At 75.2% G+C, this 57,671-nt stretch carries 41 protein-coding genes (2 of these 41 only partly in view); 20 read left to right on the top strand and 21 right to left on the bottom strand.

Features of this window, described 5'->3' with window-relative positions; genetic code table 11:
• A protein-coding gene (locus tag IE287_RS22980) for an ABC transporter substrate-binding protein (RefSeq protein WP_189851038.1) crosses the window boundary here: on the bottom strand, window positions 1-889 show its 5' portion. 422 nt of this gene lie to the left of the window's left edge; the window shows 889 of its 1,311 coding nt (coding positions 1-889); the start codon lies at window positions 887-889; its stop codon lies off the left edge, out of view.
• 171 nt (window positions 890-1,060) lie between these two features.
• Here IE287_RS22980 and IE287_RS22975 point away from each other — a divergent pair, with 171 nt between their 5' ends.
• On the top strand, window positions 1,061-2,398 hold the full coding sequence (locus IE287_RS22975; protein ID WP_189851037.1) for an ROK family transcriptional regulator: 1,338 nt from the start codon (window positions 1,061-1,063) through the stop codon (window positions 2,396-2,398).
• A 139-nt stretch (window positions 2,399-2,537) separates the two neighbouring features.
• On the opposite strand, the gene IE287_RS22970 is transcribed toward IE287_RS22975, so the two are convergent.
• Window positions 2,538-3,305: an NPP1 family protein gene (locus IE287_RS22970; protein WP_229883659.1), complete on the bottom strand. Its 768-nt coding sequence runs from the start codon at window positions 3,303-3,305 to the stop codon at window positions 2,538-2,540.
• Window positions 3,306-3,494: 189 nt separating this feature from the next.
• Here IE287_RS22970 and IE287_RS22965 point away from each other — a divergent pair, with 189 nt between their 5' ends.
• The 11 genes from IE287_RS22965 (at window position 3,495) to IE287_RS22915 (ending at window position 21,796) form a co-directional block, all read left to right on the top strand.
• Entirely contained in the window at window positions 3,495-4,499 is a 1,005-nt protein-coding gene (locus IE287_RS22965) for an endonuclease/exonuclease/phosphatase family protein (protein ID WP_373307879.1), read from the top strand.
• Window positions 4,500-5,106: 607 nt separating this feature from the next.
• Window positions 5,107-6,945: a BTAD domain-containing putative transcriptional regulator gene (locus tag IE287_RS22960; protein WP_189851035.1), complete on the top strand. Its 1,839-nt coding sequence runs from the start codon at window positions 5,107-5,109 to the stop codon at window positions 6,943-6,945.
• A gap of 159 nt (window positions 6,946-7,104) precedes the next feature.
• On the top strand, window positions 7,105-9,345 hold the full coding sequence (locus IE287_RS22955) for a TOMM precursor leader peptide-binding protein (RefSeq protein WP_189851034.1): 2,241 nt from the start codon (window positions 7,105-7,107) through the stop codon (window positions 9,343-9,345).
• Window positions 9,335-11,239 carry a TOMM precursor leader peptide-binding protein gene (locus tag IE287_RS22950; RefSeq protein ID WP_189851033.1) on the top strand — a complete coding sequence of 635 codons (1,905 nt, stop codon included), beginning with the start codon at window positions 9,335-9,337 and terminating at the stop codon, window positions 11,237-11,239. Before IE287_RS22955 ends, IE287_RS22950 begins: the two co-directional genes overlap by 11 nt.
• Window positions 11,240-11,296: 57 nt before the next feature.
• Window positions 11,297-12,904 (top strand): nitroreductase family protein, encoded by a 1,608-nt coding sequence (locus IE287_RS22945; protein ID WP_189851032.1) that lies wholly within the window; start codon window positions 11,297-11,299, stop codon window positions 12,902-12,904.
• Window positions 12,905-12,914: 10 nt separating this feature from the next.
• Window positions 12,915-15,734 carry a lantibiotic dehydratase gene (locus IE287_RS22940; RefSeq protein WP_189851031.1) on the top strand — a complete coding sequence of 940 codons (2,820 nt, stop codon included), beginning with the start codon at window positions 12,915-12,917 and terminating at the stop codon, window positions 15,732-15,734.
• Window positions 15,722-16,855 carry a lantibiotic dehydratase C-terminal domain-containing protein gene (locus IE287_RS22935; RefSeq protein ID WP_189851030.1) on the top strand — a complete coding sequence of 378 codons (1,134 nt, stop codon included), beginning with the start codon at window positions 15,722-15,724 and terminating at the stop codon, window positions 16,853-16,855. Before IE287_RS22940 ends, IE287_RS22935 begins: the two co-directional genes overlap by 13 nt.
• Before the next feature lie 131 nt (window positions 16,856-16,986).
• On the top strand, window positions 16,987-18,069 hold the full coding sequence (locus IE287_RS22930) for a M50 family metallopeptidase (protein WP_189851123.1): 1,083 nt from the start codon (window positions 16,987-16,989) through the stop codon (window positions 18,067-18,069).
• Between the two features lie 57 nt (window positions 18,070-18,126).
• Window positions 18,127-19,086 (top strand): ABC transporter ATP-binding protein, encoded by a 960-nt coding sequence (locus IE287_RS22925; protein WP_189851029.1) that lies wholly within the window; start codon window positions 18,127-18,129, stop codon window positions 19,084-19,086.
• Window positions 19,087-19,088: 2 nt separating this feature from the next.
• Window positions 19,089-19,844 carry an ABC transporter permease gene (locus tag IE287_RS22920; protein WP_189851028.1) on the top strand — a complete coding sequence of 252 codons (756 nt, stop codon included), beginning with the start codon at window positions 19,089-19,091 and terminating at the stop codon, window positions 19,842-19,844.
• A gap of 32 nt (window positions 19,845-19,876) precedes the next feature.
• Window positions 19,877-21,796, top strand: coding sequence for a TOMM precursor leader peptide-binding protein (locus IE287_RS22915; RefSeq protein ID WP_189851122.1), 1,920 nt, complete (start codon window positions 19,877-19,879; stop codon window positions 21,794-21,796).
• Window positions 21,797-21,887: 91 nt separating this feature from the next.
• Here the strand turns inward: IE287_RS22915 and IE287_RS22910 are convergent, their stop codons facing one another.
• A complete protein-coding gene (locus IE287_RS22910) occupies window positions 21,888-22,058 on the bottom strand; it encodes a thiazolylpeptide-type bacteriocin (RefSeq protein ID WP_030757923.1) in 171 nt (56 codons plus the stop codon).
• Between the two features lie 157 nt (window positions 22,059-22,215).
• On the opposite strand from IE287_RS22910, the gene IE287_RS22905 reads away from it, so the two are divergent.
• Complete coding sequence (locus IE287_RS22905; protein WP_229883658.1) at window positions 22,216-23,487, top strand: amidohydrolase; 1,272 nt, start codon at window positions 22,216-22,218, stop codon at window positions 23,485-23,487.
• Window positions 23,488-23,527: 40 nt separating this feature from the next.
• Here the strand turns inward: IE287_RS22905 and IE287_RS22900 are convergent, their stop codons facing one another.
• On the bottom strand, window positions 23,528-24,514 hold the full coding sequence (locus IE287_RS22900) for an aldo/keto reductase (protein ID WP_229883657.1): 987 nt from the start codon (window positions 24,512-24,514) through the stop codon (window positions 23,528-23,530).
• A 137-nt stretch (window positions 24,515-24,651) separates the two neighbouring features.
• Between IE287_RS22900 and IE287_RS22895 the strand changes: the two genes are divergently transcribed.
• The 4 genes from IE287_RS22895 to argG all read left to right on the top strand — a co-directional run bounded on the left by IE287_RS22895 (window position 24,652) and on the right by argG (window position 32,443).
• The gene (locus tag IE287_RS22895) at window positions 24,652-25,530 is read left to right on the top strand and encodes a LysR family transcriptional regulator (protein WP_189851026.1); all 879 of its coding nucleotides are present in this window, start codon (window positions 24,652-24,654) and stop codon (window positions 25,528-25,530) included.
• Between the two features lie 386 nt (window positions 25,531-25,916).
• Entirely contained in the window at window positions 25,917-27,749 is a 1,833-nt protein-coding gene (locus tag IE287_RS22890) for a ricin-type beta-trefoil lectin domain protein (protein WP_189851120.1), read from the top strand.
• A gap of 32 nt (window positions 27,750-27,781) precedes the next feature.
• On the top strand, window positions 27,782-30,886 hold the full coding sequence (locus IE287_RS22885) for a glycoside hydrolase family 3 protein (protein ID WP_189851025.1): 3,105 nt from the start codon (window positions 27,782-27,784) through the stop codon (window positions 30,884-30,886).
• Window positions 30,887-30,994: 108 nt separating this feature from the next.
• Window positions 30,995-32,443, top strand: a complete 1,449-nt coding sequence (argG, locus tag IE287_RS22880; RefSeq protein WP_189851024.1) for an argininosuccinate synthase — start codon at window positions 30,995-30,997, stop codon at window positions 32,441-32,443.
• 86 nt (window positions 32,444-32,529) lie between these two features.
• Here the strand turns inward: argG and IE287_RS22875 are convergent, their stop codons facing one another.
• From IE287_RS22875 to IE287_RS22865, 3 genes are all read right to left on the bottom strand, one after another.
• Complete coding sequence (locus IE287_RS22875) at window positions 32,530-32,982, bottom strand: hypothetical protein (protein ID WP_189851023.1); 453 nt, start codon at window positions 32,980-32,982, stop codon at window positions 32,530-32,532.
• Between the two features lie 125 nt (window positions 32,983-33,107).
• A complete protein-coding gene (locus IE287_RS22870; RefSeq protein WP_189851022.1) occupies window positions 33,108-39,245 on the bottom strand; it encodes an RHS repeat-associated core domain-containing protein in 6,138 nt (2,045 codons plus the stop codon).
• Window positions 39,246-40,047: 802 nt separating this feature from the next.
• Entirely contained in the window at window positions 40,048-40,623 is a 576-nt protein-coding gene (locus tag IE287_RS22865; protein WP_189851021.1) for a YdeI/OmpD-associated family protein, read from the bottom strand.
• Between the two features lie 500 nt (window positions 40,624-41,123).
• Between IE287_RS22865 and IE287_RS22860 the strand changes: the two genes are divergently transcribed.
• Both IE287_RS22860 and IE287_RS22855 read left to right on the top strand, forming a co-directional pair.
• On the top strand, window positions 41,124-42,686 hold the full coding sequence (locus IE287_RS22860) for a FadD3 family acyl-CoA ligase (protein ID WP_189851020.1): 1,563 nt from the start codon (window positions 41,124-41,126) through the stop codon (window positions 42,684-42,686).
• On the top strand, window positions 42,683-44,302 hold the full coding sequence (locus IE287_RS22855; protein ID WP_189851019.1) for a flavin-containing monooxygenase: 1,620 nt from the start codon (window positions 42,683-42,685) through the stop codon (window positions 44,300-44,302). Before IE287_RS22860 ends, IE287_RS22855 begins: the two co-directional genes overlap by 4 nt.
• Before the next feature lie 69 nt (window positions 44,303-44,371).
• On the opposite strand, the gene IE287_RS22850 is transcribed toward IE287_RS22855, so the two are convergent.
• From IE287_RS22850 to hsaA (IE287_RS22805), 10 genes are all read right to left on the bottom strand, one after another.
• Window positions 44,372-45,286 carry an alpha/beta hydrolase gene (locus tag IE287_RS22850; RefSeq protein WP_229883656.1) on the bottom strand — a complete coding sequence of 305 codons (915 nt, stop codon included), beginning with the start codon at window positions 45,284-45,286 and terminating at the stop codon, window positions 44,372-44,374.
• A complete protein-coding gene (locus tag IE287_RS22845; protein ID WP_189851018.1) occupies window positions 45,283-46,047 on the bottom strand; it encodes a glucose 1-dehydrogenase in 765 nt (254 codons plus the stop codon). The genes IE287_RS22850 and IE287_RS22845 overlap by 4 nt, the downstream gene beginning before the upstream one ends.
• On the bottom strand, window positions 46,047-46,835 hold the full coding sequence (locus IE287_RS22840) for a glucose 1-dehydrogenase (protein WP_229883655.1): 789 nt from the start codon (window positions 46,833-46,835) through the stop codon (window positions 46,047-46,049). The genes IE287_RS22845 and IE287_RS22840 overlap by 1 nt, the downstream gene beginning before the upstream one ends.
• The gene (locus IE287_RS22835) at window positions 46,832-48,502 is read right to left on the bottom strand and encodes an FAD-dependent oxidoreductase (protein ID WP_189851017.1); all 1,671 of its coding nucleotides are present in this window, start codon (window positions 48,500-48,502) and stop codon (window positions 46,832-46,834) included. The genes IE287_RS22840 and IE287_RS22835 overlap by 4 nt, the downstream gene beginning before the upstream one ends.
• Window positions 48,503-48,543: 41 nt before the next feature.
• A complete protein-coding gene (locus IE287_RS22830) occupies window positions 48,544-49,413 on the bottom strand; it encodes a MaoC/PaaZ C-terminal domain-containing protein (RefSeq protein ID WP_189851016.1) in 870 nt (289 codons plus the stop codon).
• Complete coding sequence (locus IE287_RS22825) at window positions 49,413-49,895, bottom strand: flavin reductase family protein (protein WP_189851015.1); 483 nt, start codon at window positions 49,893-49,895, stop codon at window positions 49,413-49,415. The genes IE287_RS22830 and IE287_RS22825 overlap by 1 nt, the downstream gene beginning before the upstream one ends.
• Window positions 49,883-50,776, bottom strand: a complete 894-nt coding sequence (locus IE287_RS22820; protein WP_189851014.1) for a VOC family protein — start codon at window positions 50,774-50,776, stop codon at window positions 49,883-49,885. Before IE287_RS22820 ends, IE287_RS22825 begins: the two co-directional genes overlap by 13 nt.
• Before the next feature lie 29 nt (window positions 50,777-50,805).
• The gene (gene hsaD / locus IE287_RS22815) at window positions 50,806-51,675 is read right to left on the bottom strand and encodes a 4,5:9,10-diseco-3-hydroxy-5,9,17-trioxoandrosta-1(10),2-diene-4-oate hydrolase (RefSeq protein WP_189851013.1); all 870 of its coding nucleotides are present in this window, start codon (window positions 51,673-51,675) and stop codon (window positions 50,806-50,808) included.
• A gap of 13 nt (window positions 51,676-51,688) precedes the next feature.
• A complete protein-coding gene (gene hsaA / locus IE287_RS22810; RefSeq protein ID WP_189851012.1) occupies window positions 51,689-52,855 on the bottom strand; it encodes a 3-hydroxy-9,10-secoandrosta-1,3,5(10)-triene-9,17-dione monooxygenase oxygenase subunit in 1,167 nt (388 codons plus the stop codon).
• A gap of 109 nt (window positions 52,856-52,964) precedes the next feature.
• A complete protein-coding gene (gene hsaA, locus IE287_RS22805) occupies window positions 52,965-54,134 on the bottom strand; it encodes a 3-hydroxy-9,10-secoandrosta-1,3,5(10)-triene-9,17-dione monooxygenase oxygenase subunit (protein WP_189851011.1) in 1,170 nt (389 codons plus the stop codon).
• A gap of 191 nt (window positions 54,135-54,325) precedes the next feature.
• Here hsaA (IE287_RS22805) and IE287_RS22800 point away from each other — a divergent pair, with 191 nt between their 5' ends.
• A complete protein-coding gene (locus IE287_RS22800) occupies window positions 54,326-55,240 on the top strand; it encodes an IclR family transcriptional regulator (RefSeq protein WP_189851010.1) in 915 nt (304 codons plus the stop codon).
• Here the strand turns inward: IE287_RS22800 and IE287_RS22795 are convergent.
• The 4 genes in view from IE287_RS22795 to IE287_RS22780 are tightly spaced (at most 34 nt apart) and all read right to left on the bottom strand, a layout consistent with a single transcriptional unit that may run on beyond the window.
• Entirely contained in the window at window positions 55,224-55,670 is a 447-nt protein-coding gene (locus IE287_RS22795; protein ID WP_189851009.1) for an SRPBCC family protein, read from the bottom strand. The genes IE287_RS22800 and IE287_RS22795 overlap by 17 nt on opposite strands.
• A gap of 23 nt (window positions 55,671-55,693) precedes the next feature.
• Window positions 55,694-56,470 (bottom strand): SDR family oxidoreductase, encoded by a 777-nt coding sequence (locus IE287_RS22790; protein WP_189851008.1) that lies wholly within the window; start codon window positions 56,468-56,470, stop codon window positions 55,694-55,696.
• Window positions 56,471-56,504: 34 nt separating this feature from the next.
• Window positions 56,505-57,572: a ferredoxin--NADP reductase gene (locus IE287_RS22785; protein WP_189851007.1), complete on the bottom strand. Its 1,068-nt coding sequence runs from the start codon at window positions 57,570-57,572 to the stop codon at window positions 56,505-56,507.
• Window positions 57,559-57,671 carry the 3' end of a hypothetical protein gene (locus tag IE287_RS22780; protein WP_189851006.1) on the bottom strand. The gene runs 127 nt beyond the window's last position, so the window shows 113 of its 240 coding nt (coding positions 128-240); its start codon lies off the right edge, out of view — the gene reads right to left on this strand; the stop codon is at window positions 57,559-57,561. Before IE287_RS22780 ends, IE287_RS22785 begins: the two co-directional genes overlap by 14 nt.

Raw genomic sequence — 57,671 nt, 5'->3', positions numbered from 1 at the left:
CGACGCCCCACTCGTCCTCGGACATGCCCTGGGAGGCGAAGGTCTGGGACGGGGTCTGCCAGAGGACCATGCCCGTCTTGTCCTTGGCGAAGTCGCTGAGGGACTGGTTCTGGGCGTACTCGGCGTTGCCCGGGGCGACGATCTTGTGCGTGGCCATGAGGTCCACGTACTGCTTGACGGCGGCCACCGCGCCGTCGGAGGTGAAGTCCGGCTTGCCGTCGGCGGTGAAGAAGTCGGCGCCGTGCTGCTTGCCGAGGACGAAGACCTGGTGGATGTTGTTGGAGAGGTTGGAGCCCTCGACGCCGATGCCGGACTTGCCGTCCTTGGTGAGCTTCTTGCCGGCGTCGATCACCTCGTCCCAGGTGGTCGGCGGCTTGGCTATGCCGGCGTCCTTGAACATCTGCTTGTTGTAGTAGAGGGCGTAGGCCATCGAGTAGAGCGGGACGGCGGCCGGGTCCTTGCCGGGGGCGCCGGTGGAGCCGAGGGCGGAGTCGACGAAGCGGTCCTTGCCGCCGATGGCCTCGAAGTTCTTGGCGTCCCAGGGGAGGAGGGCGCCGGTGGCCTGGAGCGAGGCGCTCCAGGTGTTGCCGATGTTGAGGACGTCCGGGCCCTGTCCCGAGGTGGTGGCGGTGAGGATCCGGTTGAGGAGGTCGGACCACGGCACCACCTCCAGCTTGACCTTGATGCCGGTGCGGCGCTCGAACTCGTCCAGTTCGGGCTGGAGGACCTTCTTGTCGACCTCGAGGCTGGAGCCCTGGTTCGAGGCCCAGTAGGTGAGGGTCTTCGTCGCCTGGCCGCCGCCGTCCTCTCCCCCGCCGCCACAGGCGGTCGCGGTGAGAACGAGGGAGAGGGTGACGGCACCCGTGACGGCGGCTCTGATTCTGCGCATGGCTCCTGGTCCCTTTCAGGGAAGGCGGGAGGACCGACAAGGGGAGCGCCCGGACCGCTCTCCGCCTCATCGGCTTAATTTAGGATGTGAGTTAAACCCCATGAGAAGGTCGCGTCAAGGCTTGTCGTGCGGGTATGTTGCAGCCGACGACTACGAGGGACGGGGACGAGAGTGCACGCGAAGAGTGGCCGCACGGTGCGCGACCTGCGGCGCGAGAACCGGACGGCGGTGCTGCGGAGGCTGTATTTCGACGGCCCGATGAGCCGGCTCGCACTGGGTCCGGCGACCGGACTCTCCTCGGGCTCGATCAGCAACGTGGTGGCCGAGCTGGTCGCCGAGGGTCTCGTCGAGGAGGCCGGCAGCGTCGACTCCGCCGGCGGCCGGCCGCGCACCCTGCTGCGGATCGCGCCGGGCAGCGGCTGCATGATCGGCGTCGACATCGGCGAGACCCGGGTGCGGATCGAGCTGTTCGACCTCGCGCTCACCGAGCTGGCCCGCACCGAGCGCCCGCTGGCGCCGTCGGGGCCCAGGACCGCGCGGTACGAGGTGGCGGTCGTCGTGGACCACCTCAGGGACGGCATCGCCGAGGTGCTGGGCACCGCCGGGGTGTCCGCCGAGCGGCTGCTCGGCGTCGGGATCGGCGTCCCCGGCATCGTCGAGCGCACGGCGCGCGGCGCGGTGGTCCACGGGCAGACGATCGGCTGGGACGCGGTGCCGCTGGAGCGGCTGCTCCGCGAGACGGTGGACCTGCCGGCCGAGGTCCCGTACCGCATCGAGAACGGCGCCAAGACCCTCGGCCAGGCCGAGATGTGGTTCGGCGCGGGCCGCGGCGCCCGCAGCGCCGTGGTCGTCCTCTTCGGCTCCGGAGTCGGCGCGTGCGTGGTCACGGACCCCCTGGGGTCCGGCCGGGCGCTGGAGTGGGGCCACCTGACGGTGCGGGTCAGGGGCCGCCGCTGCCGCTGCGGCGCCCAGGGCTGCCTGGAGGCGTACGCGGGAGCGGAGGCGCTCCTGGAACGGTGGCGGGAGGCGGGCGGCGAGCCCCCGGCCGGCGCCGACGAGGAGACGGCCCTGACCGCGATGCTCGGCGCCGCCTACCCGGCGGCCGCCGGACGGCCGGAGGCCACCGGCGGCGGGACGGACGGGGCCGCGGCGGGCGCGGTCGCGCTGTCCGTGCTGGACGAGACCGCCGAGTACCTGGGGGCCGGGCTCGCCGACCTCATCAACCTCTTCCAGCCCGAGCGGATCCTCGTCGGCGGCTGGGCCGGCCTCCAGCTCGGCAGCCGCTTCCTCGGCGCCGTGACGGCGTACGCCCGCGCCTACGCGCTCCGCCACCCCGGCGACCGCACCGAGATCGCGCTCGGCACGCTCGGCCCCGAGGCGGTCACCGTCGGGGCCGGGCTGCTGCCGCTGGTCGACTTCTTCGCCCAGGGCGGCCGCCGCCCCGAGCGCGCGCCGAGCGTCCCGGCACCCGCCTGGCAGACGGCCCTGCGGGACCGGGTCTCCCCCTGAGCCCCGGCGCGGCCACCCGGCCGGATGTCCGGGCCGGGCGGACACACCGGTCGGCCGGTCGCCCGGGCCGGTCAGGCGTCCGGGCCGGGCGGACACACACGCCGGGCGGGCACGCGGTCCGGCCAGGCGCACGGTCCGGCTAGGCGTACGGGTCGAAGGGGATGCCGGCCGGCTTCGCCTTCGCCAGGTGGGAGGCGAAGCTGCCGTCCTTGAGCCCGAAGTGGGCGCTGCCGAAGTCGGCCTGGCTCAGCTTCTCGCGGATGCCGGGCGGGTAGCCGTTCCAGCCGACGAGGGCGGGGTACTGCCAGGTGCCCCGGTGGTTCTCGGGCGGCTCGTCGTTGGTGTTGGCGGCCCGGAAGCAGTGGGTGCCGATGCCGTCCTTGTGGTACACGACCTTGGCGTGGGTGCCGTCCCAGCGGACGCGGTCCCGGGCGTGGACGGTGAAGGAGCCGTGGTTCGAGGTGGAGACGTACTGGGCCTGGCCGTCCTTGATCCAGACGACGACGTGCTCCCAGTCGTGCCGGTGGCCCCCCAGTCCGCTGCCCCAGACGGCCTGGTCCTTCTCGAAGTACAGCCCGTAGAGGACCGCGCACCAGCCGTTGTTGCACAGCGAGCGGGCGTAGCCGTTGGTGGAGGCCAGGTCCCAGGAGTCCCGGCACTGGCCGCTGACCGTGCCGGAGGGGTTCAGCCCGGGGTTGAGGGTGCCGTCCGGGCCGATCGCGGCCGTCGGGTAGCAGCCGTCGGTGTCGTAGTCGTACGCGGGCTGGAAGGTCCGCTCCAGGGCGTCCGCGTTCGCGGGGAGCGCGGGCGGCGGGGCGGCGAGGGCGCCGCCGGGGAACGCGAGGAGGAGTGCGAGGGCGCTGCCGACGACGGCGGCACCCTTCGTGAGGCGACGCGTGGTCTTCAACTCCGGCTCCCTGAGGGGGTCGAGGGGTGGGGGGTGACGGGGTCGCCCGTGTGCCTGACGGTACGGAGGACCGCGCGCTGACATGCCCACTCCAAGCCGCGCCCAAACGGACGGCAACCGCCGGAGCGCCGGAACCGTCCTGATCAGGGACGCCGGGGGAAGAGCGGGGCACGAACGGGGGAAGGGCGGATGTCCATGACGAGACGGGGCGGAGAACCGGGCACGAGCCGGCCGCGGGCGTTCCTGCGGGCGGCGGGCGGCGGAGGCCGGCGCGGCCGGCTGCTCGCCGGACTCGGCGCGGTCACCGCCGGGCTGCTCGCGCTGCACCGCTTCGTGCCGAACACCCCGGGCCGGCTGGGCAGTCTGCTGGAGACCTTCCTCCTCTGGCTCGGCCCGGCCGCCGCGCTGCTCCTGCTCTGCGCCGCGCTGCGGCGCGCCCGGACGGCACTCGTCGTCCTGCTCGTCCCGGTGGCGGTCTGGGCCGTCTCCTTCGGCCCCCTCCTCCTGCCCGCACCCCCGCCCGGCCCCCGCGAACTGACCGTGGCGCAGCACAACGTGGCCGACGACAACGCCGACCCGGCGGGCACCGCCCGGGCGCTCGCCGGCAGCGGAGCCGACCTGATCGCCCTCCAGGAACTGGTCGACCCGGCCCTGGCGGTCTACCGCCGGGAGCTCGCGTCCCGCTACCCGCACCACTCCGTCCGGGGCACGGTCGGCCTCTGGTCGCGCCACCCGCTGACCGGCGCGCGGGCGCTCGACATCAAGCCCGCGGACGTCACGGAGCCCTGGCGGCGGGCGCTGCGGGCCGAGGTGCGCACGCCGTACGGGGAGGTGGCGGCGTACGTCGTCCACCTGCCGTCCGTCCGGCTCGGGCCCGGCGGCCTCGCCTCCGCGCGGCGCGACGAGAGCGCCGCCCGCCTGGGGCGGATCCTGGCGGCGGAGCGGTCCGGCCGGGTGATCCTGGCCGGCGACCTCAACGGCACCCTCGACGACCGCGGGCTCGCCCCCCTGACCTCGCGCCTCGCCGCCCCCGGCCGGGGCCTCGCCCTGAGCTACCCGGCCGCGCTCCCGGCGGCCCGCATCGACCAGGTCCTCGCCCGCGGCGGCCGCCTCCCGTCGATCCGCGCCCTCCCCGGCACCGGAAGCGACCACCTCCCCGTGCTGGCCCGGGTCGCGCTCGACGAAACCCCCTGAGCGCCCGGCGCGAGGGCGGAAGCGGTGGGACGGAAAGCGGCCATTGTTCCCCGCCCGGCCGCGCCGCCCGGAGGGTCCGCGGCACCGGGAACCGGACACCGCCGTCCGTCCACCGCGACGCACGGCATTGGCCATGGCCTGACCCTTCGTCATCCGACGGGTGCGCACCGCCCCCTCCCCGGCACAGCTCCGCACCGCCCGTCAACCGCGCGGCGGCGCTTGGCCGGAAGCGTGTGCCCCCTGGTCCGCCCCCGGCGCGCCGCCTGTACCTTCCGTGCTGGCCCCGCCGCCGACCGGAGCCGTACCCCCCGCCTTCCGGCCGCACCTCTGGCCGTGACCGCTCAGCGCGCCGCCCCGCCCCTCCGCTCCCCCGGTGGTACCCCCATGCCCGCTGCCCCCGCTCGGCCCCCGACCCCACTCCTCCGCGATCCCGGCGCGGCCCCGGCCTAGGCCGTCTCCTCCGGAGCACGCCGGGCCGGTCCCACGGCACGACCGGTGTCCCGCGCCCGCGGGACGCCGGCGTCCGCCGCCGGCCGCCCGCAGCACGACGCACCACCGGCCGCCCGACCAGCGACCGGGTACGGCACTCGGGGAAGACGGAGAACACGTGCGATTCCAACTGCTGGGGCCCTTGAGCATCACCGACGGGCGGGACACCGCGGTGCTCCCGCCCTCCAAGCCGACCGCGCTGCTCGCCGCGCTGCTCGTCCGCCCCGGCGCGATCGTCTCCACCGACCGCCTGCTGGGCGCGGTCTGGGGCGAGACCCCGCCCACGACCGCCAAGGCCGCGCTCCAGAGCTGCGTCCTCCGGCTGCGCCGGCTCTTCGCCAAGTACGGCATCGAGGAACAGGCCGTGGTGGCGGTGGCCGGCGGCTACCGCGTCGACGCCGACGCCGAGACGCTGGACCTGCTCCACTTCCGCCGGCTCGTCGAGCGGGCCGGCGAGGAGGACCCCGAGACCGAACTCGTCGCCCTGCGCGGCGCGCTCGCGCTCTGGCAGGGCCCGCTCCTCGCCAACGTGCCCTCCGAACTCCTGCACCGGGACGAGGTGCCGCGCCTCGCCGAGGAGCGGTTGCGCGTCCTGGAGCGGGTGGTCGACATCGCGCTGGACCACGGCCGATGTCGTGAGGTCCTCGTCGATCTTTGGGATGTTACGCGCGTATACCCGGCGCACGAACGGTTCGCCGAACAGCTGATGACCGCCCTCTACCGACTCGGCCGGCAGACCGAGGCCCTCACCGAGTACCGGCGGATCAAGGAACACCTCCGCGACCGCCTCGGCGTCGACCCCCGCGCCGATCTGCAGAAGCTCGAACTCGCCATCCTGCGCGGCGAGGACCTCGGTCCGGTCGACCTCGGCCGAAGCCCCGCCGCCCCCTCCCCGCCGGTCGCCGCCTCCGCACCGGTGACGCGTCCCGTCCCCCCGGACGCCGTGCCCCGGCCCCCGGCGGCCCCCCTGCCGACCGTCCCCGGCTTCACCGGCCGCGCGGCCGAACTCGCCGCCCTCGCGCGGCTGCTCACCGGCGGCGCGCCGGACGGCGGACGCGCACCGGTCGCCGTCCTCTCCGGCGCCCCCGGCATCGGCAAGACCGCGCTCGCCCTCCACGCGGCCCGGCTGGTGGCCGGTCACCACCCGGGCGGCAGCGTGCTGGTCCAGCTCACCCACCCCGACGGCACCCCGCGCACCGCCGAGGACGCCGCGGCCGAGGTGCGCCGCGCGCTGCCCGACGGGGACGCCGCGGGGCCCGCGCTGCTCGTCCTCGACGACGTCGTCCACCCCGACCAGGTGCGCCCGCTGCTCACCGCACACGCCGGCACCACCGCGCTCGTCACCAGCAGGACCGGGCTCGCCGCCCTGCTCGCCACCCACGGCGGCACCGCCCACCGCCTCGGCACGCTCGCCCCGGAGGAGGCCCGGGAGCTGCTCACCGCCGCCCTCGGCACCGAGCGGGTCGCCGCCGAACCCGCCGCCGCCCGGCAGCTCGCCGACGTCTGCGGCCACCACCCGCTCGCCCTGCGGATCGCCGCCGCCCGGCTCCTCACCCGGCCCCGGCTGCGGCTCGCCGACTACGCCGACTGGCTGCGGCACGACGCGGCCGGCCGGCTCGCCCTCGCCGACGACCCCCGCACCTCCGTGCCGGAACGCCTCGACGAGGCCCTGGGCCGGCTCGCCCCCGCACTCGCCGAGGCCCACCTGCGGCTCGCCGCCTCCCCCCACGACCCGCTCACCGCCGACCGGGCCGCCGCCGTCCTCGGCGTCCCCGCCGAAGCGGCCGAACTCGTCCTGGAACGCCTCCTGGACGCCGGATTCCTGGAGGAGGGGCTGCCCGGATCCTTCCGCCCGCTCCCCCTGCTGCGGGCCCACGCCCGCCGCGCGGCCGCTCCTCCCGGACGGTCGCCGCAGGCTCCGCTGCGTCCGCCGCCCCGGCCCGCCGCCCTGCGCTGACCGCCGCGCGGCCCCGACCCGACGGCCTCCGCGCCTCCCGCACCACCACGGCCCCGCCCCGCCCCGCCACCGCACGGCAGGTCCCCGTACCACCCCGCCCCGACCGGCAGGCCCCCGCCCCGGGCCCGGCCGCCCCGCAACGAGAGGTGTGAAGCACGCATGACCTCCCCGTCGTACACGGAAGTCGCCGCGACCCGCCCCCGAGTCCGCCGCGACGTCCTGTACACCCGGACGCCCGACGGCGTCATCTTCCACAACGCCGACGGCGGCTTCCGGCTGACCGGCTCCTCCGGCTACCGCTTCGCCACCCTGCTCGTACCCCACCTCGACGGCACCCGGTCGGTCGAGGAGATCTGCGCGGGCTTCGGCGACCGGCAGAAGGCGATGGTGGGCGGACTCGTCCAGGCCCTCTACGCGCGTGGTTTCGCCCGTCCCGTGCCCGCGCCCGCCACCCCCGCGGACGGCCCCGCCACCGCCCCGGCCGCCGCCGCCCGCTTCGCCGAGCAGATCGCCTACGTCGACCACTACGCCGACGACGCCGACGCCCGCTTCGCGCGCTTCCGCGCCACCCGGGTGGCGGTCCTCGGCGACGGCCCGGTGGCCCGCTGGTGCGTCCTCTCCCTGCTCCGCAACGGCTGCGCCGCCATCGGCGTCGAGACCGCGCTCGCCGAGGGCACGGGGGCCACCGCTCCGGAGGAGTTCGCCGCCGTCCGCGCGGAGGCCGCCGGCCTCGCCGAGGAGGGCTGCCCGGTCGAGCTGACCCCGCTCCCGGCCGGGGCCGCCGGCCCGGCCCTCTTCGACGGGTACGACCTCGTGGTCGCCGCCGCCGGACCCGGCGCGCCCCGCACCGTCCTGGAACTGCTCCGGGCGGGCGTCCCCGAGGGGAGGACCCTGCTCCCCGCCTGGACCTTCGGCGACCGGGTGGTGATCGGACCGGTGACGGACGCCGGCTCCACCGCCTGCTGGGCGTGCGCGGCGCTGCGGCTCGGCGAGGCCGGGGACGCGGCCCCCGCCGCCGGGCTGTGGAGCGGACTCGCCCTCGGCACCCCCGGCGCCGCGCCGCCTTCCGGGCCGCTCGCGGCGATGGTGGGGAACCTGCTGGGCTACGAGGTCTTCCGCCTGACCACCGGCGTGCTGCCCGCCGAGACCCGCGACAAGCTGCTCGTCCAGCACACGGCGACGCTCGACGTGGCCGCCGAACCGCTGCTGCCGCACCCCCGCTGTCCGTTCTGCGCCCGGCCCGCGGCCGCCCCGGAGCCGGTCGACCTGGCGTCGGTGCCGGCCCGGCCCGCCTTCCTGCCCACGGTGGCCACCGCCCCCGACGACGACGCCGCGCAGGGCCCGCTGGCCGAACTGGAGCGCCGCTCCGTCCTGATCGGGCCGCACGCCGGGGTGTTCCGCGGCTACGCGGACGAGCCGCTGACCCAGACGCCGCTGAAGGTGGGTGCCGTCCGGCTCGGCCTGGGCCCGGCCGGCACCCGCACGATCACCGCCTTCGACGTGCACCACACGGCCGGGGCCCGGCTGCGCGCCCTGGACGCGGCGGCACTCGTGCACGCCGAGCACGTGGTGCCGGACCCGGCCGGCGGCGCCGGCGCGGACCTCCCCGCGGTGGGGCCGGAGGACCTCGCCCTGGCCTCGGGGACGGGTGGGGCGGGCGGTCCCACCGCCTGGACGGCCGCCGTCTCGCTGCTGACGAAGGAGCGGGTCCGCGTCCCCTCCGGGGCCGTCCGCCCCTGCGGCCCGGCCAACGCCGACCGCCGCTTCGAGCCCACCCGGGCCGGGGCGGGCGCGGGCCCGGGCCTCCCCGAGGCGGCCGCCGCCGGACTCCTGTCGGCGCTCGCCCACGACGCACTGCGCCGGGCCGTCGCCGGAACCGGCGAGGTGGCCGTCCTCGCGCCGGACGCGCTCGGCGACGACCCGGAACTCACCTTCCTGCTGCGCTCGGCCGCCCTGCTCGGCCTCGACGTCGACCTCCTCGACCTGGGCGAGCGGACCCGCTCCGGCGTCTCGGTGGTGATGGCCCGCACGGCCGGGACGGACGGCGCACCGGGCCGGTGGGCGGCCGGCGCGGCCCTGGACCTGCCGGGCGCGGTCGCCGACGCGGTGCGGGACCTGCTCGGCGAGGCCCAGCTCGACGCCGACACCGCGGAGTCGGCGCCCGCCGCCGATCCGGGCGATCCGCTGCTGCGGGACCTCGACCCGGCCCTGGTGGCGGTGACCTCCGCAGCCCCGGCCGCCCCGGACGGGACCGGGACCGGGTGGACGCGGGTGCTGGAGCGGCTCGCGGAGGCCGGACGGGACGCGTACGTGGTCCCCACGCACGCCGCCGACCTGCCCGCGGGCGGCCTCGTGACCGTGCGCGTGCTGCTGACCCGGGCGGCCGCCGATGCCGGCTGACACCCTGACGAGGCCGGTCCCGGCCGGGCCGGCCGGCGCCGAAGGGGCCGACGCCTTCCGGCGGGCGGTGGTCGCGGCGCTCGACGCCTTCCCGCCCGGACCCGCGCTCGACGTGGCCCCGCTGGGCACCGCGGACGCCCACGCCGCCGGCGCCGCCGCGCCCGACGGCCGGCTCCCGGTGCGGGTGTACGGACGGCACGTCCTCGTCGGCCCCTGGCCGTCGGCGGACGGGACGCCCGGCTGCGCGACCTGCCTGGAGCGGCGGTGGCAGGGCGTGCGCTCGGTGCAGCTGCGCGAGGGCCTGGAGCTGGGCGGGGACACCCGGACGGCCGGCGCCTGGCCGTACGGCATCCCGTTCGCGGCGACGGCGGTGGCCGCCCTGGTGGCCCGGGCGGCCGAGCGGGGCCCGGAGCCCGGCCCGTACCCCCTGGTCCGGCTGCTCGACCTGGACTCCCTCGGCGTGCGCACCCACCCGCTGGTCCCGGACCCCGAGTGCCCCTCGTGCGCCCGGCCCCGGCCCGACACGGCCGAGGGCGCGGCGGTGGTGCCGCGTCCGGCGCCGAAGCACCGGCCGGGGACCTTCCGGGTGCGCCCGGTCGAGGCGTACGAGCTGCCCGAGGACGCCTTCGCCAACCCCCACTGGGGGGCGGTCGGCCCGTCGGTCGTCTTCGACGTGGCCTCCACCACGACCTCGGCCACCGTCGGCTGCTTCTCGACCCGTTCGGGCGACTACCTGCGGGAGACGTTCTGGGGCGGGCACGCCGACACGTACGCGCGCAGCCGGCGCATCGGGGTCCTGGAGGGCCTGGAGCGGTACGCGGGGATGCGGGCGCGCGGGCGGGGCGCCGGGTTCGTCGCCTCCCTGGACGAGCTGGGCCCGGACGCCGTCGACCCGCGGGAGACCGGTCTCTACGACGACGCCTTCCACCGCGCCAACCCGCGGGTGGTGCCCTTCTCCCCGGACCGCGCGGTGCCGTGGGTGTGGGGCTGGTCGCTGCGGGACGCCCGGCCCCGGCCGGTGCCGGAGGTGCTGGCGTACTACCACGCCCCGGGGCTGGAGCACCGCTTCGTGCAGGAGAGCTCCAACGGCTGCGCCTCCGGCGGGAGCCCGGAGGAGGCGGCCTACTTCGGGCTGATGGAGGTCGTCGAGCGGGACGCCTTCCTGCTCGCCTGGTACGGGCAGGTGGCGCTGCGGGAGATCGACCCGTCGACGAGCTCCCGGCGCTCGACCCGCCACCTGGTCGACCGGCTGGCGATGTACGGCTACCGGGCCCGGTTCTTCGACACCCGGATCGGGTTCCCCGTCCCGGTGGTCACCGCCTGCGCCGAGCGCGTCGACGGCGGCACCGGCCGGATGTGCTTCGGGGCGGGCGCCGGGCTCGACCCCGAGTCGGCGCTCGACTCGGCGCTCTGCGAGATCGCCACCGACGCGGTGAACCTGGTCGGCAGGACCCGGCGCGACGAGGCCAGGCTGCGGGCCATGGCCGCCGACTTCGACCTGGTCGCCTCCCTCCACGACCATCCGATCCTGTACGGGATCCCCGAGATGGGCCGGCACGCGGACTTCCTGCTGCGGCAGGAGTCGCCCCGCCCGCCGCTCGCCGTCTCCGACCTGGCCTGGCCCGACGCCTCGGGCGCGGTCGCCTCGCCCGACCTGCGGGACGACCTGCTGCGGACGGTGGACGCGGTCGCGGCGGGCGGCTTCGACGTGGTGGTCGTCGACCAGACCCTGCCCGAGCAGCGGGCCGTCGGCCTGCACACGGTGAAGGTCCTGGTGCCCGGGCTGCTGCCGATCGACTTCGGCTGGGCGCGGCAGCGCGCCCGCCACATGCCCCGGATGCGGACCACGCTCGGTCCGGCCGGGCTCAACCCCGCGCCCCACCCGTTCCCGTGACCGCCCCGGTCCGCCCGTCCCGCACGCCTTCCGCACGTCCGAAAGGGGGCCGACCCGATGGGGTACGCCCATGAGTACGCCGACGCCGTGCTGCACCGAGGCCGCGTCCCGATGGAACCCGCCGGCTTCGTCCCCGACTGGCCGGACGCGCCGCGCAAGGGACGGTTCTTCCCCGGCGCGGAGACGTACGCGCTGCCGGACGGCGCCGGCACCGCCGACGCCCCCGCCGCGCCCGGTCTCCTCGGCGCGCCGCGGCCCGGAGGGGCCGGCGGCTTCACCCTGCCGCTGCTGGCCGCGATGCTCCGGGACACCTACGCGCTGACGGGGCGCCGGCTGGGCGTCCAGGCCAACAGCGACCTGCCCGGCCTGCCGCTCTACCCGCACGCCAACTGGTCGCGCGGCACGGCGGGCGGCGGCGGCCTCTACCCGGTCGCGGTGCACTGGGCGTCGGGCGCCTCGGGCCCGCTCGTACCGGGCGTCCACCACTACGACCCGGCCCGGCACGCCGTGCAGCGGCTGCTCACCGGGGACGTGACCGCACGGGTGCGGGAGGCCCTGGGACCGGACGCGCCGGCGGAGGCGCGGAGGGCCGACCACTACCTGCTGCTGTCGGTGAAGTACTGGCAGACGGCGTTCAAGTACAACAGCTTCGGCTTCCACGTGGTCTGCACCGACGTCGGCACGCTCCTGCGGAGCTGGCGGTTCTGGGCCGCCGGGCACGGGCTGCGGGTGGACCCGGTGTTCTGGTTCGACGAGCCCCGGCTCGACCGGCTGCTGGGCACCCGGGACGAGGAGGAGTCCGTCTTCGCGGTGGTGCCGCTGCGGTGGGCGGGCGCGGACGGCGCGGCGGCGCGGGGGACGACGGCCGGGCCCGATCCGGCGGTCCGCCACCGGGACCTGGAGCGGTCCCGCACCGTGCTCTCCTTCCCGGCGGTCCGGGCGATGCGCGCCGCGACCCTCGCCGGCGCCACGGAGCGGCCGGCCCCCGGGACGCCGGCGGCGGCCGCGGTCCGGCCGCTCCCGGCGGGGGGCACCCGCGTGGCGCTGCCCGCGCCCGCGTTCCCCGAGGTGCCGGTGCGGCGGGTGCTGCGCGACCGCCGGTCCAGCTTCGGACGGTTCGACGCCGCCCGGCGGGTGACGCCCGCCGAGCTGTCGGCGGTGCTCGCCGCCTGCGCCGCGACCTCGCTCGGCGGCGAGGCCGGGACCGGGCCGGGCGGGGCGGGGCTCGTGCGGACGTACGCCTTCGTCAACCACGTCGAGGGGATCGGGCCCGGCGCGTACGCCTACGACGCCGGGACCGGCGAGCTGGTGCTCGTCGTGCCGGGCGCGCAGGACGACTTCCTCCAGGAGAACTACTTCCTCGCCAACTACAACCTGGAGCAGGCCGGCGCCGTCCTCGTCCCGACGGTGCGCACCACGGGCGTACTGGACGCGGTCGGCGGCCGGGGCTACCGGATCGCCGTGGGCACCGCGGGCGCCGTCGCCCAGAGCTGCTACCTGGCGGCCTCGGCCCTCTCGCTCGGGGCGGGCGTGGCGCTCGGCTTCGACAACGTGTCGTTCGTGGAGCGGCTGGGCCTGTCCGGGACGGGCGAGGCGCCGCTGCTGATCATGCCGATCGGGCACGAACGGCCCGCTCCGGCCGACTTCCGCCACGAGATCGCCTGAGGAGGCGGGGATGACGACACCCTTGACGGAACGCGCGGTACCGGCCGCACCGGCGGACGCGCACGGGACGGCGGCGTCCGGCACCGGTGCGCCGCAGGCCGGCTGGGAGGTGGGACGGCGCTTCCTGCTCCGCGCCGCCGGGCTGCCGGTGGAGACCGTGCGCGGGCTGCGTTCCCCGCGCGCGCTGGCCTGGGCCGACGAGGTCCTGGAGCACGAGGCCCGGCTGGCCGCCGAGGGCCCCGGTCTGAGCGAGCTGCTGCACGGCCTCGTCGGAGCCGCCGACGAGGCCGGGGACGGCGCCCGCCGCGCCCTCCTGACCCTGCGCCGCCAGGTCTTCAACAACCGGCTGCCCGTCGACCCCGAGGCGGCCGAGCACCTCGTGACCGGCCTCGACCCGGCGGCCGGCGCCCGCGTCGGGAGCTGGCTGAAGGAGCGCGGGCGGTACGCCGAGCTCCTCGCCGGCGGCGACGCGCTGCTGTCCGCGGAGCTGCGGGGGACGCGGACCGCGCTGCGCGCCGCGCTCGCCGACGAGCGGCTGCGCCGGGGCCTGCTGCTCGCCTCGCCGACGCTGGACGCGCGGCTCGACGCGTACCTCGCGGACCGGGCGGCCGAGCCGGGCGGCCGGATGCGGAAGGCCGAGCGGTCCGCCCTCGCCTACCTGTACCGGACGGCGTGCAAGACCAGCCCCTTCAGCACCCTGACGCCGGTGGCGTCCGGCGTCTTCGCCCCCGGGGAGGGCGCGGAGCCGCGGCTCGCGGACACGTGGGAGGGACACGTCCGGCCGACGGTCGTGGCGCTCGCCCGGATCGCCGAACTGATCCTCGCCGACCCGGTGCTGCGGCAGGACCTGCCGGTCGTGCTCTCCCCCGGCTGGGACCGCGACGAGGACCGCGTCCGGTACGTCCGCCAGTGGGTGACGGCCGGCGACGACAGCGCGGCCGTCACCTTCGACGCGGTCCGCGACCGCCTGTTCTACCTGCGCGGCAGCGGTGCGCTGGAACGGATCCTCGGCTTCCTGGACGGCCGGGAGGGGCTGCGCCACCGCGATCTGGTCGCCCGGCTGGCGCAGGAGCCCGGGGCGGACCCGGAGGACTGCGAGCGGTACGCGGCCGCGCTGCTCCAGCTCGGCATGGTGCAGGTGCCGGCGCTCCGGACCGACGTGCACGACCCGGATCCGCTGCGCTCCTTCCAGGAGGAGCTGCGCGGGCTCGGCGCGGCGTGGGCGGACGGGGTCGCGGACGCCCTGGAGGCGCCCGCCGCCCGGCTCGCCGCCTACCCCGCGGCCGGCCCGGCCCTGCGGCGGGAGCTGCTGCGCGGGCTGCGGGCGGACCTGCTCGACGTGCAGCGCGGCCTGGGCGCGCCGGAGCCGACGCTGCCGCGGACGCTGCTGTACGAGGACGTGAGCGCGGGCGACGGGGTGACCGCGGACGCCGGGCTGCTCGGCGGGGAGACGGGGCGGGCGCTGCGCCGGGTCGAGGGGGTCCTGCCGCTGTTCGACCTGACGCTGCCCCACCGGATCACCCTGCGGGGCTTCTTCCTCGCCCGGTACGGGCGGGGCGGGCGCTGCGACGACCTGCTCGGTCTGGTGCACGACTTCCACGAGGACCTCTTCGACCAGTACCTGTCCTTCACCGCCCGGCGGGAGCCGTTCGACGCCGACGGGGCGTACGTGCCGGAGGAGAACTGGCTGGGCCAGCCGGCCCTGCGCCGGCTGGACGAGGCCCGGCGGCGGTTCGCGGCCGGGATGCGGGCCGCGTGGGAGCGGGACGGCGAGCGGGAGGAGCTCGCGCTGCCGGCGGAGCTGATGACCGGGGTCGCCGCGGAGCTGGGGCCGCCGGCCGAGGACTTCGTGCCGCTGAGCCACCACCTCCAGTTCGACCGGTCCGGGGGAGGCCTCCGGGTGGTGCTGAACCGCTCCTACGGCGGTCCCGCCTTCCCCTTCAGCCGCTTCACCCACGTGTACGACGGCGGGGGCGCGGACGGGCCGGGGCTCTCGGAGCGGCTGCGGGAGGAGCTGCGCGGGCGGTGCCCCGAGGGGGCGGTGCTCGCCGAGCTGACCGGCGGCCCGGTGACCAGCAACCTCAACCTGCACGGGCGGCTGACGGACCACCGGATCGTGTGTCCGGGCGAGGCGCCGGGGGTGCCGGAGGAGGCGCGGATCGGCCTCGACGACCTGTACCTGGTGCACGACGAGGCGACGGACCGGCTGGTGCTGCGGTCGGTCCGGCTGGGGTGCCGGGTGATCCCGGTGTACCTCGGCTACCTGGTGCCGGTGGCGCTGCCGGCGATCCCGCGGACCCTGCTGCTCCTGTCGCCGAGCTCGATGGCGCCGGTCGACGTGTGGGGCGGGGTGCCGGCGGGCCCCGCGGTCGGCGGGGTGACCCGCAGGCCGCGGGTGGTGCACGGCGACGTCGTGCTGGCGCGGCGGTCCTGGACGGCGCCCGCGGAGGCGCTGCCGGTGCGGGGGTCCGGGCACTCGGGGGCCTCCTGGTGGCTGGGGTGGCGCCGCTGGCAGCGGGCGCACGGGCTGCCGGACCGGGTCTTCGCGACGCCGCACCGGGACGGACGGCGGGTGCCGGGCGCGAAGCCGCTGTACGTGGACTTCGCGAGCCCGCTGTCGCTGACCGCGTTCGAGGCGCTGCTGGGCCGGGAGGACGGGACCTCGGTGGTGCTGCGCGAGACGCTGCCGGACGAGGACGGGCTCCAGGTGGTCTCCGGGCGGGGCCGGCACGTCGCCGAGCTGGCCGTCGAGACCTTCGCCTCCCCCGCTCCCCCGCTCTCCCCCACCGACCGCACGGCTACCGAGGACGGCCCGACATGCCGGAACTGACCCCCGCCCCGACCCCCGCCCCGGTGTCCGCCGGCCCCGGACCGTGGCTGGCGCTGCACGTCTTCTACGCGGCGAGCCCGCGCCCGCTGCTGGTGGAGTGCGTCCGGCCGCTGGTGGCCCGGCTCTCCGCCGAGGGACTGCTGGCCGGGTGGTTCTTCCTCAACTACTGGCTGGAGGGGCCGCACGTGCGGCTGCGGCTGCGGCCGTCGGACGCGGCGGCCGCGCCGGAGGTGCGGCGGCGGGCCGAGGAGGCGCTCACCGCGTTCCTGCGGGAGCGGCCGGCGCTGTACGAGGTGGACTCCGGCTTCCTGAAGGACTTCTACAACGCGCTGTTCGACATCGAGTTCCCCGGCGAGGACCGCGGCCGGTACATGGGCGGGGACGGCCGGATGCGGCTGCGGCCCAACAACTCCTTCCGCGAGGAGCCGTACGCCCCCGAGTACGCCAAGTACGGCGGCCCGGCCGGGGTGGAGCTGGCCGAGTGGCACTTCCGGCACTCCAGCGACCTCGTCGTGGACGCCTTCCGCACGAGGAACCTGCACCTGCGGACGGTGCTGCTGGGGACCTCGGCGCAGCTGATGATGGTGACGGCGGGCTCCTTCCTGCCGGAGGGGGAGCGGCTCGCCGGGTACCTCGACGACTACTACCGCTTCTGGCACCGGGCGTTCCCGGACACCGGGTTCATCGGGACCGAGGAGTACGAGCGGGGGTACGCGGAGCTGGCGCCGCGGCTCGGCCACCGGTTCGCGGCGGTCCGCGCGGCGGTCGGGGCGGGGGAGCCGGAGCGGCTGCCGGGGTTCCTGCGGGGCTGGGCGGAGCACTGCCTGGAGCTGCGGGAGCGGGTGGCGGGGGCCGCGGCCCGGGGCGACCTGGTCTTCCCGGTGGGGGAGGGCCCGGCGCGCGAGGACACCGGCCAGCCGCGCGCGGAGCCGGTGGAGGCGGTGCCGGTCGCACCGGTCACCGACGCGGCGGCGGTGCTGCCCCGGCTGCTCTCCCCCTACATGCACATGACCAACAACCGGCTGCACGTGACCATCCGGGACGAGGCGTACCTCTCCTTCGTGCTGGGACGGGTGCTGCGCGAGGGCGTGCCCGGCGCGGCGGCGGGGGTGGAGCCGTGACCGCGACGCCGCCCCCGCCCGGTTCCGCCGCCGCGACGCCGTCCCCGGCGGATCCGGCCGCCGCGCCGCGGGTCCCGCCCGGTTCCGCCGCCGGGGCGCGGTCCCCGGCCGGTTCCGCGGCGGCCGCCGCGGTGCGCGCCCACCGGCCGGCGCTGCGGCCCGGGGTGCGGTGCGGTCCCGCGCTGCTGCGCGGGCCGCGGACCGTGCACCTGGTGCGTCACCCGGTGACCGGGGCCGCGTTCGAGGTGGGCGAGAAGGAGTACTTCCTGATCGCGCGGCTCGACGGGACCCGGAACCTGGACGACCTGGCGCCCGCCTACGCCGAGCGGTTCGGGCGCCGGCTCGGGGTGGAGCACTGGACCCGGCTGCTCGGGCTGCTGGGCGCCCGGGGCCTGCTCGCCGGCTCGCCCGACCCGGTGCCCGCCGCGGCGCCCGCGCCGCCGCCGAACTCGCTCCGGAGGGGCACCCGTCCGCTGGTGCGGGACGCCGACGCCACCACCGCCCGGCTGCACCGGCTGCTGCGCCCGCTGCTGCGCCCGGCCGTCCAGCTGCCGCTGTGCGCCGCCGTCCTCGCACTGCTCGGGCTCCTCGCGGCGCAGGCGGGGCCGCTGGTCGGGGCGGCCGGCGAGCTGACCGGGCAGCCGGGCGCGCTCGCCGGGATCGCGCTCTTCCTCTGGCTGAGCATCACCGTGCACGAGCTGGCCCACGGGGTCGCCGCCCAGCACTACGGCGGGCACGTCGCCGAGATCGGCGTGAAGTGGCGGCTGCCGGCCGCGCTGCTGTACTGCGCGGTCGACGACTACCTGTTCCTGCCGGGGCTCCGGGCGAAGCTGGTGGTCGCCGGGGCGGGCGCCCACCTCAATCTGGTGCTGCTGCTGCCGTTCGGGGCGTGGTGGGTGCTGCTGCCCGAGGGCGCGCCCGAACGCCCCTTCGTGGCGGGCTTGTTGATCCTGGGAACCCTCCAGGGCCTGGGCAATCTGGTGCCGTTGCCGCCGCTCGACGGCTACCGGATGCTGGGGCACGCCCTCGGCACCGCCCGGCTCGCCCCCGAGACCCTCGCCTACCTGGCGCTGCGCCGCGGCGGCGGGGCGGCGGCGGCCGCGTATCCGCCGCGCGCCCGGCGGATCTACGCGGGGTACGCGGCCGGGGCGGTGCTCCTGGTGCTGTGCGCCGCGACCGGCACCGCGGCGCTGCTGTTCCTGCTGCTCCGGTGAGCCCCGCCGCCCGGACCGAACCGACCGACCGAACCGACCCGAAGGACCACGCACCGCATGAGTGAGGAAGAGGCCATGGCAAGCACCGCCGCCGTCCGCGTCGAGGGGGTCTCCAAGAGGTACGGGGACCGGCTCGCCGTCGACGCCGTGTCCCTGGAGATCCACCGGGGCGAGTTCTTCGGCCTGCTCGGGCCCAACGGGGCCGGCAAGTCGACCCTCGTCGAGATCATGGAGGGGCTGCGCCGGGCCGACTCCGGTGCGGTGGCGCTCCTCGGCCGCTCGCCGTGGCCCCGGGACACGACGCTGCTCCCCCGGATCGGGGTGCAGACCCAGTCCTCCGCGTTCTTCGTCCGCCAGACCGCGCACGAGCACCTGCGCACGGTCGCCGCGCTGTACGGGGCGTCGCGGGCCGCGGTCGACGCGACCCTGGAGTCGGTGGGGCTCACCGGGCAGCGGGGGGTGCGGGTCGAGGACCTCTCCGGCGGGCAGCGGCAGCGGCTCGCCATCGCCTCGGCCCTGGTGCACGACCCCGAGCTGATCTTCCTGGACGAGCCGACGGCCGCGCTCGACCCGCAGGCCCGCCGGGCGCTGTGGGAGGTGCTGCGCGGGCTGAAGGCGGCGGGCCGCACCATCGTCTACACCACCCACCACCTCGACGAGGCCGAGGAGTTGTGCGACCGGATCGCGATCCTGGTGGACGGCCGGATCGCGGTGACGGACTCCCCGCACCACCTGGTGAGCGCCTCCCGGGCGCCGAGCCGGCTGCTGCTCCCGGCCGGGCGCCTCGACGAGGCGACGGCCGCCGGGATCGCGGGGGTGGAGCGGGTGAGCGTCCAGGGCGGCTCGCTCGTCCTGGAGACCCACGCCGTCGGGCCGGTGCTGACCGCCGTCGACCGGCTCGCCGGCCTGGACGGGGTGCAGACCCGTACCGCCGGCCTGGAGGACGTCTACCTCGACCTCACCGCCGAGGCCACCACCCACGACGCCACCACGCCCGCCACCACCACGGAGCCCTGACCATGAGCGCCTACGCCGCACTGACCGCCGCGGGCTGCCGCGCCCAGGTCCGCGACAGGACGACCCTGTTCTTCACCTTCGCCTTCCCGCTGCTCTTCCTCGTCGTCTTCGGCCTGATCTTCAAGGGCCAGGCCGTGGAGGAGAGCGGGCTCACCTACCTGTCCTACACCGCGGCCGGGGTGCTGTCGTGGGGCGTGGCGAACGCCGCCGTCTTCGGCAGCGCCTTCACCCTCATGCAGTGGCGGGCCGACGACATCCTGCGGCTGATCCGGATGTCGCCGGCGCCGCTGTCGGCCGTCATCGGCTCCCGGTACGTGATCGCGCTGGTGGTGGGGGCGGTGCAGTCGCTGCTCTTCGTCGGGGTGGCGATGCTCCCGGTGTTCGGCCTGGAGCCGGCCTCCGGCTGGCCGTGGCTGGTGCCGGTGCTCGCGCTCGGCGTGACCACCTTCCTGCTCCTCGGGGTGATCGTCGGTTCGCTCGCGGACACCCCGGAGTCGGTGGCGGCCGTCGCCAACTTCCTCATGCTGCCGATGGCGTTCCTGTCCGGCTCGTTCTTCCCCCTCGAGTCGATGCCCGAGTGGCTGCGGAACGTCTCCCTGGCGATGCCGCTGCGCTACCTCAACGACGCCGTCTCCCACGCCCTCGCCGGCCGGGGCGACTCCTCCGACGTGCTGGTCGGCTGTGCCGGCCTGCTCGCCTTCGCGGTGGTCTTCGGCGCGGTCGCGGCGAAGACCTTCCGCTGGACGAGGTCCTCGTGAGCGCCCCCGCGACGGAGCGCCCCGCCCGGCCGATGGAGTCGGCCCGGGCCGGGCTGCGGGCCGCGCTCGCCGAACGGCTCGGCGCCGAGGTGCCGGTGGTGCCGGTCGGCGTCACCGACGCCGCCGCCCCCGGGGGCTCTCCCGGCGCGGCGGACCCGTGGGCGGACGAGCGGGCCGGCGCCCGGGTCCACCTCACCGCCTCCGCCGTGCTCGTCGGCCCGTGGGGCGGCGACGGCACCGCGCCGGCCTGCGGGCGCTGCCTGGCCCTGCGCTGGCAGCGGCTGCGCAGCCGGAGCGAGCGGGACGCGCTGGAGACCGGCGGCCCCGGGCTGCCGCGCCCGGCCGGCAGCTGGCCGCTGCTCACGGCGCACGCCTACGACGCGGTGGCGGCGGTCTGCGGGGCGGTGCTGGGCGGGACGGGCACCACCCCGCCGGCCGCCCGGCCCGCGGACCGGGCGCTGCCCCAGGTGACCCGGATCGACCTGGCGACGCTCGCGGTGCGGACGTACCCGCTGCTGGCCGACCCGCTCTGCCCGGACTGCGCCCCGGCCCCGGCCGCGGCGGCCCCGCAGGCGACGGTGTGGGTGGAGCGGCGGAAGCCGGACCCCGGCTCCTACCGGCTGCGGCCGGCCGCCGCGTACCCGATCCCGGAGGAGGCGCTGGCCAACCCGGTGTGCGGGGCGCTGGGCGGCGGGACCTGGCTCGGCGTGACCTCGCCGACGACGGCGCCGGTGGCCGGCAGCGTCTTCGTGCGCGGCTACGCGGGGCTGAACGACGTCACCTGGAGCGGGCAGGAGAACGCCTTCGCGACCAGCCGCACCCTGGCCTTCCTGGAGGGTCTCGAACGGTACGCGGGCACCCACCGGCGCGCCCCGCGGGCGCCGGTCGTCGGCTCCTGGAACGAGCTGCGGGAGCGGGCGGTCGACCCGGCGGCGTGCGGCTTCTACGAGGAGCGGACCTACCGGGAGGACCCGCTGGTCGACCCCTTCGACCCGGACCGGGCGATCCCCTGGGAGTGGGGGTGGTCGCTCCGCGACGAGCGGCCGGTCCTGGTGCCGTCCCGGCTGGTCTACTACAGCGCGGGGGTCCGGGCGGACAACTTCGTCTTCGAGTGCTCCAACGGCTGCGCGATCGGCGGCAGCCCGGAGGAGGCGGTCCTCGGCGGCCTCCTCGAACTCGTCGAGCGGGACGCCTTCCTGAACGCCTGGTACGGGGCGGCCCGGATGCCCGCGATCGACCTGTCGACGGTCGGCGGAGGGGCGGCCGCCGCGATGGCGGAGCGGGCCTCGCTCCAGGGGTACGACGTGCACCTCCTGGACCACCGGATCGACCTGCCGGTGCCGGTGGTGACGGCGGTCGCGGTGCGCCGGGACGGCGGCCCGGGACTGCTCTCCTTCGCCGCGGCGGCCTCGCTCGACCCGCGGGCGGCCGTGGAGGGCGCGCTGTCGGAGGTGCTCACCTACATCCCGCACCTCTCCCGGCAGACCCGGGAGCGCCGGGCCGAGCTGGAGGCGATGGCCGACGACTTCTTCCTCGTGCGCCACCTCAAGGACCACGCGCAGCTGTACGGGCTGCCGCGGATGGCGGAGCACGCGCGGGCCTTCCTGGAGCCGCGCGCGGTCCGCTCCTTCGAGGAGACCTACCGGGAGTGGGAGGCGTCGGGCCGGCCGCGGACGCTCGACCTGCGGGACGACCTGCGGGCGGTGACGGACGCGCTGACCGGAGCGGGGCACGACGTGGTCGTGGTCGACCAGACGACGCCGGAGCAGGAGCGGATGGGGCTGCGGACGGTCAGCACCCTGGTCCCGGGGCTCCTGCCGATCGACTTCGGCTGGAACCGGCAGCGGGCGCCGCTGATGCCCCGGCTGCGGACCGCGCTGCGGCGCGGCGGGCACCGGACGACGGACCTGCCCGACTCGGGGGTCCACCGGGTGCCGCACCCGTTCCCCTGACCCCGCCGGGCCCCGCGCCCCGGGCGGGAACGCGGAGGCGCCCGGTGTCCGTGGAGGACGGACACCGGGCGCGTCGCGGACCCGGGCGGGGTCAGGCCGAGCAGGAGGTGGTGCTGGTGGTGGAGGAGCAGGTCGAGGTGGAGCTGGTGCTGGTGGAGCCGGCCAGCACGACCTCGCTGGCGTCCGAGTAGTCGGAGATCTCGAAGGTCTCGGCCTCCAGCTCCAGGATCTCGTCGGCGAGGGTGCTCAGGTCCTTGTTCATGGTGCCTCCTCGAAGTCCGCGGCCCCCTGGGCGGGGCACCGGGCGTGACTCCATTGCAGCGCGCCCCGCTCACCGTTCGGCCCGCCGCCCGCTGTCGGTCCGCTGGCGCGCGGTGCCAGCGGACCGCGTCCCCGTACCCGACCGAAGGAGAACGCCCGTGTCCCCCGCCTCCGCCGCCCGTCCGCCCGTCACCCCCGCCGGGGACGTGGTCCGCTCCGCGCTCACGCTCTATCTGGACGTCCACTCCTCCCCCGAGCCGTCCGGCGAGGAGGCGCGCACCGCCCGAGTCTTCGGCGACCGGCTGGCGGCGGCCGGTCTGGAGGTGACCCGGGGGGTCGGCGGCCACGGCGTCGTCGGGGTGCTGCTCAACGGGCCGGGGCCGCGCGTCTACCTGCGGGCGGAGCTGGACGCGCTGCCGCTGGAGGAGGAGACGGGGCTGCCGTACGCGAGCGGGAACGGCGCCATGCACGCCTGCGGGCACGATCTGCACCTGGCCGCGGCGGCGGGGGCGGCGGAGCTGCTGGTCCGGTCGGCGGCGGACTGGCGCGGAACGCTGGTGGTGGTCGGGCAGCCGGCGGAGGAGACGCTGTCGGGGGCGCGGGCGCTGCTGGAGGACGGTCTCTACGAGCGGTTCGGCGTCCCCGGGGTGGTCCTCGCCCAGCACGCGGCCCCGCTGCCGGCCGGGATGGTGGCGCACGGTACGCCCCGGGCCCCGGTGACGGCGGCGAGCGCCGCCCTGGAGGCGACCGTGCACGGGCGGGGCGGGCACGCGGCGACGCCCCAGCTCACCGTGGACCCGGTGGTGACGGCGGCGGCGATCGTGCTGCGGCTCCAGGCGGTGGTGTCCCGGGAGACCGCGCCAGGCGAGCACGTGACGCTGACGGTGGGCACCCTGCGGGCGGGCACGGCGGTGAACGTGGTGCCCGCGACGGCTTCCCTGGGCATCGGCGTGCGGGCGCTCGCCGACGCCTCGCTGGACCGGGCGCTGGCGGCGGTGGAGCGGATCGTGCGGGCGGAGTCCGCGGCCTCGGCCTGCCCGCGCGAGCCGGACGTCGTGGTGGTCTCGCGCGCTCCGGCCCTGTGGGGTGCGCCCGGGGAGACGGCGGCCGTCCGGGCCGCCCACACGGCCCTGTTCGGGCCGGAGCGGGTGGCGGACTGGCCGCCGTCGGCCGCGTCGGAGGACTTCGCGCTGTACGGCGGCGCGGGCGACGACCTCCACGGCGCCGGCGAGGTGCCGCTGGTGTACTGGATGACGGGCGTGGCGGGCCCCCGCCAGTGGGCGGCCGCCAAGGGCCGCGTCGCCCCGAACCACTCGCCGCGCTTCGCCCCCGACATCCGCTCGGCGCTGCCCCCGGCGATCTCGGCCCTGGCGGCGGCGGCGCTGGACCGGCTGGCGGCGGAGCCGGGCGCGGACGTCCCGGGGGCGTAGCGGGGCCGGCGCTCCCCGCGGGCGGGGCACCGGCGCCGGGTCAGATCAGCTTGTCGAGGAGGGCCAGCTCCCCGCTGTCGAAGTCGAGGTTGTCCAGGGCGGCCACGCTGTCCTCCAGCTGCCGTGCGCTGCTCGCTCCCACCAGGGCGGACGTGACGCGGCCGCCGCGCAGCACCCAGGCGAGCGCGAGCTGGGCCAGGGTCTGGCCGCGGGACGCCGCGACGTCGTTCAGGGCGCGCAGGCGCGTGACCAGGTCCTCGGTGACGGCCTCCCGGCTCAGGAAGGGGCTGTCGCCCGCGGCGCGCGAGTCCTCGGGGATGCCGTCCAGGTAGCGTCCGGTGAGCAGGCCCTGTTCCAGCGGGGAGTAGGCGATGGAGCCGATCCGCAGGTCGTCGAGGGCGTCGAGCAGTCCCTCGCTCTCCGGGCGCCGGTCGAGCATCGAGTAGCGCGGCTGGTGGAGGGTGAGCGGTGTGCCGAGCCCGCCGAGGATGCGGGCGGCCTCGCGGGTCTGTTCGGCCGAGTAGTTCGAGACGCCGACGTACAGCGCCTTGCCCTGCTGGACCGCGGAGTGCAGGGCGCCCATGGTCTCCTCCAGGGGCGTCTCCGGGTCGAAGCGGTGGGAGTAGAAGACGTCGACGTGGTCGAGGCCGAGCCGGCGCAGGCTCTGGTCCAGCGAGGACAGCAGGTACTTGCGGGACCCCCACTCGCCGTACGGACCGGGCCACATCAGGTATCCGGCCTTGGTGGAGACGACCAGTTCGTCGCGGTGGGGCGCGAAGTCGGTCTTCAGGAGCTCGCCGAGGGCGGACTCCGCCGCGCCGGGCGGGGGGCCGTAGTTGTTCGCCAGGTCGAAGTGGGTGATCCCGAGGTCGAAGGCGCGGTGCAGGATGGCGCGCCGGGTCCGGGCCGGGCGGTCCGGGCCGAAGTTGTGCCACAGCCCCAGGGAGAGGGCGGGAAGCTTCAGGCCGCTCCGTCCGGTGCGCCGGTAGGGCATGGCGTCGTATCGGGCGGGATCTGCGGTGTACAAGGCGGCTCCAGGGGTGGGGCGGCGTCCGGTGGCCGGCGGGTGCCGGGGTTTCTCGTGCCGGAGCCACTCTCCCCCGGGCCCGGTGCGGGGATCCAACAGGAGAATCCGATGGGATTCAGCGCTTAGGCTTCTGAATCATGGAACTGCGGCATCTCCAGCACTTCGTCGCCGTCGCCGAGGACCGGCACTTCACGCGCGCGGCGGAGCGGCTCCTCGTCTCCCAGTCCGGCCTGTCGGCGTCGATCCGGGCCCTGGAGCGGGAGCTGAGGGCCCCGCTGTTCGTGCGGAGCACCCGCCGGGTGACGCTGACGGAGGCGGGGCGGGCGCTGCTGGTCGAGGCGGAGCGCGTCCTGGCGCAGGTGCGGGCCGCGCACGAGGCGGTGGCGGCCGTGCAGGGCGTGCTGCGCGGCACGCTGTCCCTCGGCACCGAGCAGTGCGTCGCCGGGGTGCACGTGGCGGGGCTGCTGGCCGCCTTCAGGCGCCGGCACCCGGACGTCGAGGTACGGCTCCGGCAGGAGGGCGGGCTCGCGCTGGCCGAGGACGTCGCCGCCGGCCGCCTCGACCTGGCCTTCGCCTACCGCACCCGGCCGGACACCGACCACCTGCGCTCGACCCCGCTGGCGACCGAGCCGATGACGCTGCTGTGCCACCCCGGGCACCCGCTCGCCGCGGCCGGTCGGGACCTCCTCCTCGCGGACCTCGCCGGCGAGGTCTTCGTCGACTTCCACCCCGGCTGGGGGCCGCGCCGCGCCACGGACGCGGCCTTCGCCTCCGCGGGCGTCCCGCGCGCCGTGAGCCTGGAGGTGAACGACGTCCACAGCCTTCTGGACCTGGTGGAGGAGGACCTCGGCGTCGCCGCCGTGCCCCGGCACTTCCGGCACAAGCGGAACTCCCTGCACGCCGTCCCCCTCGGGGACGCCGGCGGGGACGTCTACGAGACGGTGGCGCTGCTCCCCCCGCCCGAGGCCACCAGTCCGGCGGCCCGCGCCCTGATGACGTTGCTGGAGCGGGCCTGAGGCCCGCTCCCCTCCGGCGGAGGGGAGCGCCGTCCGCGGGCGTGCCGGCCGGGCCGGCAGCCGCGGATCGGCTCGCCGGCCACCGTCATCTCCCGAACGCACCGCGGCCCCGCATGTGCTGACGGAGCGACAGAAGTGGTCGGCCGCTTCGGGAGTTGGAGACGGGAGGGGTTGACGGGCGCTCTGCGCCTCCATAAGTTCACAGCTTGATAAAAGGCTTGCCGCCTTGTGGGACACGGACGGGACCGGGCGGGCCGGGACCGGACGGCAGTGCGGCACGCCCTCGACGAAAGGGTTGTCAGGTGCAGCTCAATCTTCTACGGGGCGGGCGGCGCGGCACGCGCTCGCGCCCCCGTACCCTCGCCGCCCTCCTCACGGGCGCGCTGATGGCGACCGGCCTGGTCCTCACCGCGCCCGGCTCCGCGCAGGCGGCCGGCGAGCGGGTGGACGTCTGGCTGACCACCACCTCCGACGCCGGAGGCCGTACCGTCACCCGGGGACTCGCCCCGCAGGCCCCGCTCGCCTTCGGCCCCGCCGGCGGCGGCGCGAGCCACACCATCGCCGTCGACGAGTCCACCACCCACCAGCGCTTCGAGGGCGGCGGCGCCTCGATCACCGACACCACCGCCCACCTCCTGCGCGGCGGGGCGATCAGCGCCGCCACCCGCGACGAGGTGATGCGCAGGCTCTTCTCGCCGACCGACGGCATCGGGCTCTCCTTCGTCCGCAACCCCATCGGCGCCTCCGACCTCTCCCGCCCGGGGAACGTCTCCCTCGACGACACCTGCTGCGACCTGAACGACTTCGGCGCCAACGGCTACGACACCGGCGTGCGGCTGCTGACCTCGCAGGCCAAGCAGCTCAACCCGGCCCTGCGGGTCAAGGGCGTGCCGTGGAGCGCACCCGGCTGGATGAAGGACAACGGCCGGATGGACCAGATGGGCTGGCTGAAGTGGGAGCACTACCCCACCTACGCCCAGTATCTGGTCAAGTACGTCCAGAGCTACCAGGCGGCGGGGATCAAGGTCGACTACCTCTCGGTGCAGAACGAGCCTAACTGCTGCCAGGCCGGCAACCCCACGGCGATGAACTACCCCGGCATGAGCTGGAACCCGTCCGGCCTGGTCGAGTTCACCAAGAACCACCTCTACCCGGCCCTCCGCGCCGCCGGCCTCACCACCAAGGTCCTGGTGCACGACTGGAACTACGGCGACTACGCGAACTTCGGCGCCGCGATCCTCGGTGACGCGGGCGTCCGCAACGACCCGCTCTTCGGCGGCATCGCCTGGCACGGCTACTTCGGCGACCCGGCCGTGGGCAGCCAGGTCCACGCCCAGTACCCGTCGGTGCCGCAGTTCAGCACCGAGCACTCCGGCGGCACCTGGATCGGCAACCAGCACAACGAGGACCTCCGGGACATCGTGTCCTACGCCCGCAACTGGAGCAGCAGCCTGGTGAAGTGGAGCCTCGCGCTCAACCAGGACATGGGCCCGCACAACGGCGGCTGCGGCACCTGCACGGGCCTGATCACCGTGCAGGAGGGCGGCCCGCGGGCCGGGCAGGTCGACTACACGGTCGAGTACTACACGACCGGCCACCTCACCAAGTTCGTGAAGCCGGGCGCGTACCGGATCGCCTCCACCGACAACGCGACCGTGCAGAACGTGGCCTGGCGCAACCCGGACGGCTCCAAGGCGCTGATCGCGCACAACGGCGGCGGCTCCGCGCAGTCCCTCCGCGTCGACTGGGGCGGCCAGTCCTTCACGTACACCCTCCCGGCGCGCACCACCGCCACCTTCACCTGGGGCGGCGCCCCCGGCCCGGGGGCGCCGGCGGGCGCGCTGACCGGACTCGCCGGCAAGTGCCTCGACGTGGCCGGCGCGTCGAGCGCCGACGGCACCGCCGTCCAGCTCCACACCTGCAACGGCACGGCCGCCCAGCGGTGGACGCTCGCCGCCGACGGGACCGTCCGGGCCCTCGGCAAGTGCCTCGACGTCACCGGCGGCGCGGTCGCCGACGGAACCAAGGTGCAGCTGTACACCTGCAACGGGACCGGGGCCCAGCGGTGGACCTACGACGCGGCCACCCACGACGTGGTCAACACGGCCGCCGGCAAGTGCCTGGACGTCACGGGCAACACCTCGGCCGACGGCACCCGCGCCCAGATCTGGTCCTGCACCGGCGCCGCCAACCAGAAGTGGACCCACCAGCCCTCCTGACCGCCGCCCCTCCCCCGTCTCCAGGAGACCGCATGCCGCACCATCCGCACCACCGGCGCCGGGCGCGCAGCCGTGCCCTCGCCGCCACCGCCGCCACCGCCGTCTCGGCGGTGCTGACCACCCTGCTCGCCGGGGCCGCCCCGAGCGCCGCCGCGCCCGGTGCCGACGGCGACCCGCCGCCGCGGGCCGTCGACCGCTTCGAGGGCGAGGTGCCCTTCGCGTCCCCGCCCGCCGAGGGGATCTTCACCTGGGGCAGCGACGCCGACGACCACCCGTCGCTCTCCCTCGCCGAGCGGGCCGACGCCCCCGAGGGCGCCAAGGTCCTCGAAGGCCGCTACGACATCAGCGGCTGGGGCGGCTTCACCCACGACTTCGCCTTCGACCTGCCCGCCCAGGACTGGACCGCCCACCGGGGCATCCGCTTCTGGTGGTACGGCCAGAACACCGCCCCGCTGCCGCCCGGTTCGGGCAAGCGGATCAACTTCGAGCTGAAGGACGGCGGTGCGAACGGCGAGGCGTCCGAGCTGTGGACGACCTCCTTCACCGACGACTGGGAGGGCTGGCACCTCGTCGAACTGCCCTTCTCCTCCTTCCAGTACCGCGCCGACTACCAGCCGGTCGGCGGCATCGACCAGATCCTCGGCCTCGACCGGATGTGGGGGTACGCGCTGACGCTGCCGACGGGCGCGCCGGGCTCCTTCGCCCTCGACGGGGTCGAGGTGTACGGGAAGGCCGATCCGGCGCTGACCACGCAGGTCGTCACCGGGGCCTCGGTGCTCCCGGTGGCGGAGGGCGGCAGCGCCCGGATCGACGTCACGGTGAACACCACGGGCGCGGTCCCGACGGACCAGCCGGTCACCGTCGCCTACGCGACGGACGACGACGGCCCCGCCCGCCCCGGCCAGGACTACCGCCCGGTCGCGGGCAGCCTCGTCTTCCCCGCCGGGACGCCCTCCGGCACGACCCGCTCGATCACCGTCGAGACGCTGAAGGACCGTTCCGGCGAGGCCGCCGAGACGATCCCGGTGGAGTTCTCCGTCGAGGGCGCCAAGCCGCCGGCCGAGGACCCGGTCGTGGTGGTGGACGCCCACGGGCTGCCCTACCTCGACCAGCGGCTTCCGGTGCAGCGGCGGGTCGCCGACCTGCTGTCCCGGATGACCCTGGCGGAGAAGGCCGGGCAGATGACCCAGGCCGAGCGGAACGCGCTGCGGGCGCCCGGCGACATCGCCGGGTACGCGCTCGGCTCGCTGCTCTCCGGCGGCGGCTCCGTGCCGAGCCCCAACACGCCGGAGGCGTGGGCGCGGATGATCGACGGCTACCAGCTGCGCTCCCGGGCGACCCGGCTCCAGATCCCGCTGATCTACGGCGTGGACGCGGTGCACGGCCACAACAACGTGGCCGGGGCGACGATCATGCCGCACAACATCGGCCTCGGCGCCTCCCGCGACCCGGCCCTCGCCGCCCGGACCGGCGCCGTCACGGCGAAGGAGGTGCGGGCGACCGGGGTGCCGTGGGACTTCGCCCCGTGCCTGTGCGTGACGCGGGACGAGCGCTGGGGCCGGTCGTACGAGGCCTTCGGTGAGGACCCCGCCCTGGTGACCGCGATGGAGACGGTCATCCAGGGGATGCAGGGCGCGGCCGACGGGCGCGACCTGGACCGCAACGACAAGGTGCTGACCAGCGCCAAGCACTTCGTGGGCGACGGCGGCACCGGCTTCGGCTCGTCGACGACCGGTTCGTACACGATCGACCAGGGCGTCACCCGGGTCACCCGCGAGGAGCTGGAGGCGGTGCACCTGGCGCCGTTCGCGGAGGCGGTGAAGCGCGGCGCGGGCACGGTCATGCCCTCGTACTCCTCGGTCGACGTCATCGGGGACGACCTCGGTCCGGTGAAGATGCACGCCAACGCCGAGCTGATCAACGGGGTGCTGAAGGACCGGATGGGCTTCGAGGGCTTCGTCATCAGCGACTGGCAGGCCATCGACCAGATTCCCGGCGACTACCCCAGCGACGTGCGGACCTCGGTCAACGCCGGCCTGGACATGATCATGGTGCCGACGAACTACCAGGAGTTCGCCCGGACCCTGGTGGCCGAGGTCGAGGCGGGCCGGATCCCGGTCTCCCGGATCGACGACGCCGTGTCCCGGATCCTGACGCAGAAGTTCCGGCTCGGGCTGTTCGAGAAGCCCTACGCGGACACCACCCACCTCCCCTCGGTCGGCTCGGCCGAGCACCGGGCGGTGGCCCGCGAGGCGGCGGCCGCCTCGCAGGTGCTGCTCAAGAACGACGGCGGGGTGCTGCCGCTGAAGCCCACGCAGAAGGTGTACGTGGCGGGCTCCAACGCCGACGACCTGGGCAACCAGACCGGCGGCTGGACGATCAGCTGGCAGGGCGCGTCCGGGAAGCGGACCACCGGCACCACGATCCTGGAGGGGATGCGGAAGGCCACCCCGGGGCTGACCTGGTCGAAGGACGCCTCCGCGCCGCTGGAGGGGTACGACGCCGGGGTCGTGGTGGTCGGCGAGACGCCGTACGCCGAGGGGGTCGGGGACGTCGGCAACGGGCACGACCTGGAGCTGAGCGCCGCCGACCGGGCGGCGGTGGACCGGGTGTGCGCGGCGATGCCGTGCGCGGTCCTGGTCGTCTCGGGCCGGCCCCAGCTGATCGGCGACCGGCTGCCGGAGATCGACGCCCTGGTGGCGTCCTGGCTGCCGGGCACGGAGGGCGACGGCGTCGCCGACGTGCTCTACGGGCGGAGGCCCTTCACCGGTCAGCTGCCGGTGACCTGGCCCCGGTCGGAGGCGCAGCTGCCGATCAACGTGGGCGACTCCTCGTACGCCCCGCAGTACCCGTACGGCTGGGGGCTCACCACCCTGACGGCGGTGCCGAAGGGCGGGGAGACCACCCTGAAGGCGATCGGGCTCGCGGCGCGGGTGCTGCAGGCGGCCGGCCGGGGCGATTCACCCGAGGCGCGGCGTCTGGTGGCCCGGGCCCGGCTGCTGGTGCAGGATCGCATCGGGCAGCGGGTCACGGAGGCGGCGGCGAAGCCCTTCGCCGAGGCCGACCACCGGCTGCTCTCCGGTGATCCGGCGGGCGCGGTGGCGAGGCTGACCGCGGCCTACCGCGCGGCCGGCTGAGTGCGGGACCCGGTGGACCGGCGCCCCGCGGGAGGCCGGTCCACCGGGTCCGTCCGGCGCCCGAACCAGCGCGTTGCATAGCCATGCGGATTGATGCATACTATTGCCATGTCCAAGGTTCTCACCTCCCTCCCCGTCGGCGAGCGCGTCGGCATCGCCTTCTCCGGTGGTCTCGACACCTCCGTCGCGGTCGCGTGGATGCGTGACAAGGGCGCCGTCCCCTGCACGTACACCGCCGACATCGGCCAGTACGACGAGCCCGACATCGCCTCGGTGCCCGGGCGCGCCCGGACCTACGGCGCCGAGGTGGCCCGCCTGGTCGACTGCCGCGCCGCGCTGGTCGAGGAGGGGCTGGCCGCGCTCACCTGCGGCGCCTTCCACATCCGCTCGGGCGGCCGGGCCTACTTCAACACCACCCCGCTGGGCCGCGCCGTCACCGGCACCCTCCTGGTGCGGGCGATGCTGGAGGACGACGTCCAGATCTGGGGCGACGGGTCGACCTTCAAGGGCAACGACATCGAGCGGTTCTACCGCTACGGCCTGCTGGCCAACCCGCACCTGCGGATCTACAAGCCGTGGCTGGACGCCGACTTCGTCACCGAGCTCGGCGGCCGCAAGGAGATGTCGGAGTGGCTCGTCGCCCACGACCTCCCCTACCGGGACTCCACCGAGAAGGCGTACTCCACCGACGCCAACATCTGGGGCGCCACGCACGAGGCGAAGACCCTGGAGCACCTCGACACCGGCGTCGAGACCGTCGACCCCATCATGGGCGTCCGGTTCTGGGACCCGTCGGTCGAGATCGCCGCCGAGGACGTGACGATCGGCTTCGAGCAGGGCCGCCCCGTCACCGTCAACGGCAAGGAGTTCGCCTCCGCCGTCGACCTGGTCATGGAGGCCAACGCCATCGGCGGCCGGCACGGCCTGGGCATGTCCGACCAGATCGAGAACCGGATCATCGAGGCCAAGAGCCGCGGCATCTACGAGGCCCCCGGCATGGCGCTGCTGCACGCCGCCTACGAGCGCCTCGTCAACGCGATCCACAACGAGGACACCCTCGCCCAGTACCACAACGAGGGCCGCCGGCTCGGCCGCCTCATGTACGAGGGCCGCTGGCTGGACCCGCAGGCGCTGATGATCCGCGAGTCGCTCCAGCGCTGGGTCGGCGCCGCCGTCACCGGCGAGGTCACCCTGCGGCTGCGGCGCGGCGAGGACTACTCGATCCTCGACACCACCGGCCCGGCCTTCAGCTACCACCCGGACAAGCTGTCCATGGAGCGCACCGAGGACTCCGCCTTCGGCCCGCTGGACCGGATCGGCCAGCTGACCATGCGGAACCTGGACATCGCCGACTCCCGCGCCAAGCTGGAGCAGTACGCCGGCATCGGCCTCATCGGCACCGGCAGCCCCGCCATCGGCGCCGCGCAGGCGGCCGCCACCGGCCTCATCGGCTCGCTCACCGAGGGCGGCGCCGAGGTCATCGCCTCGCGCGGCGAGACCCCCGACAGCGAGGAGACGGCGCTGGACCGCGCCGCCATGGAGACCGGCACCGACTAGGACCTGTCCGGCCGATCATGTGACCGCCCCGTGCCCGAGTCGTTCCCCCGGGCACGGGGCGGGTCGTTTCGGGAGAGGGCCGGCGGTCAGCGCTCGACGCCGCGCGCCTTCATCCACAGGACGTTGAACTCCTCGGGCGTGAGGCGGGCCGGCCGGCCCTCGGGGGCGGCGTCCGGCGGCGTCCCGTCGCGCCAGTCGGACGGAACGGCCGTGAGCGCGCCGGAGGCGTCCCGGCGCACCGCGCGCAGTGGCTCGCCGCGGAAACTCTCGGTGTACTCCGTGGTGCCGCCGGGGCGGCGCGTCTCACTGATCGTCGTCTCGGTGACGTCGAAGTCGTCCGGGACGATCCGGAGGGCGAGCAGCTCCAGGTTCCACACCAGCACGCGCACCCGCTGCCCGTCGGCGTCGACGCAACGGTATGCGGGGTCGAAGTCGTCGACGAACTCGAGTGTCGTGTCGAGCTCGGCGGGGTCGGACAGGCTCTGGATCTCTCCCTCGTCGTCCGTGAAGAGGAGGGGGAAGGAGGGGACGTGGGGCATGGGCCTCGGTTCCTTCATGCGTGTGTGAAGAGAAACGGGCGGCCGGCCGGAAGGGTTCCGGCCGGCCGCCCTACGGTTCGTCCGGACTCATCCGGACTCATGCGACGGGGATCGGACCTCGGTGGTCAGAAACGCCTCCACCAGGGCCGGCCGTCGTTGTACGGCTGCCACGGCCGGTGCCGGCCGATGCCGGGACGCCGGTGGTAGTGCCACTTCTTCCACCAGCTGTTGCCGGACCAGTTGTGTCGGTGGTGGTGGATGCCGAACTTTCGCTGGCCCTTCCAGCTGAAGTCGCATCCGCCACCGCCCGTGTTGGGGAAGCGGCTGCAGCGGACCTTGCTGTTGCGCCAGACGCTCTTCGCCCCGCGCCACAGCTTCTTGCCGCCGCGCCAGACCTTCTTGCAGTGCTTCCAGCAGGCGACGGCGCCCCGGGCGACGACCCACACCCAGCGTCCGTCGAGGTCGAACTTGTTCCTCGGGTCCGCGTAGGCGTACTCGTACGCGTTGGCGCTCCCCCCGTAGACCGGGTCCATGGAGAGGAACCGTCCGGTGGCGGGGTGGTAGAGGCGCACACCCATGAGGGTGACGCCGGACACCGTCTCGGTGGAGCGCTGCTTGGCACCGAGCCAGTCGTAGCGGGCACTCGCCCGGCCCTGGCGCGGGTTTCCGTATTCGTCGGTGTCGAGCACGACGGGGGCCCGGCTGGTGTCCAGGGGCAGCTGCAGGGCGACGTCGCCGTGGAGCGTGCCGATCTGGAGGACGACGTCGCCGGTGGCCGCGGTGGTCGCGGCGAGGTCACCGGAGGCGGATTCGACGTTGCGGCTGATCGCCCCGGTGGTGGTGTCCTCGACGATCCAGCGAGGGTTGTCCCCCTCCCCGTCGTAGTGGTTCAGCTTGGACTCGGTCTGCGTCCAGGTGGTGCCGCTGCCGGTCTCGACCTTCCAGGAGCGGAATCGCTGTTCGGAGTCGAGGGTCCAGGTCTGGCGCTCCGTGCCCGCGGTGATCTGCTGGACGAGGTCGTTGACGTGGTACGCGACGGTGCTGCCGGGCAGCGCCGTGGTGCGGCCGAACGCGTCGTGGGTGTAGCCGGCGTCGACGAGGCGGTCGGCGGTGTCGTAGGTGTGGGTGGTGGTGGTGCCTCCGGTGGTCGGGCAGTCCGCGCCGGGCGTGCCGGTCGCGGTGGTCAGCGAGGTGCGGTTGGCGCGCTTGTCGAACGTGTAGGCGCGCCGGGTGCAGACGGTCTCCGAGGTGTCGAGGACCGAGGTGAGCCGGCCCACCGCGTCGTAGGCGAACTTCTGGTCCGACCAGCCGGTGTGGGCGGTGTTCTGACCGTGCGCGTTCTCGGTGACCGAGTCGCTGTAGACCACGGCGCCGTCACTGTCGCGGGTGTAGGTGCGGTTGACCGCGGCACCGGTGGTGTCCTCGGTCTGGGTGACGGTGTAGCCGCCGGGCAGGGTCTCCTTGGTGACGGAGCCGTCGGCGTCGTAGACGGCTCCGAAGGCACCTGCGATCGAGTCGGTCACCGAGGTGGCCAGACCGCGCGGTTCGGTGGTGTGGTCGTAGGTGTAGGTGACCGTCGAGGGGGCGGTGTCGGTGACCTTCAGCGGACGGTCGAGCAGGTCGTACTCGGTCCGGGTGGTGCCGCCGTCGGCGTCGGTGTACGAGATCAGGCGGCCGAGCTTGTCGTAGGCCTTGGTGATCGTCCCGCCGGTGGCCGAGGTGGTCTTGGTCTCCTGGCCGGTGACCGGGTCGTACGTGGTGGTGGCCGCCGGCACGGCGGTGCCGAGGCCACTGCCGGTGAGGGTGACCGTGGTCGGACGGCCGGCGGCGTCGTGGTCGGTGACCGTGGTGCGGGTGGCGCCGTTGGCGGTGTCCGTGGTCCTGGTCACCTGGCCGAAGAGGCCGTACTCGGTGGTGGTGTCGGAGATCTCGGCGGGCTGGGTGCTTCCGGTGGCGGTGCCGCCGGGGCCGGTCCAGCAGACGAGGTCGGCCCACTCCGGGCGGCCGGCGCAGGAGCCGGTGCCGGTCGCGGTCCAGTAGGCGGTGACCCGGGTGGCCGGGTCGGAGCCGGTGCCGCCGGGCTGGGTGATGTCCGTCATGCGGCCCTGCGCGTCGTAGACCATGCCGGTGACCAGGCCGATGCCGCCCGGGTCCTGGATGGTCAGGGTGGGCAGGCCCTTCGCCCAGTCGTACTGGGTCTCGTTGACGCGCTTCTCGCCCATGACCGAGTAGTAGTCGCGGACCCGGGCACCGGTGACGGTCAGGGTCACCTGGTCCTTGACCTTGGCGGTGCCGTCGGTGGGGCGGCCCTCGTCGTACTCGTTGACGGTCCAGGAACGGGCCGGCACCGAGGTGCCCGCGGTCACCAGGACGGTGGTGCCGTCCTTGAGGTCCTGGGTGAGGTCGATGCGGTGCATCGGGCCGAACTCCTCCGTCTTGCGCACGCCGGTGGCGTCGTAGAGGGAGGTGGTCGACAGCAGGTGGGCGCGCTCCGCGGAGGAGAGGGAGCCGATGCCCAGGTCCGCCAGGGCCTGCCGGCCGGCGGTGGTGGTGTCGAGGGCGAGCGCGCGGTTGGCTGCGCTCAGCTCGCGGACGGTGTTGCCGAACCGGTCGTGCTCGGTGGTGGTGAGGTGGCCGCCGGGTGTGGCGGTGTTGACCTCGCGGCCGGAGGCCCCGAGGTAGTGCACCGTGGCGCGCTTGTAGGCGGCCGCGGTGAGCGAGGAGCCGGTGTGGGCGGTGGGCACGGAGTCGGCGGGGAAGACCGCCGTGGCGTCCGTCGGCGCGTCCTGCTGGCCCCAGGTCATCACCTGGGCGGCGCCCATCCCGTAAGGGGCTGCGGTGCCGGTCAGCGGCACGTCGTAGACGACCGAGGTCGTCGCGGTGCCCTCGGCCACGTCGGCGGTGCCCTGCTTGAGGCCGGAGCGGCCGACCTTCAGCAGCATGCCCTCGCCGCCGGCGGAGCCGCCCGCGTTGCCGTACGTGAAGTCGTACGGCAGGCGTCCGGCCTGTTCCATCCACACGACCCGGCCGCCGAAGTAGGCGTACTGGGTCTCGGTCTGCTGCCCGAGCCTGGGGTCCCAGGTCTGGCGCAGCTTGCCGGTGTTGTCGTAGCGGTACCTGGCCACGGGAGTGGCGGTCGCCGAGGCCGCGCCGGGGGCGGTGGCCCACAGCCTGATCTCGCCGACCTGGCCGGTGAAGTCACCGAACTCGGCGTCGGTGGACGTGCCGGTGGCGGTGGTGGTCGTCGCGTAGACGAACTCCAGTGAGCGGCAGCCCTTGGTGGACGGCGTGGCCGTGCACGTGGCGGGGGTGACCGCGGAGGTCGGCGCGATGATCCGCTTGGGCCGGGCGAACTTCTGGGTGCCGACGGTGACGGTCTCGGAGACGACGGTCGTGGTGGAGTTGTTGAGGCCGTCGACCAGGCTGCTGGACACCTGCCAGGTGGTGGCGGCGGCGTCCGGCTTGGTGAAGGTCGTCACGGAACCGTCGGTGTCGGACAGCGTGAAGCTGCCGGTGACGCTGCCGGTGAGGGTGAGGTCCTCGGCGCCGGGCTCGGAGACCCAGCCGGTCTTCGCCGCGTCGGCGGTGAAGTGCAGTGCCTCGCCGCCCTCCGTCACCACGTCCACCGCGGTGTCCGAGGTCCGGCGCAGGTAGGAGTACTCGGAATCGCTCTCCTCGGCGAACGTGCCGGCGACCCATTCCTTTCCGAAGATCGCAGCCTGGCCGGTCTGGTTCGCGCCCGCTTCGGGGCGACGGGAGGACGCCGTGCGGCTGACCTCCACGCCGAAGAACGAGGCGTCCTTCTCGGACAGGGTGTAGTCGCCGTTGAGCAGGTTCAGCGAGCCCGGGCCGACCTCTTGGGAGGCCGCGCCGGAGGCGTTGCGGTCCACCACGACGGTCAGCGGCTCGGTGCTGCCGGAGGCGGAGTTGGGGCCGGTGAAGTCGGCCTTGATCTGGACGGTGCCGTCCGGATCGACCGTGGTGGTGGTGTTCCACACCAGGGGGCTGTTCTTGCCGCCGGCGAGTGCGACCGGCCAGGCGGTCAGCGCGGTGCCGCCGGAGGTGACGTCACCGGCGGGGATGGCGGTCCACGGGTCGGCCGCGGAGCGGCGCCACGAGAACGACGCCTTGTCGTACTTGGCGCCGTCGACCTCGACGGCCAGCGGCAGGCGGCGCGCGGTGCGCTCGCCCTCGGTGGGCTGGAGGAAGCCGCCCGGGCCGGCGTGGAAGGTGTAGGTCGCGGCCTCGGACTTGTTGTCGGCCTTGTCGGCCTGCCGCACCTGGAGGGCGTGGGTGCCGTTTTTCGGCGGGGTGACGCTGATCGTCTTCACGGCGGTGGAGCCGGCGGTGACGACCTTGGTCCAGGTCACGCCGTCGAGGGACCACTCCAGCCAATGGTGGTCGGTGCCGTTCGGAGTGACCGTGAACGTGCCCGGCTGGCCCGCGCCCTTGACCCACGCGGTGGACGGGTAGTCGGTGGACGTGACGGAGGTCGGCGCGGAGGGGGCGGCGGTGTCGACCGTGAAGGTCTTGTAGGCCGACCAGGCGGTGTTGTAGTGCGTGCCGTCGTACGGCGACGTGCGGAACCTGTACGTCTTGCCGTTCGTCAGCACTCCGGCCGGGACGGTCACCGAGGCGGCCTGTCCGGAGGCCGCCCACGGGGAGACCAGGTAGCTGCCCACCTGCGCGTTGGTGGCGGCGTCGATGATCTCGAAGGTGGCGTTGACCTTGTCGCCGTCGGAGTCGACGAAGGTGTCGCGCAGCGTGGGCATGGTCGTGTTGACGACGTAGGCACCGCCGTAGGAGAAGTAGGGCGGGCCCGCCTCCTGTTTGGTGCCGGTGCGCGGCCGGTAGTTGTAGGTGACGGTCAGCTTGGGCACGTTGGTCGCCGCGTTGGCGGAACGCACCTGCTTCCAGCCGGGGGTGGTGGCCTCCGTGGTGGCCCGCAGGCCCATGTGACCGCGGGTCGCCCTGGCCGAGGCCCACTCCTGCACCAGCGTGTCGACGTCGGCGTTGATCCAGCCGTCGCCGCCGCAGCCGTCACGGCCCTTGGTCTCGGTGGACGTGGCCTTCTTCGCGGTCCACGACGGCTGCGCGGTCCAGCGTGAGGACGTGGACGGTGCGCCGGTCGACCACACCTCCCACGACTGGCCGGTGCAGTCGGCGTTGCCCGAGTGGAAGTTGTACAGCGACAGTTTCGCGTCGAGGATCAGGGCGTCCTGGAGCGGGGTGGAATTCCAGGTGATGAAGGAACGCGCCGTGCGGAAGGTGCCGTCGGCGTTCTTCGTCCCGGGATTGCCCAGGTCCAGCTCGGTGTCGGCGGACCAGTCGACGGTCTCGCCGTTCTGGACGTAGGTGTCCAGGACGCTCGACAGCGACGACGTGGACGGGTCCACCGTCACCGGGTACTTCGTCTGCGGGTCCGCCAGGAACTTCGCGTCCGGGGTGACGAGCAGGTCGATGCCGTCCTTGCGGTTGACGACCTTCAGGTCGACCTTCGCGCGGCGCGTGTGCTCCCCGGAGAGCTTGTCGACGGTCGCGTCCCACATGACGGGCGCGGGCATGACCGCCCGCTTCTTGTCGGCGCGGTCGGTGAAGAGAAGGCTGCCGTCCTTCTGCTGCACCGCCTTGAGGCCCTTGGCCTTCAGGGGAAGCGTGTAGGAGTACGCTCCCGCCGGCTTCTGCTTGACGACCACGAACTGCTCGAAGCCGGTACGGGTCGCTTCCACGACGACGTCGCCGTTGGGCACGGCGTTCTCGTACGTGGCGCGGGTGCCGTCCAGCTTCGGCTCCGGCAGGCCGCCTTTCCACTGAAGGGTGATCTGCTCGGCGCCCTCGCCCAGGGTGACGAGGTCACGGGCGGGCGCGGTGCCGTTCTGCGCCAGGGCCGTCAGCTTCTCGCCGCCCGGTGCGCCGAGTTCCAGGCCCGTCGGGTGGGCCTTGGAGTGAACGCTGCCGTCCGTGTTCCGGACCAGGTCGATGTCCACGTCACGCCAGGCGTCGGTGGTCTCGTCGCGGAAGCGGACGGGTCCGGCGGCCATCTCGGTGGTGAGGCTGCCGTCCTCGTTGGCCCAGGTCGTCGAGGTCTCGGTGCGCTCCGACAGCGCCTCGACCCGCTTGCCGTACAGCCGTGCGGCCACCCGGGCCGACGGTATGTCGGCGGCGGACGCGGGCCCTCCGGCCACCGGTGGCCGGTCGTCCGTCACCGGGTTCGAGGGCGCGGCGACGGCGGCTTCCGTCCCGAACATGACGGATACCGACATGACGACGGCGAGACCGGTCGCGATCGAGCGCAGACCCGGCTGCCGCGTCCCGATCCCTCTGTGGTGCCAGGCCGGTAAACGCCGGAACGTGGGCTTTCCCACTCTCATCCCCTCACAGCGATGCCATGGCACACCCGTTCGGATGCACCGTCGAGGACGTTAGCGAGACCCACAAGATCGCCAATGGGTCGGTTGGAGGGCAAAACGATCAAGGCCGCGAGGGACCAGGACGTGATGCACGTCACCATCACGAAGAACCGGTCGGCCATCGAGAACGTCCGGCCACGCACCGCGTTCACCCGCACGAACGCCGGGTGAACTCCCGTGCGTCGCAGTCCGAAGCGGACGGAGTGCCCGCGAGGGCCGCCCGCCCCGCGAGCTTGTCGCGTCCCGTGGGCGCGGCCCGGTTCGTTTCGAGGCGGACGCGAAGCCGGTCCGGCCCGAGGCAGGGCACGCGCACTCCCTCCGGCACAGGCTCGAACTGCGGCGAGGTGCCGCGCCGTCCGCCGTCCGGGGGCGGATCCGGTCGTCGCGGACCCATGTGCGCGGGGTCTCCAGGTGGACGCCCAGGCCGTGGACGGTGGCGGCGAGGGAACGGTCCGGCGAGGAGCGCACGGGGTCGACCGCGTCCCGCTGGAACTCTTCGGGGCGGTTCTTCCGCTTTGCCACCTTGGATCACTTTCCCTGGACGGGGAAACATCCAGCGTCCGGGTGCCGGAATTTCGAGGGGGGCACTCCACCGCTGATCGCCACCGGTGACACCGGCGGCGACGGGCGCCCGGACCTCCTGCCCCCCCCTCCCTCACGGGTGCGGCTTCTCGCCCTTCGCCAGCATCGCGACGAACTGCTCGATACGACGGGCGCGGGTCTCGGGGCGCTTGGCGTCCTGGACGCGGTAGAGGATCGCGTAGCGGTTCGCGCCGTCGAGGGTCTCGAAGGAGGACGCCGCGGCCGGATCGGCGGCCAGGGCGGCGGCGAGGTCGTCCGGCACGGTGATCGTCCGCGCGCTGTCGTAGGCCGCCTCCCAACGGCCGTCCGCCTTGGCCCGGTCGACCTCGGCCCGTCCCGGCGGACGCATCCGCCCCTGCGCGGTCAGCGCGGCCGCCTTGTCCCGGTTGATCTTCGACCACCGGCTGTTCCGCCTGCGCGGGGTGAACCGCTGAAGCCACCACAGGTCGTCGAACTTCGCCTTCTGTCCGTCGATCCAGCCGTAGCAGAGCGCCACGTCGAGCGCCTGGGCGTAGTCGAGCGCGACGACCCCCGGCCCCTTCTTCCGCAGCTTGAGCCAGATGCCGGCCGAGTCGGCGTGGTGCTCCCCGAGCCACTCCTCGAACGCGTCGGCCGAAGCGAACGTGACGGTCTCCAAGTCCTGAGTCATCCCGGCAGCGAACCACAGTCGGCGCCGCGGCGCCGGACATTCCGGCCGGGGCGGTGCGGTCCGGAAGCCGGGCTCGACCCCCCGGCGCAAAGGGGGATCGGCGTTGCTCGCGGTCGGGACGCTTCCCCACCCTCCCTGCGAGCCGCGCCGCCGTCCCGGCCTGCTTCGGCCCGCGGCCGTGTCGCCGTCGGGGGATGACGGCCGCGGCGAGGGGGCGTTCCCGGGTCCGGGGCGTGGAGCCGGGGAGGGCTGCGGGTCACGACCGGACCGGCGATCCGATGAGCGGAAGGACGCTCCCCGGGCGCCGGCGGTTCGGACGACCCGGGGAGGGGCGGCACACACCGCCCCTCCCCTGTCGTTCCCGCGCTCCGCGCGGCGCCTTCCCGGTGAGCGGGAAACCGCTCCTGCGTCCGGCCGCCCCTCCCTGCGAGGCTCCCTCCGCCGTGGTTCCACGCCCGCGACCCGGACGGGGCGGGCCCGCAAGGAGGTCGTGACGGATCATGAGGGGCGCATGGACTCTGGCCCGGCTCGCGGACTGGGCCGCGGAGGCGTACGGCGGCGAGGAGGCCCTCGTCTTCGGCGCGGACCGCTGGACCTTCCGGGAGCTGCGCGACCGCGTCGACGAGGCGGCACGGGCGGTGATCGCGCGGGGGGTGCGGCCCGGCGACGCGGTCGCCGTGTGGGCGCCGAACAGCGCCCGGTGGGTGGTGGCCGCGCTCGGCGCGGTGGCCGCCGGGGCGGTCCTCGTCCCGGTGAACACCCGCTACCGGGCGGCCGAGACGGCCGACATCCTGCGCCGCTCCCGCACCCGGCTGCTCTTCACCGAGCACGACTTCCTGGGCACGGACTACCGCGCGCTGCTGGCCGGGTCCGGCGAGGAGCTCCCGCTCCTGGACGGGACGGTGGCCCTGCACTCCGGCGACTGGCCGGACTTCCTGGCCGGCGCGGACCGGGTGGCGCCCGGCGAGCGGCTCGCCCGCTCGCGGGCCGTGCGCCCCGACGACCCCGCCGACGTCCTCTTCACCTCCGGCACCACCGGCCGGCCCAAGGGCGTCCCCGCCACCCACGGGCAGAACCTGCGCGTGTACGATGCCTGGGCCCGCACGGTCACCCTGCGGCGCGGCGACCGCCACCTCCTGGTCAACCCGTTCTTCCACACCTTCGGCTACAAGGCGGGGGTCCTCGCCTGCCTGATGCACGGGGCGACGATCGTCCCCGAGCCGGTCTTCGACGCGGAGACGGTCCTGCGCCGGATGCGGGACGAGCGGATCTCGGTCCTCACCGGGGCGCCCACCGTCTTCACCTCGCTCCTCCACCACCCGGACCGGGCCGCGTACGACCTGAGCGCGATGCGCATGGCGGTCACCGGCGCGGCGAACATCCCGACCGCCCTCATCGAGCAGATCAGGACCCGCCTCGGCGCCCGGAACGTCTCCACCGCCTACGGCCTCACCGAGTCGACGGGGGTGGTCGCGATCTGCCCGCCGCACGAGTCGCCGGAGACGCTCGCCCACACCTCCGGCACCGCGCTGGAGGGCACCGAACTGCGGGTCGACGCGCCGCCCGGCGAGCCCGGGGAGATCCTGACCCGCGGCTTCCACGTCATGCGCGGCTACCTCGACGACCCCGGCGCCACCGCCGAGGCGGTCGACGCGGACGGCTGGCTGCGCACCGGCGACGTCGGCGTGCTCGACGCCCGGGGGTTCCTGCGGATCACCGACCGGCTGAAGGACATGTTCGTGGTCGGCGGGTTCAACGTCTACCCGGCCGAGGTCGAGCAGGTCCTGCGGACCCATCCGGCCGTCCTGGACGCGGCGGTCGTCGGCGCGCCGGACGGACGGCTCGGCGAGGTCGGCGTCGCCTACTGCGTGCCCGTGGCCGGCGCCCGGATCGACGGCGCGGAGCTCACCGCGTACACCCGCGAGCGGCTGGCCAACTTCAAGACCCCGCGCGCCTTCCACCCGCTCCCCGCCCTCCCCCACAACGCGGCGGGCAAGGTCGACAAGGGAGAGCTGCGGCGGCGGGCGGGAAACACCACCACCGGACGAGGAGCACGATCGTGAACGACAGCACCACCGCACCCACCGACACCGATGTGATCGTCGTCGGGGCGGGTGTCACCGGCCTGTACGCGGTGCACCGGCTGCGCGGGCTCGGCCACCGCGTGCGGGGCTTCGAGCGCGGGGACGGCGTGGGCGGCGTCTGGTACTGGAACCGCTACCCGGGCGCCCGCTGCGACGTCGAGTCCGTGGACTACTCCTACTCCTTCGACGAGGAGCTCCAGCAGGAGTGGGACTGGAGCGAGCGGTACGCCACCCAGCCCGAGATCCTGCGCTACCTCGACCACGTCGCCGACCGCCACGACCTGCGCCGCAGCTACTCCTTCTCGACCTCGGTCGTCTCGGCCGAGCTCGACGAGACCACGCTGACCTGGACGGTCCGCACGGACCGGGGCGAGACGGTGTCGGCCCGCTTCTGCGTCTTCGCCGTCGGCTGCCTCTCCGCCGCGCACCGGCCGGACATCCCGGGCGCGGCCGAGTTCGCCGGGAGCGTCCACCACACCGGGGCGTGGCCGCACGAGGGCGTCGACTTCACGGGACTGCGCGTCGGCGTCGTCGGGACCGGCTCGTCCGGCATCCAGGCGGTCCCGCTCATCGCCGAGCGGGCCGCGCGGCTGACGGTCTTCCAGCGCAGCGCCAACTACAGCGTCCCGGCCGGCAACCGCCCGCTGGACGAGGAGACCCGGACCCGGCAGAAGGCGGGCTACGCCGAGCGGCGCCGGCTCTCGCGGCTCAGCGGCGGCGGCTCGCCGCACCGGACCCACGCGTCGGGGACCTTCGAGGTCTCCGAGGAGGAGCGGCGGGAGGCGTTCGAGGAGCGCTGGCGGCTCGGCGGGGTGCTCTACTCCAAGACCTTCCCGGACCAGCTCACCGACCGGGCGGCCAACGACGCGGCCCGGGCGTTCTGGGAGGAGAAGGTCCGGGGGCTCGTCGAGGACCCGGCCGTCGCCGACCTGCTCGTCCCCGTCGACCACCCGATCGGCACCAAGCGGATCGTCACGGACTCGGACTACTACACGACCTTCAACCGCCCCGACGTGGACCTGGTCGGCCTGCGCGGGAACCCGATCGAGCGGATCGAGGCCCGTGGGGTCGTGCTGGCCGACGGGACCCTGGTGGAACTGGACGCCCTGGTCTTCGCCACCGGCTTCGACGCGATGACGGGCGCGCTGGACCGGATCGAGGTGCGGGGGCGCGGCGGACGCCTGCTGAAGGACGACTGGGCCGCCGGCCCCCGGACGTACCTGGGCCTGGGGGTGGACGGCTTCCCGAACCTGTTCAGTCTGACCGGGGCCGGCAGCCCGTCCGTCATGGCCAACGTGGTGCTCTGCGCCGAGCAGCACGTCGACTGGCTGGCGGAGTGCCTGAGCCACCTCGACGCACACGGCCACCGGGCGATCGAGGCCCGTCCGGAGGCCGTCGAGCGGTGGGTCGCGGAGTGCCGCGACCGGGCCGCGGCGACCCTCTTCCCGGCGGCGGACTCCTGGTACCAGGGCGCCAACATCCCCGGCAAGCCGCGGGTGTTCATGCCGTTCATCGGCGGCTTCGGGGTGTACGGGGAGATCATCGCCGCGGTGGCGGCGTCGGGGTACGAGGGGTTCGACCTCATCGGGGCGTGACCCGACGGCAGGACCGCGCCCCTCGCCCCCGCCGGTCGGTGGGGGCGAGGGGCGCGGGTGCGGGGCGGGTCAGGAGGGGGCGAGCGCGGCGCGCAGGACGGCGAAGGCGCGGTCGCGGGCCGCCGCGCCCTCGGGGAGGTCGCCGGCCATGGAGAGGAAGCCGTGGAACATGCCCGGATGGTGGTGGTGCTCCACGGCCACGCCGGCGGCGGCGAGCGCCCCGGCGTACGCGATCCCGTCGTCCCGCAGCGGGTCGAGTCCGGCGGTGACGACGTGGGCCGGCGGGAGGCCGGCGAGGTCGGCGTGGGCGAGCGGGGACGCGTGGGGGTGGGTGCGGTCCGCCGGGTCGGGCAGGTAGGCGTCCCAGTACCAGCGCAGGTGGTCGGCGGTGAGGAAGTAGCCCTGGGCGTTCTCCCGGTGGGAGGGGCGGGAGCGGGTGGGGTCCAGCATCGGGTAGTAGAGGGCCTGGAAGGCGATCCGGGGGCCGCCGCGGTCGCGGGCGAGCAGGGCGAGGACGGTGGCGAGGTGGGCGCCCGCGCTGTCCCCGGCGACGGCGAGCCGGCGGCCCGGGTGGGTCCGGGCGGCCCACCGCAGGGCGGTGTGGGCGTCCTCGGGGGCGGCGGGGAAGGGGTGCTCGGGGGCGCGCCGGTAGTCCGCCGCGACGACGGTGGCGCCGGTGGCGGCGGCGATGCTCCGGCAGAAGGCGTCGTGGCTGTCGAGGTCGCACAGGACGAAGCCGCCGCCGTGGCAGAAGAGGACCACGGGGGCGTCGGGCCGGGTGGTGCCCTCGTAGACCCGGACGGGGACGCCGTCGGCGTCGCGGTCGGTGACGCGGGCGACCGGGAGCGGGGGCGCGGCGGGCCCGGGGCGGGCGGCGAAGAAGGCGCGGACGTCGGCGATGTCGGTCATCGTGGTGCCGATCGGGGGGAACTGCGCGGCGGCCCGGTCGATGAGGTCCCTGACCTCGGGGGCGGGGAGGGTCACGCGTCGGTCTCCTTCCCGGGGAGGAGGGGCATGCGGCCTGCGGACGCGCCGCCGTCGACGGCGAGTTCGGCGCCGGAGAGGTAGGAGGACTCGTCGGAGGCGAGGAAGGCGACGAGCCGGGCGACCTCCTCGGGCTCCCCCACCCTGCCGAGCGGGGCGCCGGGGTGGCGGCCGGTGCCGAGGTGGGCGGTCATGGCGGTGGCGATGGCGCCCGGGTGGACGGAGTTGACCCGGATGCCGTCCGGGCCGAGTTCGAGGGCGGCCGTCCTCGTCAGCCCGCGCAGCCCCCACTTGGCGGCGCCGTAGGCGCCGTGGCCCCAGATGCCCTGGAGGCCGGCCTGGGAGGAGATGTTGACGACGGAGCCGCCGCCGCTCTCCCGGATCGCCGGGGCCGCGGCGCGGATGCCGAGGAAGGGGCCCGCGAGGTTGACCCGGAGGAGGGCGTCCAGGCGGGCCGGGTCCTCGTCCACGATCGGGGAGGTCGAGTAGAGGGCGGCGTTGTTGACGAGGACGTCGAGCCGGCCGAAGGCGTCGAGGGCGGCGGCCACGGCGGTGGCCCAGGACGGTTCGTCGGTGACGTCGTGGCGGACGAAGCGGGCGGCCGGGCCGAGCGCGGCGGCGGTCTCCTCCCCCTCGGCCCCGCGCACGTCGGTGAGGACGACGCGGGCGCCGAGGGCGGTGAAGAGGCGGGCCTCGGCCGCGCCCATGCCGCGGGCGGCGCCGGTGATCAGCGCGACCTTCCCGGTGAGGTCGACGGGCATCAGCGGTCCTCCCGGAGGGGGGTCGTGAGGGCGGGTCCCGCGGTCCAGCCGCCGTCGACGGCGAGCTCGGCGCCGGTGACGTACGAGGCGGCGTCGGAGAGCAGGAAGACGACCGCCCGGGCGATCTCCTCCGGTGCTCCGACGCGTCCCATGGGGGCGGCGGGGAAGCCGCCGGTGCCGTCCGGGAGGCCGAGGTGGGCGGTCATGGGGGTGTGGATCATGCCGGGGTGGACGGAGTTGACGCGGATCCGGTCGGCGGCGAGTTCCACGGCGGCGGTCCTGGTGAGCCCCCGGACGCCCCACTTGGCCGCGCCGTATCCGGCGGTGCGGGCCAGGCCCATGAGGCCGGCGGCGGAGGAGACGTTGACGACGGAGCCGCCGCCGTTCGCCCGCAGCGCCGGGACGACGGTCCGCAGCCCGAGGAAGACCCCGGTCAGGTCGACGTCGACGACGCGCCGGAAGTCCTCCGCCGTCTGTTCCTCCAGGGCATGCGAACCGCCGGAGATCCCGGCATTGTTGACGAGGCCGTCGATCCGTCCGTACGCGGCCGACGCGAGCGCCACGACCGCGTGCCAGTCGTCCTCGGAGGTGACGTCGTGCCGGGCGAAGCGGGCGCGGTCGCCGAGCTCCCCGGCGAGCGCGCGGCCCTCCTCCTCCAGGAGGTCCGTGACCAGCACCCGGGCCCCCGCCGCCGCCGCGGCGCGGGCGGTCGCCGCGCCCAGGCCGCGGGCGCCGCCGGTGACGACGACGGTCCGGTCGCGCAGGGCGTCCGCGGCCGGGCCGGTCACGCGCGCGCTCCGGCGATGTCGTTGACGGCCAGCCAGCTGAAGGTCATGGCGGGGCCGATGGTCGCGCCGGGCCCCGGGTAGGTCGCGCCCATGACGGCGGAGGAGACGTTGCCGGAGGCGTACAGGCCCGGGATGGCCGAGCCGTCCTCGCGGACGACCCGGGCGGCGGCGTCGGTGACGAGGCCGCCCTTGGTGCCGATGTCGCCGGGGTGGACGGGGACCGCGTGGAAGGGGCCCTTCTCCAGCGGCGCCAGGTTGGGGTTGGCCAGGGTCGGGTCGCCGTAGTAGCGGTCGTAGACGCTGTCGCCGCGGTGGAAGTCCTCGTCCCGGCCCGCCCGGGCGAAGCCGTTGAACCGGTCCACGGTGGCGCGCAGCCGCTCGGGGGCGGCGCCGATCAGCGGTGCCAGTTCCTCGACGGTCGCGGCCCGCTTGACGAAGCCGCTCTCCCGCCACGCCCGGGGGAAAGCCTGTCCCGGGAAGAGGCCCATGAAGATGTACCGGGACTTCGCGGTGGCGTCGAGGATCAACCAGGACGGTACGGCGGTGGCCCCGCCGCGGGCCTGGTGGGCGTACATGGCGTCGACGAACTCGTGGTAGGGGGCCGCCTCGTTGGCGTACCGCTCTCCCGCCGAGTCGACGATCACCATGCCGGGGATGCCCCGGTCGGCGACGAGGAAGAACGGCCGGTCGCCGGGGGGCACGACGGTCGGCGCGCCCCACACCCGGTCCATCAGGTCGACGGCGGCGCCGAGGGCGAGGGCGGGTCCCAGGGCGTCGCCGGTCTGGCCCTCGGCGGCGGCGCTCCATTCGGTGGAGGTGGGGCCCGGCAGGTACTTCTCGCGGAGGGCCTGGTCGTGGGAGAAGCCGCCGGAGGCGAGGACCACGCCGCCGGTGGCCCGGACGGCGAGGTCGCGCCCGTCCCGGCGCACGCGGACGCCGGTGACCCGGCCGTCCTCCTCGACGAGCCCGGTGAGCGGGGCGGAGAGCCAGAGTTCGGCGCCGAGCCGGTCGAGCGAGTGGCGCATGCGGGCGATCAGCGCCTCGCCGAGGGCGAGCGGCTTGCGGCCGGTGAGCAGGGCCCCGGCGGCGCGGGCGCCGACCTTGAGGGCGGTGCGCCGGCCGGCCCAGGTGCGGCCGACCATGTTGAGGTCGTGGAAGTCCCTGGAGGTGATGGTCATCCCGTACGTGGGGAGTCCGGCGCGCCGCATGGTGGCGCGCCGCTCCGGGGCGAGCCGCGTGAAGTCGAAGACCTCGGGCTCGACGGAGCGGCCCTGCGGGTAGCCGCCGAGGCGCTCCGGGTAGTAGTCGGAGTAGCCGGGGGTGTAGACGAAGCGGACGTCGGTGCGGTCGTGGAACTCCCGGACCATGCGCGGGCCGTACCGCACGTAGGCGTCCTTGCGGGCGTCGGTGACGCGGTCGCCGACGGTGGCGTCCAGGTAGGCGCGTGCCTTCTCCGGGGTGTCGCCGAGTCCGGCGGCGTCCAGGTGGAGGTTGCCGGGGACCCAGATGGCGCCGCCGGACAGGGCGGTGGAGCCTCCGTAGGCGTCGGTCTTCTCCACCACCAGGGCGGTGAGGCCGCGCAGCCGGGCGGTGAGGGCCGCGGCCATGCCGGCGGCGCCGGAGCCGACCACGACCACGTCGTAGGTGTGGTCCCAGGTGCTGTTCATCGCGTTTCTCCCTCGGGGATCGGGGTCCGGCGCGGGCCGGTTCAGCGGGTGGTGACGAGGGCGTCGGTGAGGACGGGGGCGTCGTCGCGGTCCGCGGCGGTGGCGGTGAGCCGGTGTCCGCCGGCGGTGTGCCAGACCCGCAGCCGGAGCGTCTCGCCGGGGAAGAAGACCCCGGCGAAGCGGGTGCGGCAGCCGGTGACGGCGGTGGGGTCGCCGTCGAGGAGGCGGTCGGTGACCGCCTTGACGGCCATGCCGAAGGTGCACAGGCCGTGCAGGATCGGCCGGTCGTAGCCGGCCCGGCGGGCGGTGGCGGGGTCGGCGTGGAGGGGGTTGTGGTCCCCGGTGAGGCGGTAGAGCAGGGCCTGCCGGCCGAGGGTGGGGAGCTCGACGACGAGGTCGGGCTCCCGCGCGGGGGCGGGGAGGCGGTCGGAGGGACCGCGGTCGCCGCCGAAACCGCCCTCGCCGCGGACGAAGATCCGGTTGCGCTGGGTGAGGAGGGGGGCGCCGTCCTCGCCGAGGAGGACGGACTCCTGGACGAGGACGGCTCCGCTGCCCTTGTCGTGCACGTCCGTCAGCCGGGTGACGGCGGTGGCGCGGGCGGCGGCGGGCAGCGGGCGGTGCACGGTGATCTCCTGGCCGCCGTGGAGGACGTGCGCCAGGTCGACGTCGACGCCGGGCAGGTCGAAGACCTGGAAGCCGACGCCCCCGGTGCCGCCGGCGACGACGCCGAAGGTGGGCAGGGGCCGGAGGCCGTCCGGGTGGCCCTCGTACACGTACCGCAGTTCGCGCGGGTCGGTCTCGGGGACGCCCGCGCCGAGCGCCAGGTGGTACAGGCGCACGGCGTGGTCGTCCCAGACGACCTCGGTCCGCACCGGGGGCGCGGCCGTGGCCCGCCGCGGGTCGATCGGCATCAGAAGGCCCCGACGGCGTAGCGGCTGCGGTAGTAGAGCAGCGGTCCGCGGTCCTCGCCGGCGTCGAGCGCGACGACGTGGGCGGTGACGAGGTGGTGGTCGCCCGCCTCGTACACCTCGTGCAGTTCGCACTCGACGAAGGCGAGCGCCCCGTCGATCCGCACGGTGCCGTGGTCGCCGGCGCTCCAGGGCACCCCGGCGAACTTGTCGGGGCCGCTGCGGCCGAGGGCGGCGCAGGTGGTGCGCTGGTCCTCGGCGAGGATGTTGACGCAGAAGCGGCCGGCCCGCTGGATCCTCGGCCAGCTGGTGGAGGACCTGCCGACGGCGAGCATGACGAGCGGGGGGTCGAGGGAGAGGGAGGCGAAGGACTGGCAGGCGAAGCCGGCGGGTTCGCCGTCGTCGAGCGCCGCCACCACGGTGATGCCGCTGGCGAAGCGGCCGAGGACGTCCCGGAAGACCGCGGGGTCGATCAGCCGTTCCACTGGTGGCCCCAGACGCTGTCGGCGGTGATCTCCTTGGCGACCCAGGTGGCGGGGTCGACGACCAGGCCGTCCCAGCCGTACTCGACCTGGAAGCCGCCGGGGGCCTGGGCGTAGAAGGACACCATGCGGTCGTTGGTGTGCCGGCCGAGGCTGGAGGCGATGGGGATGCCGGCGGCCTGCATGCGGTCGAGGCCGAGGCCGACGTCGTCGAGGGTCTCCAGCTCCACCATGAAGTGGACGATGCCGGGGGGCAGGGCGCCCGGGTAGAGGCCGAGGCTGTGGTGGCGGCGGTTGGGGCCGAGGAAGTGCATCCAGTGGAAGTCGCGCCGCTCGGCGGCGGTGGGGACGGCCTGCGGCGGGAGCTTCATGGAGTCGCGGAGCTGGAAGCCGAGGAGGTTCTCGTAGAAGTCGAGGGCGGCCTCGACGTCGGGGACCGGCAGGACGACGTGGCCGAGGCCGAGGTCGCCGGTGACGAAGCGGTTGCCGTAGGGGGTGGCGAGCGGGGTGTGGTCCTGGGCCTGGCCCCAGTAGAGCTCCAGCGGGTTGCCGCACGGGTCCGTCAGGTGGACGAGGCCCTGGACGCGGCGCTCGGCGAGCTCGGCGGCGCCGGCGGTCTCGACGGCGACGCCCGCCGCCTCCAGTGCGGCGGTCGCGGCGGCGAGGGCGCCGGCGTTCGCGAGCTCCCAGCCGGCGGCGAGGAGCCGGTCGCTCTCGCCCGCCTGGATCGCGATGCGGTACGCGCGGTCGTCGAGGCGCAGCAGGAGGGTGGTGTCGGTGGAGCCGGGGGCCTCGGCCATGCCGAGGATGTCGAGGGTGTAGCGCCGCCATGCGTCGAGGCGGGTGGTCTCCAGGCGCAGGTAGCCGAGTGCGCGAATGTCCATGGGTCACCTCTGGGTGGGCTGGGGGCGGGTCAGTGGGTGAAGAAGTCGACGGCGAGGCGGTTGAACTCGTCGGCCCGCTCGGTCTGGGCCCAGTGGCCGCAGTGCGGGAAGACGTGCAGGCGCGCGTCGGGGATGGTCTTCAGGGCGACGAGGGCGCCGTCGAGCGGGTTGACGCGGTCCTCGCGGCCCCAGGTGAGCAGGACCGGCTGGGTGATGCGGTGGGCCTCGCGCCAGAGCATGGCGGCCTCGGCCCAGTCCGGGTTCGCGAAGGACGCCGCCATGCGGGCCGCGCCGAGGCGGGTCCCGGGGTCGGTGGCGGAGGCCCATCGTTCCTCGACGAGCGCGTCGGTGACGACGGACGGGTCGTGTGCCATGACGGAGAGGAAGGCGCGCAGCCGTTCCCGGGTCGGTTCGGGGGCGGCGTTGAACTCGAACAGGCGCTTGATGCCCTCGGTCGGGTCGGGCGCGAAGAGGTTGACGGAGACGCCGCCGGGTCCCATGAGGAGGAGCTTGCCGGCCTTGTCCGGGTGGTCGAGGGCGAGGCGGACGACGGTCCCGCCGCCGAGCGAGTTGCCGACGAAGTGGGCGCGGTCGATGCCGAGTTCGTCCATGAGGGCGGCGACGGCGCGGGCGCTGTAGCTGAAGTAGTCGCGGTCGAGCTCGGGCTTGTCGGAGCGGCCGTAGCAGGGCTGGTCGACGAGGAGGGTGCGGAACTCCCGCGCGAGGACGGGGAGGTTGCCGCCGAAGTTGCTCCAGCCGGAGGCACCGGGGCCGCCGCCGTGCAGCAGGATCAGGACGGGGGCGCGGGGCCGGTCGGCGGGGGCGGCCTCGTGGTAGTGGAGGGTGAGTCCGGCCGCCTCGACGGTGCGGGAGGTCGACGCGTACGTGAGCGCGGTCATCTGCGGCTGCCTCTCAGGCCATGGTGTCTTGGATGTCGATGCCGAGGGCGCACTGGCCGTACATGACGAGGGCGCGCTCGGGGTCGTTGGCGGCGTGGCCGCGCCCGGTGTGGGCGTCGCGCCAGGCGCGCTGGACGGCTCCGGGACCGGTGCGCATGGCGTTGCCGCCGGCGTTCTCCATGAGCAGGTCGATCGCGCCGACCGCGCGTTCGGTGGCGAGCACCTGGTCGCGGCGGGTGCGGGTGCGCAGCTCCATCGGGATCTGCTCGCCGCGCGCGGCGAGGGCGTGCATGGCGCCGATGTTGCGGGTGAGCTGGAGCCAGGCGGCGTCGATGTCGCCGGCGGCGCGGGCGATGCGGACCTGCGCGAAGGGGTCCTCGGCGACCTGCTGCCCGTAGGAGACGCGGAACCGCTTGCGGGTCGCCTCGGTGTAGGAGTCGTAGGCGCCCTCGGCGATGCCGACGATCGGGGTGGCGATGGTGGTGGTGAAGACGCCGGCGTACGGCAGCCGGTAGACGGGTTCGGGGTTGAGCGCGTGGCCGGGCACGTCCAGCGCGGTGACGGGACCGAAGCTGAGGGCGCGGTGCTCGGGGACGAAGACGTCGTCGACGACGATGTCGTTGCTGCCGGTGCCGCGCAGGCCGACGGTGTCCCAGACGTCGTCCACCCGGTAGTCGGCGCGGGGGACGAGGAAGGTCCGCATGTCGACGGGGTTGCCCCCGGCGTCCGTGACGAGGCAGCCGAGGAGGACCCAGCGGGCGTGGTCGCAGCCGGAGGAGAAGTGCCAGCGGCCGGAGAGGCGGAACCCGCCCTCGGCCGCGGCGGCCTTGCCGGTGGGGGCGTACGAGGAGGCGATGCGGGTGCGGTGGTCCTCGCCCCAGACCTCCTGCTGCGCGGCCGGGTCGAAGAGGGCGACGTGCCAGGGGTGGACGCCGACCACGGAGGCGACCCAGCCGGTCGAACCGCAGGCCTTGGCGATCTCCTTGACGACCGTGTAGAAGGCGACGGGGTCGGCGGCGCGGCCGCCGAAGGCCTTCGGCTGGAGCAGCTGGAAGAAGCCGGCGTCCTCCAGTTCCTTGACGGAGGCGTCGGGCACGCGGCGGAGTTCCTCGGCCTCCGCGGCGCGTTCGCGCAGGACGGGGGCGAGGTCGCGGACGGCTGCCAGGACGTCGTCGGCCATGGGGGCATCCCCTTTCGGGTCGTGGTGGGGGAATGCCAGGACCGTACGGCGGGCCGCCCGCCGGGGAGAACGCGCCGCTCCCACTGAGCGGGAAGGCGGCGCGCGGGCTTCAGAGCATGGGGTCGTGGACGTCGAGGCCGAGGGCGTCGCGGCCGAAGAGGACCAGGGCCCGCTCCACGTCGTTGGCGGCCTGGCCGCGTCCGGTGTGGAGGTCGCGCCAGGCGCGGGTGAGGACGTCGTCGTCGCTGCGCAGGGGGCTGCCGCCGGTGTTCTCGCGCAGCAGGTCGACGGCGGTGCGGGCGCGTTCGGCGGCGAGGGCCTGGTCGCGGCGGGCGCGGGCGCGCAGCGCGGTCGGGGGCGCGTCGCCGGCGCGGGCCGCCGCGTACAGCTCGGCGGTGTTGCGGGCGAGCTGGAGCCGGGCGGCGTCGATCTCGCCGGCGGCGCGGGCGATGCGGACCTGGGCGAAGGGGTCCTCGGCGGCGCGCCGGGCGTGCGGGAGGGCGGGGTGGGCGCGGACGGTGCCGACGTGGTGCTCGTAGGCCCCCTCGGCGATGCCGACCATGACGGCGGAGACGGTGGTGGTGAAGAGGGCCGCGTACGGCATCCGGTAGACGGGTTCGGGGTTGACCGCGTGGCCGGGGCAGCGGAGCGCGGTCACCGGGCCGTAGCCGAGGGAGCGGTGGGCGGGGACGAAGGCGTCGTCGACGACGATGTCGTTGCTGCCGGTGCCGCGCAGGCCGACGGTGTCCCAGACGTCGTCCACCCGGTAGTCGGCGCGGGGGACGAGGAAGGTCCGCATGTCCAGCGGGTCGCCGTCCTCGTCGCTCACGAGGCCGCCGAGGAGTGCCCAGCGGGCGTGGTCGGCGCCGGCCGCGAAGTGCCAGCGTCCGGAGAGCCGGTGGCCGCCGTCGACGGGGGTGACGGTGCCGGTGGGGGCGTGGGAGGAGCAGACCGGGGCGGCGTCTCCGTCGCCCCAGACGTCGTGCTGGGCGCGGGGGTCGAGCTGGGCGACGTACCAGGGGTGGACGCCGAGGAGGGCGGCGGTCCAGCCGGTGGAGCCGCAGGCCTTGGCGATCTCGTGGACGGCGGCGTGGAAGACGTCGGGGGCGGCGGCGAGTCCGCCGTGCGCCCGGGGCCGCAGCAGCCGGAAGAAGCCGGTGTCCTCCAGGTCCCCGACGGAGGCGTCCGGCACCCGGCGCAGTTCCTCGGCCTCTGCGGCGCGCTCGCGCAGGACGGGGGCGAGGGCCCGGACCTCGGTGAGGACGGAGTGGTCGCGCATGGGTGCCTCTCGGATCCGGGGCCCGGATCCGGGGCGCCCTCGGGGTGACGGGAAGGAACCTACGCGTTACCGTTCCGAGACGGAACACCCCCTTCCCGCTGCCCGTCACCCTCTGGCAATCTCCACGCAATACCGGAGATCACGGACGCGGTGGGGCCTTCGCCCGTCGCGCCGTCCGCGGGGAGGTGTCGATGACGACCCATGCCGCCGAGCCCGTCCAGGACGTCCTGGCGGCACGGGCCGCCGGGCACGCCGGGGCGGCGGTGCCGCCGCTGTCGCTGCTGGAGAAGGCGGCGAAGGTGCTCAGCGCCTTCCAGAGCGGCGGCCCGCGCCTGACGCTCACCGAGGTCGTGCAGCGGTCGGGGATCCGGCGCTCCTCCGCCCACCGCATCCTGGACCAGCTGGTGCAGCTGCGGTGGCTGGAGCGGGAGGGCCGCGACTACCGGCTGGGCATGGGCATGCTGGAGCTCGGCGCGATGGCCTCCCACCACAACCGGCTGCGCCGCGCGGCCCTCCCCCATCTGCACGCCCTGCACGAGGCGACCGGGCATCTGGTGCACCTCACCGTGCTGGACGGCTCCGAGGTGGTCTACCTGGAGCGGATCGGCGGCTCGGACGACTCGGGCGTGCCGTCGCGGACGGGCGGCCGGCAGCCGGCCTACTGCACCGCCTCCGGCAAGGCGATCCTGGCGTTCGGCGACGCCGCCGTGGTGGAGGACGTGATACGCGGCGGGCTGCGGCCCCGGACTCCCCGGACGATCACCCGGCCCGACCCCTTCCGGGCCGAACTGGCCCTGGTCCGGGAGCGCGGGGTCGCCTTCGACCAGGAGGAGGGCTTCCGGGGCGTCTTCTGCGTCGCGGCCCCGCTGCGCGGTGCCGGCCGGGCCGTCGCCGCGATCTCGGTGTGCGGTCACGGCGTGCACCGGGAGCGGGAGCGGATCGCGCCCGCCGTGCGCGGCTGCGCCCGCGCGGTCTGGCAGTCGATGTTCGGGCCGGGCCGCCGCACGGAGCGGCGGGAGCCGGTGGGCACGGCGGCCGCGGCCGGTGTGCCGCAGCCGTCGATGGACAACATGATGACCTGGCTGCGGTTCAGCGAGTGGATGTGAGGCGTTCCCGCAGCGCGTCGAGGCCCGTGGCGTAGACGCCGTCGCCGAAGAGGGCCTCGACCCGGGGCACCAGCGCGTCCGGGGCGCGGTAGGCGGCGGACCAGCTGACCTGGGCGCCCTCGGGGTGCGGGGCGACGGCGAGCGTGGCGACGTACTCCTCCACGGGCAGCGCGAGCGGGTCGAGGAGCGCGTAGCGGTAGCGGCGGCCGACGGGGTCGTGGGCGAGCAGCCGCTCCCGGGCGACGACGGTGCCGTCCGCGGTGAAGACCCGGACGGCGCCGGGGGTCTCGGGGCCGGCGCCGTCCTCCAGCGTGGCCGGCGGGACGTGCGGGTGCCAGTCGCCGAGGGTGGCGAAGCCGCCGGCGACCGCCCAGACGGCGTCGGGGCCGGCGGGGATCACGACGGAGCGGACGAGGGTGCGGGGGTGCATGGGGCCTCCGGGGCCGGTCGTCGTCACCAGGCGCGGTCGCCGCGCAGGACGGCGTCCGCGCCGCCGTCCGCGAAGACGATCTGTCCGGTGACGTGGGAGTTCTCGGGCGAGGTGAGCCAGGCGACGAGCGGGGCCAGCTGTTCGGGCCGGGCGTGGCCGTGCAGCGGCATGGGCACGGCCCGTTCGACGAGCGTCCGGGTGGCCGGGTCGTCGAGGAGGGGGCGGGTCAGCGGGGTGAGGACCACGCCCGGGGCGACGGCGTTGAGCGCGATGCCCGCGCCCGCCCAGGCGTCGCCGGGTGCCGCGCGGCGGACCCAGCGGGAGACGGCCGCCTTGGAGGAGGAGTAGACGAGGTGTCCCTCGCCCCGGTCGACGGCGGCGCGCGCCGCGGCCGCCGCGGCGGGCTCGTCGCCCGCGTCGGCGGCGTCCACGATCGCCGGGTCGGTGGGGTGGACGGCGTCGACGGAGCCGACGACGAGGGCCCGCGGGTGGCTGCCGGCGGCGAGGAGCGGGCGCACCCCGTCGAGGGTGGCGACCGCGCCGAAGTGGTTGACCCGGACGGTGAGCGGGTCGAAGCGGGCGAGGCCCGCGCAGGCGACGACGGCGTCGAGCCGCCCGCCGGTGAGCTCGCGGGCGCGGGCCGCGAGCGCGGCCCGCCCCTCGGCGGTGGCGAGGTCGGCCCGGATGTCGCCGTCCTCCAGGTCGGCGGCGAGGACCGTGTGGCCCTGCTCCCGCAGGAGGGCGGTGGTGGCGGCGCCGATGCCGGAGGCGGCTCCGGTGACCAGATAGGTGCGGGGCATGGAGGAGCTCCTCGGGGGGAGGGGTCGGGGACGCTCAGGAGTAGGTGACGGCGACCCGGTCGGTGACCGGGAGGGCCTGGCAGGCGAGGACGTAGCCGTCGGCGAGGTCCCGGTCGTCCAGGACCTCGTTGCGGGCCATCCGGACCTCGCCCGAGACGACCCGGCAGGTGCAGGCGCTGCACGCGCCCTCGCGGCAGGAGTACGGGGCGTCGACGCCGGCCGCGAGGAGGGCGTCGAGCAGCGGCGCGCCCGGCGGCCAGGCGACGGTGCGGGCCGCGCCGTCGAGTTCGACGGTCACCGCGCCCGCGGCGGCGTCCTCCGGATCCGCGTCCCGGGCCGGGAGGGGCGTGCCGAAGACGTCCCCGCTCAGGGAGAAGAACCGCTCCCGGTGGACGCGTCCGCCGGGGGTGCCGAGCGTGCGCAGCGCCTGCTCGGCGGCGTCCATGAGCGGGCCGGGTCCGCAGAGGAAGGCCTCGCGGGCGGCGTACGGCGCGAGCGCGGCGGCGAGCCGCTCCGGGACCGGCAGGCCCTGGAGCGACTCCAGCCAGTGGACGACCAGGAGCCGTCCGGGGTGGGCGGCGGTCAGCTCGCGCAGTTCGTCGCGGAAGATGACCGAGGTCTCGTCGCGGTTGGCGTACAGCAGGGCGATCCGGCCGGTGCCGGCCGCGAGGACGGACTTGGCGATGGAGAGGACCGGGGTGATGCCGCTGCCGCCGGCGACGAGCAGCAGGTCGCGGTCGAGGGAGTCCGGGGTGAAGGTGCCGGCCGGCGGCAGCGCCTCCACCTCGTCGCCCGCGGCCAGGTGGTCGCAGACCCAGTTGGAGCCGTAGCCGCCGGCCACCCGCTTGACGGTGACCTTCAGGGGCTCGCCGGTGTGCGGCGAGCTCGCCAGGGAGTAGCAGCGGGCGACGGGGCCGTCCTCGCCGGGCAGCTTCAGGGTGAGGAACTGCCCGGGACGGTGGGCGAAGCGGGCCGCGCTCTCCGGGGACGGCCGGAGGACCAGGGAGCGCGCGTCGGGCGTCTCGGCGACGACCTCGACGATCCGCAGCCGGTGGGTAGGGGTCCCGGCGGCCGGGGCCGCCGGGGGCTCAGACGTCGGCACGGACACCGCCGACCTCCAGGGTGCCGTCCGCGACCGCCCGCTCGATGCTGGAGCGCAGCGCCCGGCAGGTGCGTGTCCGGGCGCTGGTCGCGCCCTGCG

Origin of the sequence: Streptomyces omiyaensis, assembly GCF_014650895.1 — a bacterium.
In the GTDB taxonomy this organism is placed as follows: Bacteria; Actinomycetota; Actinomycetes; order Streptomycetales; family Streptomycetaceae; genus Streptomyces; species Streptomyces omiyaensis.
Note: the sequence above shows the minus strand (reverse complement) of the source record. Positions and strands in the feature narration are given on the sequence as shown.

Bases quoted from the DNA above. Each gene is read 5' to 3' on its own strand.
- IE287_RS22950 (WP_189851033.1), top strand. From the start codon at position 9,335: ATGCCGGCTGACACCCTGACGAGGCCGGTCCCGGCCGGGCCGGCCGGC.
- IE287_RS22790 (WP_189851008.1), bottom strand. From the start codon at position 56,470: ATGCCCCGCACCTATCTGGTCACCGGAGCCGCCTCCGGCATCGGCGCC.
- hsaA (WP_189851012.1), bottom strand. From the start codon at position 52,855: ATGGCCGACGACGTCCTGGCAGCCGTCCGCGACCTCGCCCCCGTCCTG.
- IE287_RS22865 (WP_189851021.1), bottom strand. From the start codon at position 40,623: ATGACTCAGGACTTGGAGACCGTCACGTTCGCTTCGGCCGACGCGTTC.
- IE287_RS22885 (WP_189851025.1), top strand. From the start codon at position 27,782: ATGCCGCACCATCCGCACCACCGGCGCCGGGCGCGCAGCCGTGCCCTC.
- IE287_RS22875 (WP_189851023.1), bottom strand. From the start codon at position 32,982: ATGCCCCACGTCCCCTCCTTCCCCCTCCTCTTCACGGACGACGAGGGA.
- IE287_RS22820 (WP_189851014.1), bottom strand. From the start codon at position 50,776: ATGGACATTCGCGCACTCGGCTACCTGCGCCTGGAGACCACCCGCCTC.
- IE287_RS22955 (WP_189851034.1), top strand. From the start codon at position 7,105: ATGACCTCCCCGTCGTACACGGAAGTCGCCGCGACCCGCCCCCGAGTC.
- argG (WP_189851024.1), top strand. From the start codon at position 30,995: ATGTCCAAGGTTCTCACCTCCCTCCCCGTCGGCGAGCGCGTCGGCATC.
- IE287_RS22860 (WP_189851020.1), top strand. From the start codon at position 41,124: ATGAGGGGCGCATGGACTCTGGCCCGGCTCGCGGACTGGGCCGCGGAG.
- IE287_RS22845 (WP_189851018.1), bottom strand. From the start codon at position 46,047: ATGCCCGTCGACCTCACCGGGAAGGTCGCGCTGATCACCGGCGCCGCC.
- IE287_RS22890 (WP_189851120.1), top strand. From the start codon at position 25,917: ATGGCGACCGGCCTGGTCCTCACCGCGCCCGGCTCCGCGCAGGCGGCC.
- IE287_RS22895 (WP_189851026.1), top strand. From the start codon at position 24,652: ATGGAACTGCGGCATCTCCAGCACTTCGTCGCCGTCGCCGAGGACCGG.
- IE287_RS22935 (WP_189851030.1), top strand. From the start codon at position 15,722: ATGCCGGAACTGACCCCCGCCCCGACCCCCGCCCCGGTGTCCGCCGGC.
- IE287_RS22945 (WP_189851032.1), top strand. From the start codon at position 11,297: ATGGGGTACGCCCATGAGTACGCCGACGCCGTGCTGCACCGAGGCCGC.
- IE287_RS22800 (WP_189851010.1), top strand. From the start codon at position 54,326: ATGACGACCCATGCCGCCGAGCCCGTCCAGGACGTCCTGGCGGCACGG.
- IE287_RS22830 (WP_189851016.1), bottom strand. From the start codon at position 49,413: ATGCCGATCGACCCGCGGCGGGCCACGGCCGCGCCCCCGGTGCGGACC.
- IE287_RS22915 (WP_189851122.1), top strand. From the start codon at position 19,877: ATGGAGTCGGCCCGGGCCGGGCTGCGGGCCGCGCTCGCCGAACGGCTC.
- IE287_RS22925 (WP_189851029.1), top strand. From the start codon at position 18,127: ATGAGTGAGGAAGAGGCCATGGCAAGCACCGCCGCCGTCCGCGTCGAG.
- IE287_RS22920 (WP_189851028.1), top strand. From the start codon at position 19,089: ATGAGCGCCTACGCCGCACTGACCGCCGCGGGCTGCCGCGCCCAGGTC.
- IE287_RS22835 (WP_189851017.1), bottom strand. From the start codon at position 48,502: ATGAACAGCACCTGGGACCACACCTACGACGTGGTCGTGGTCGGCTCC.
- IE287_RS22940 (WP_189851031.1), top strand. From the start codon at position 12,915: ATGACGACACCCTTGACGGAACGCGCGGTACCGGCCGCACCGGCGGAC.
- IE287_RS22965 (WP_373307879.1), top strand. From the start codon at position 3,495: ATGTCCATGACGAGACGGGGCGGAGAACCGGGCACGAGCCGGCCGCGG.
- hsaD (WP_189851013.1), bottom strand. From the start codon at position 51,675: ATGACCGCGCTCACGTACGCGTCGACCTCCCGCACCGTCGAGGCGGCC.
- IE287_RS22870 (WP_189851022.1), bottom strand. From the start codon at position 39,245: ATGTCGGTATCCGTCATGTTCGGGACGGAAGCCGCCGTCGCCGCGCCC.
- IE287_RS22910 (WP_030757923.1), bottom strand. From the start codon at position 22,058: ATGAACAAGGACCTGAGCACCCTCGCCGACGAGATCCTGGAGCTGGAG.
- IE287_RS22795 (WP_189851009.1), bottom strand. From the start codon at position 55,670: ATGCACCCCCGCACCCTCGTCCGCTCCGTCGTGATCCCCGCCGGCCCC.
- hsaA (WP_189851011.1), bottom strand. From the start codon at position 54,134: ATGCGCGACCACTCCGTCCTCACCGAGGTCCGGGCCCTCGCCCCCGTC.